Raw genomic sequence first — 56,014 nt, forward strand, 5'->3', positions numbered from 1 at the left:
TGGTCCCGGCCCGGCGAGCCTCAGCAGGGCCTCCGGCGAGGGCGATTCGGGCCGCAACCTGGGGATTCCGTCAGCTTGATCGGCTACACCACTCGTCGGGACGCCATCTAGCCACCACCCGCCACGCGGGCCGGATCATCCTCGAAGCGCAGGAGGAAGCCGCCAAGCACGACCTGCTGCTGCTCATGCAGAACACCGGCGGAGACCTGGAGCTGGAGCGCAAGGAGATCGAATTCCTGCTCCAGCGCCAGGTCGACGGGGTGCTGTACGCGTCCATGTACCACCGGGTCGTGGAGGTGCCGGAGCAGTTGCGCTCGGTCCCCACGGTGCTGCTCGACGCACGCGCGGACGACCCGTCCGTACCGTCGGTGGTACCCGACGAGGTGCAGGGTGGGGCGACGGTGGTGCGTGAACGGCTCCGCCACGGTCACCGCCGGATCGGCTTCGTCAACAACGTCGACGACATCCCGGCCACCCACGGACGCCTGGAGGGATACCGGCAGGCCCTCGCGGAAGCCGGCGTCGCCTTCGATCCCCGGCTGGTGGTGGCCGAGACCGCCTCGGCTGCCGGCGCGGCGGGCGGCGCTCACGCTGCTCCGGGCGGCGGAACGACCCACCGCGTTGTTCTGCTTCGCCGACCGGATGGCGATGGGCGTCTACCACGCCGCCGCGGCGTCGAGGGAGGCCGAGGTGTAGCCGTTGGCGGCCTTGCGGGCCTCGATGACCTCTTCCTCGGACAGGGACATCAGCTGGGCGAGTTCCTTGACCGTGGGAGTGCGGCCGAGCCGGCTGCGGAGTTCCTCGGTGGCCTTGGCCAGTTGGACACGGGCTTCCTGCAGGCGGCGCGGGACGTGGACGGCCCACGTGGTGTCGCGGAAGAAGCGCTTGATCTCGCCGACGATGTAGGGGACGGCGAAGGAGGTGAACTCGACTTCTCGGGTGAGTTCGAAGCGGTCGATGGCCTTGATGAGGCCGATGGTGCCGACCTGGACGAGGTCTTCCATCTCGTCCCGGTCTCGGCTGCGGAAGCGGGAGGCGGCGAACTGGACGAGGGTGATGTTCATTTCGATGAGGGTGTTGCGCGCGTACTGGTACTCGGGCGTGCCCTCTTCGAGGACGGCGAGCTGGTCGAAGAGCAGCTGCGACAGCTCGCGGGCGTCCTTCGGAGCGATCTGTGACGGGTCGCTGATCTCCGGCAGCACGACGGTCCGCGCCCCGGTCGTCTCGGTCACTGTCATGCTCGTCCCCTCCTGCGTGATCCAGCCTCAGATGCCGCCTGCTCCTGAGCGGCCAGAGACGGCGTACCCCCACTTGAGGTATGCATGCCAGGTCAGGACGGTGCGCTGGTGGAGCTTCGAAGCCAGGGTTGCCGCAGGTCGGCGACGGGGCTGACGACCGGACCGGGTGGCCCGCAGTGATCAGGGGCCGCCGTGAGCAGGACCGCAGTCGAAGTTGCAGTACCCGCAAGTGCAGTTCGCGGTATTCGGCAGTGAAGGTTGTGAGTGGTACCTCGGTGAAGGCGTCAGCTGCGGGCGCGCGCACCGGGAGGTTCGGCAGCGGGGTTCCAAGCCAGGGCAGTGGTTGCAGGACGGGCGACGGGGCTGGCTGCCGAAGAGTGACGCCTCCTCAGGTCACCGAGCAGTTCGCATCACCAGCAGTACGCAGGACCAGCAATACGCAGTAGAGCAGCTCCAGCGTAAGCAGCCCTCCCGGGGGCGCTGGATCAAGAGGGATGGAACGGAGGAGCGAGGCGCCATCAGGATCGCCCGGGCGGAATGGCTGAGCCCGGGTACCGCAGGACATCGATAGTGAGGTGGTCTCCGGTCGAGCAACCGCGATCCCCGCGCCCCGACAGCAGTCCGGTCGGGCCCGCGGAAACAGAAGGCCGGCGCAGTACCAGGGTCGGCAGATGGTGTAGCAGTTCCTTCGGGGCCCTGGCACACATGGTGCCAGGGCCCCTCCACGCGTTCCATGAGAGGTGCGATGACAGCAGACGACTTGTTCGGCCGGCTCGATGACGACGACTACCGCGCCTACACCATGGGCCGGGCCGCAGCGTTGCTCGGCACCACCCAGGGCTGCCTCCGCGCCCTCGGTGAAGCCCGCCTCATCACCCCGCTGCACTCCGCCGGGGGGCACCGCCGCTACTCCCGCTACCAGTTGCGGATCGCGGCCCGCGCCCGGAAGCTCGTCGACCAGGGCACCCCCAGCGAGGCCGCCTGCCGCATCGTCATCCTCGAGGACCAGCTGGAAGAAGCGCAGCGCATCAACGCCGAACACCGCCGCGCCGCCGGATCGTCGAACCCGACGGGTCGGTAGCGGCTGTGAGGGGCTAGGTTGGGGGCGCAGTCTCCCTACGCCGTTCGGGTGTGGTGGTTGAGGCTGCTTCCCGCAGCAGAGCGAGCCTGCGGCGTTCCATGAGCGCCGGGCCCGCCTCGACTCCCGTAGAGGCTGACAGGCCCGGTGCGTCCCTGGCGGGCACATTGATACCCGGGTTTCATGCTTCCGGGTCCTGCCTGCGGGGGAGTGCTCGATGCGGACGGTACGGGGGCCACGTCGCGCGAGGCACACGGCCGCCGGCCGACCGGCGGCCGTCGCCATGAGCTACTCGAGCAGGCGAGACGGGACCGGCTGTGCGGTGGCCGGGATGAGGGCGATGTCCGCGGTGATGCGTTTGCCGAGGGGGGCCGCTCGACGATGACGGTTTGGGCGGGTGCCCTGACGATCTCCAGGCCGTGCTGGCCGACGCGTTCCGGATCCAGCGCCTGTGCAGCCGGCAGTGCGGGATTGCTGTCCCAGAGTTCAACCCGTACCACGGCACTGGTGACCCGCAGGTGCAAGAGGGCCGGTCCCGGCGCGTACTTTCGGGCGTTGGTCACCAGTTCGCTGACGATCAGCTGGACGATCTCGACCGTGGCGGTCACCATCGGGATGCCGTGGTCGTCTCTCGCCTTCGTCAGGAAAGCCGCGGCCAGATGACGGGCCTGAGCTATGCAGGAGCCGTCGCTGTCCAGCGCGAGCGATGTCTCCAACAGCGAGGCCGTTTCGCCTTCGGCCCCTTTTGTCTCGTCCATCCGTGCTCGCTTCCCTCTCCCCGCCCGCTACCCCTTTCAGGGCCGGGTACGCCCGCCTGGAACGTTACCTGCAGCACAGGCGCACGGGGGTAGCGCCCTTATAAGATGTAGCGCTTCCGGCGTCCTGCAGTGCGCTCGCCTTCATGGACTCCAGCGCCGTCAGCGTCCTGGCCGCACAACGCGATGAGGCGTCCGCCAGCGGCTGGATTCGGCTGGCGGCCTTGCGGGGCAGCGGTTCAGCGGGTCGTTGAAATCGTTGGTCTCGACACGGTCATCCCCTGCTGTCCCACGCTCCGTCAAGCCCTCCCCTCTGACGACAGGCAAAGCCGCTCCGCTCCCGGTCGGCGGCCGGACTCTCGCCACAGGTCGTCCTGGATGCGGCGCCCGTCGGGCAGACGGCGAATGAACACCAAAGTTTCAGCCAGCTGTCAGCTGCCATGTCCGGGTGAAGCCGAGCCTATGAGCGCACGGCACTTCCGGAGGGCGCAGTCTGCCCGGCACGATCCACGGTGACGTCCCCTCACCGGATCGAACGCTCGGCTACTGCTCCGGACGCGGCGATCAGCGCAGGTCCGCCTCATGTTGGTGGCTTCAATGCGATCCTGCGGACAGCCGCACACGCCAAAGCGCCCCGACAACCCTGGTTGCGGCTGACGACTCCGCTTTTTTTGGAACGCTGCACTGCGAGTGAGTCAATATCTGTGCTCGTGAGGTAAGAGTTTGCCGGACCGTGTAGTGAGAGTTTTTGCCGCAATGAGCGGAGTAGAATTACTTAACCGACGCGGGCCGTTGCGGCGTGCTACTGTCCATCTCAGTTGCAGTTGTGGTTCCCGAACTTCAAGTGCTCCCACTCGGCTTCTGTCGGGGAGAGCACTTTTGTATTTCCGGTCATTTTCCGGCGGGGTAATCATCGCGGCGACACGGTGTGCGCACGGTGCGGATGCCGGTGTACTGCCCCAAAGGAGATATGACATGGCTGCTGGTACCGTGAAGTGGTTCAACGCGGACAAGGGTTTCGGCTTCATCGAGCAGGACGGTGGCGGCGCTGACGTGTTCGCCCACTTCTCGAACATTGCCGCCCAGGGCTTCCGTGAGCTGCTCGAAGGCCAGAAGGTGACCTTCGACATCGCGCAGGGCCAGAAGGGCCCGACGGCCGAGAACATCGTTCCGGCCTGACGCTGACGCGCACTTTGTAGCTGGGGCCCGCATCCCTCGGGGTGCGGGCCCCAGCTACACGCATTTTCCCGCAGTGGTTTCACCTGCGGGACGGCTCGGAGAAATCCGCAGTCTCACCACACGGGCGGCTCCTCCTTCAGGATGCAGGCGCATCCTGAAGGGCCACACCGCACCTCGGCGCCCGGGACTTTACGTCCTCGCTGCGTCACCTATTTCAGCATTTACGCCCGCCGCGGATTCCCGTCGGTCGGATTTGCTTTGGCATCGGTCCATACTTGTAATTCCGTGCTGCTCACCGCTTGCGGGAATTCCTTGATATGTGCCGCATCGAGGAAGGTTCCGCATGAACCGCACACGTACGAACGACCACTCACCCCGCACCCGTAATGGCAGTGCCGACGCAGGAAGGGGCGGCAGCCGCTTCGGCTCGCCGGCACCGCGCCGTTCCGGCGGTCCTGCTCGGTCAGGCAGTTACGGCCGCCGGCCCGCCCCCGTGCAGGGTGAATTCGCGCTCCCCACGACGATCACCCCCGCGCTGCCTGCCGTGGAGAGCTTCGCCGATCTCTCCATGCCCGAGCAGCTGCTGGCCGAACTCGGCAGGCAGGGTGTGAGCGCGCCGTTCCCGATCCAGGGCGCGACGCTGCCGAATTCCCTGGCGGGCCGTGACGTCCTGGGCCGCGGGCGCACCGGCTCGGGCAAGACCCTCGCCTTCGGTCTCGCCCTGCTGGCCCGTACCGCCGGACAGCGTGCTGAGCCCCGCCAGCCGCTGGGGCTGATCCTCGTACCGACGCGTGAGCTGGCGCAGCAGGTGACCGACGCGCTCACTCCGTACGCCCGGTCCGTCAGGCTGCGGCTGGCCACGGTGGTGGGCGGGATGCCGATCGGCAGGCAGGCCGGCGCGCTGCGAGGCGGGGCCGAGGTCGTCGTCGCGACCCCGGGCCGGCTCAAGGACCTCATCGACCGGGGCGACTGCCGGCTGAACCAGGTGGGCATCACGGTGCTGGACGAGGCCGATCAGATGGCCGACATGGGTTTCATGCCGCAGGTCACCGCGCTACTCGACCAGGTGCGTCCGCAGGGGCAGCGGATGCTGTTCTCCGCCACCTTGGACCGTAACGTCGACCTGTTGGTGCGCCGTTATCTGACGGACCCCGTCGTGCATTCGGTCGACCCGTCGGCCGGTGCGGTCACGACGATGGAGCACCACGTCCTGCACGTCCATGGCGCCGACAAGCACGCCGCCACGACGGAGATCGCCGCCCGCGAGGGCCGCGTGATCATGTTCCTGGACACCAAGCACGCCGTCGACCGGCTGACCCAGGACCTGCTCAACAGCGGGGTTCGGGCCGCCGCGCTGCACGGCGGCAAGTCGCAGCCGCAGCGCACCCGCACACTGGCGCAGTTCAAGACGGGGCACGTGAGCGTGTTGGTGGCGACCAATGTCGCGGCGCGCGGCATCCACGTCGACAACCTCGACCTCGTCGTGAACGTCGATCCGCCGACCGACCACAAGGACTACCTCCACCGCGGCGGACGCACTGCGCGAGCCGGTGAGTCCGGCAGTGTGGTCACCCTGGTCACACCGAGCCAGCGTCGCGGCATGGTGCGCCTCATGGTGGACGCCGGGATCCGGCCGCAGACCACCCAGATCCGCTCGGGCGACGAGGCCCTGCACCGGATCACCGGCGCCCAGACCCCGTCCGGCATCCCGGTCGTCATCACCGCACCGGTGGCCGAACGCCCCAAGCGCAGCGCCACCTCCCGAGGCCGGCGCCGCCCCTCCTCGACGACCCGCCGCGCGCTCGTACGCCAGACCGTCTTCGATGCGGCGGCCTAGAACTTCCGTGATCAGGAAGCTGACCCATCTCTGCAGGAGGCACCTTGTGACGCTGGTTCAGAGGCAGCCCCGCCCGGCGAGCGCCGGCCCCGCGCACACGACGGTGGCCGAGGTCATGGACGCGGCCGGACCGCAGGTCTGTGACGACATGAGCGTCGAGGTGGCGCTGTCCGTCATGGCCGCCGCCGGCACGGGCCGGCTGATCGTCTGCGACCAGGACGGCCAGTGCACCGGCCTGGTCACCCACGCCGAACTCACCACGATCCGCGACAGCTCCGCCTACACGGACCGTTTCCGGCTGCGCGACCTCCTCGGCGACCACGGGTCGTTCGCCTCACCCGTGACCACGATGGCCGACGCCGAAGCTGCGATGCGCGCCCGTCGACTGGGTGCCCTGCCGGTGGTCGACGAGCAAGGCAGCGCTCTGGGCGTCCTCGCCCTCTCCCGCTGAACCGCCCACCCCGGCCGTACCGTTCTCCCCTACTTCTCCCTGTGAGGTCACATGCGTTGCGTCATCGCCCGCTTCCCCTTCGAACTCACCAAGGCCAGCGTGCTGGACTCGATGAAGGGCATCAAGCCCGAGCCGGGCTCCGGCGAATCCGTGATCATCGGCCGCCGCCACTACCCCGTCAAGCAAGTCGGCCAGGTCATCACCCGCCAGGACCGCCGCGATTTCAGCGCCGCCGAAGTCCTCCGCGCCATGGCGCAGCTCGGTTTCACCTGCCGCGCCCTCCCCAAGGCCGCACCCGTACGCGCCCTGAGCTCGCTGCGGCACGCTTCCGCGATGCTCGGCACTCCCGTGTCCGTCTGACCGACCGCGGGAAACAGGGCAGGCCGGCACCTGGACGGCACTGTGGGTCCGGCCGGCGCGCGCCGGCCGGACCCACACCGCTTGCCACGGGTTTTTTCCGCGGGGGTTGCTCAGTGGTCGGAGTAGCTGAAGTCGCCCATGGTCCAGGCGCTGACGTCGGCGATCGCTACGCGGTACATCCCGCCGGTCTCGGGGATTCCGACTGTGCCCTGCAGGATGCGGGCGACGTGGAAGTGCAGATGCGTGGGAGGTCCGTCTTTCTCCGCGGGGGTGTTGAAGACGGCGGAGAACTCGCCCAGGCGGGCGGAGTCCGTCAGCACGTCCGACACCCTCTGCCTCCACACCGCTTCAGGGGCCAGTCGGCCGGTGATGACGGCACCACCGGTGACCACGGTCAGGGACATCTGGTTGCTCTGCCCGGACTCCACCAGGGTGGCGACGTCTACGAGCAGCTCGTCAGGCTTGGACATGGGGAAGATTATATTGACTGGCCACCCGGCCCCTGACGTGTGGTGACAGCAGGCACGGAGGGTGCCGACCGTCTGACGAGGGAGCTTCGGAGGGTGACCGGGGTGGCGCTTGCGAGGCGCTCAACCATGGTCAAGGGAAGCCGGTCCCCCGTGGGTCACGCAAGAAGTCAACGACCGCGAGGGTCACCCCGTCGTCTGCACTCGCGGCCTGCCGCTGATGCTCGCCCCGGTCGGCCCAGATGACGGTGCTGCGGGATAACTTGCGCTGTCAGCACTGCACACGGCTATGGAGCGGTTCCGTCATGTGGTCCAGAGAACAACCCTTCAGACGCTCATCCAGGCGTCGAGGAAGGCTTTACGCCCCACGGGATCGTCCGACCTGCGGTCTGCGTGCAGGACGCGCCAGGCGGTGAGTTCGAGATCCCGGAGCCACAGTTCGCCGATGACCTCTGTCTTGAGGTCGGGGAAGTCGTCGGACTCGACGAGGGCCTGTCCGATCACCTCGCTTGCTGCGACGCGCTGGGGTGGGGTCATCTGGTCGACGGCAGAGAGGATCTGCCGGGCCAGGGCGGTTCCCTCTCCGGTCAACGAGCGCAACACCAGAGTCTTGATGTTGGCGGGCAGCAGATAGGCGGTGCCCGATGACCTCCACAGCTCGGACCAGAAGCGCTCTCCCGCCTTGGTGGGGGCAGGCAGCGCGGCCAGCAGCCCGAGGAGATGGCCGGTGGCGGCATATCCGTCGGAGTGAGCCGCTGCGACGACTGCGATGCCGGCGACGCGCTCCACATCAAGACGGCCCGCCTCGAGATGCGGAGCCAGACCCAACTGGTGTTCCAACTGGCTCGTGAGGGGGGTGGATACGTGGGGACGGACCTCAGGAAGCATCGACGATCCTTGCGCGTAGGCGGGCCCAATGCCCGGTCGGAAGTCCTGATCGTTCCCATGACGGGCCGGTTTATTCGGCTCCGGCACACCCAATCGACGCCAGGATCAATGAGGTCGCAATACCAACCGCAACCGTTGCGGAAAAGCAGGCCGCGACGGTGAGCACGGAGTTCGCGAGCGACCTCTCGGAATGCTGTCCGAGTGTCGTCTTCTAGCATGCCTCCATGATCACCGGTGATGCCCACGAGGGAGGACGAGAAGCCGTGTCCCAGGACGCTGCTGAACCCGAATGCATCTACGTCGCCTCACGGCGGCGGGAGGCTCGTGAAGACGAGCCGCCCGCCGGATCACGCGACGACCAAGCGACAGGGAACGCTCATCCGGTGGCCGCGCTGGTGGAGCGGGCAACCGACCTGGTCGAACCGATCAAGCCGCAGTTGCGCGGTTGGCTTCATGCGGGAATGGTCCCCGCCTCGCTGATCGCCGGCATCGTGCTCATCTGCCTGGCCCGCACTCCGCAGGCAGCCGTGGCCTGCGCCGTGTATTCGGTCACCGCCTGGATGCTGTTCGCAACGAGTGCCATCTACCACCGTGGCACCTGGGGGCCGCTCGGCGAGGCTCTCCTGCGGCGTCTCGACCACGCCAACATCTTCCTCATCATCGCCGGCACCTGCACCCCCCTGGCCGTGCTCCTGCTCCCGCCGGGCCAGCGGTCCGTACTGCTGTGGATCGTGTGGGTGGGCGCACTGGCCGGCATCGCGTTCCGGGTCCTGTGGGTCGGAGCTCCGCGCTGGCTGTACACCCCGTGCTACCTGGCCCTGGGCTGGGCACCGGTCCGCTATCTGCCCGACTTCCTGCATACCGGGGGAGCGGCCGTACTCAGCCTGATCGTGGTCGGTGGCCTGCTCTACAGCGCGGGCGCGGTTGTCTACGCCCTCAAGCGCCCTGACCCCTCACCCCGGTGGTTCGGCTTTCACGAGGTGTTCCACGCCCTGACCGTGGCAGCCTTCACGGCGCACTACATCGCCATCTCCCTGGTCACCTACTGACCGCGACAACGTTCGGGCCCGCGTCGCAACGCCTGGTGGTGCACGACAGTGCGGAGGGGCCCTGACACCAACGGTGCCAGGACCCCTCGTCGCGCCGTGAGGGGGCGGTAGGGCCGCGGCCGACTCGTACGGCCGTCTCGACGATGACTACCCCCTGCTTCGCCACGGGCCGGACTGATACGCGGCATCGCCCAGGCTCCTCGACGAAGCGCAGCGCATCAACGCTGAACACCGGCGGGTCACCGGATCGCCGAACCCAACGGACCCGGCCTGAGACGGTTGAACCCTGCAGCCACCCCACGCACTTGGCGGCTGACTCCCATGCAGACTGCCCGGAACGCGGGCGTTCCGGGCAGTCTCGTGTCTTAGAAAGGGGCTGAGAGCGATCCAAATACGGAGAGGCACTCGTGCTGGAAGTCGCCGCTGTACAGCTGGAGTACCGAGTGGCGGCGCCTTGGGCGGCTTTCGTGGTGCCGTCACACTGGTCGGGCGGGCATGACGGCCACTGGGACGTGTGTGCCCGTTCGTGTCCGACGGTGATGGATTCCGGGCCTGTTGTCAGGCTGCCCGGGCGAGCTGGGCTCGTCCGAACAGCAGGGCGCAGCCGTCGGGGAGTTGTCCGATGATCCGGGCGGTCAGGTCGTCTCCGGCGAGGCGGGCGACGATGCTAAGGACCGAATCCGGTGTCCCTGCAGGGTGTCGCCAGAGTGCCACGGGACCGTTGGGCGAGGTCCTTCACGAAGCCCCAGCCGGTCGTGGCCTGCCGGTGGGCATCGGCGAGGTGAGGTAGCTGGCTGCTTCCTGGGGGAGGCGTGCGGCGAGCTCTACGCGTTCGTCGCACAGCGGCGAACCTTACTCTGACCAGCGTTTTCCCTGATCCGGCGGTGCATCGCCCGCGCGCGAACCGTCGACGAAGGGACCGCCCATCGAGGCGACGCCGCGAACCTGATGGCCGCGGTCCGAGATGAGCGTGCTCGCCAGCGTCGGCGGCCGTCGTACACCCGGTCCCGGCGTGTGGGCGTGATCGTTTCCACTGGTGACAGAGTGTGTGGGCGTGTAGCGTCTGCGTCAGCTGTCGTGGTTCGGAGTTCCCCTTTGCCCACGCCTTTGGTGTGGGCTTTTTGCTGTGCTGTGCCGCAGGGACCAGGGCGATCACCTCCGCCTTCCGCATGAAGTGGGAGGCGTCCATCGACTGGAAGGCATGAGACATGGCTACGGGAACTGTGAAGTGGTTCAACGCGGAAAAGGGCTTCGGCTTCATTGCCCAGGACGGAGGCGGTCCGGACGTCTTCGCGCACTACTCCGCGATCAACTCCGCGGGCTTTCGTGAGCTGCAGGAGGGCCAGATCGTGACGTTCGATGTCACCCAGGGCCAGAAGGGCCCGCAGGCCGAGAACATCAACCCGGCCTGACCTCTCCCCCCTCCCTCCTGCCCGCGGGCGCCGCGGTCGGCAAGCACGGCTGCCTCATGCAGCCGCACCGCCCGACCCGAAACAATGGACGCCTTGGCTTGACGGGGGCGCGGGCGGAATCTGAAATGCACGGATCAGGGCCGCGCAGTTGCTGCGCGGCCCTGATCCGAGTCGAGACCGACGTACCGCGCGGATGAGGTTGGCAGGTTGGCACAGGGGCGTGCCCCGCCTCGACAGCAGCGGCTGCGTGCGAAGGGCTTATGCCGATGAACAATCCGGCAGGAGTTCATCGACCCGCACGCCGGGGTGCCTCCGGTTGAGCTGACTGGGCTGTGCGGTCAGCGGAGTGTTTACCTCCTGCGAGGTGGAGCCGGCGCAGGGTATTTTCCGTGTCGTGCCTGAGGTATTCGGGGGAGGCCAGGCGCTGCCACAGCGGGTCGGGGTGGCAGGGGATGGTGGCGTCGCGGGCGGCCCATTCCCTGGCGAGCTGTGTGTAGTGAGAGGTGTGTTCGGGTCCGGGGTTTCCGCTGAGGTCTGGCCACGGGCGTGCGCGAGGTTGGAAGGCGTTCGGCGCGTTTGTACTGGAACGCGGGCCTCGGCTCTGCGCTTGCCGCTGCCGGCCTGTGCGCCGTGGCTGGAGTTCATCCAATGATCATCCGTCACGTTCGTCAAAACGATTCGTCCGTCCTCGGGGACACCGTGCCTGGTGTACCTTCGCGCTCCGTCTCCGTCAAAACGCTTGTCGGCGGTGGTGGGCTTCCTGGAAGGCGCTCTTGTGGGTGTCCGCGGTTTTGGGGGGCTGGCCTGCGCGGGCTCCGAGGTCGGCTGCCAGCAGCCTGTTGAGGGCGCTGGGGTTGCTGCTTTCGGCGTACTCGAGCAGGTGCAGAAGGGCTGTGAGTTCGCCCTGGCGGGGAGGTGGGTCAGTGGATGCGAGGCGCGGGAGACCAGTGCCCGACGCACACGGTCTTCGTAGGCGCGTCTGTGCAGGTCGGCGAAACGGATCTAAGGTTCTTCGAACAGGCAGGGCTGGGCGGGAAGGTAGGGGGCGAGGCTGTCCAGCAGCACGGCGAAGTCTTGGCCCTCCTGCCGGTAGAGGGGCTGTTCGCTGCTTCCGGCTCCGGCCGGGTCGCGACGGAAGGCGTCGACGAAGGCCGCGACGATGCGGGGTTCGGGAAGCAGGCCGGCTCCTGGCCAGCGGACACCTGAGAGGTACCGGTCCTCCTGGTCGGCGGTGTAGAGACACCAGCCGGACGTGCCCGCCCAGTGGATCCCGCAGTCGCCCCCGCCATGCTGATCCTGGAATGCCTGCGTGAACGAGATGCCTGCCTCGACATCGAGGTACTCGCCACCGTCCGCGTCGTGCCAGGGACCGCAGCTCTGTACCCCGGTTACCGGCCGACCTGCATCCAGGAGGCGCTCGGCGACAGCGGCGGCGTAGTGGCCCGCCCGCCTAGAGAGCTCAGCTGACATCTGGGGACTGGTCTCGCAGGCCACGGAACTCTCTCTCCGCTGTCGGAATCGGACGGTGACGTCGCTGCAGACCCCGCCGAGCCGGACTGGGGTCCGCGCAGGAGCCGCGCGGCAGCCCGTCCTGGCTTGCGTCCGCTAGGGTACGGCGGCTGGTGATCGTACAGAGCCCAACCCGCGCGACTTGCACTGCACCCTGTGCTGCGTCTCGGCTGCGCCCGGGGAGTGGCCGCGCTCCTCGAGCCTGATTACCTCCTCACCGGCCACGCGAAAATCTATGGTGGCTGGAGTAGACATTGGCTGATCGTCTAGCTATGGTTTCTCTCGTAGCCAGGAAGACAGCAGGGCCCGGCAGACACGAACTGCCGGGAGTGGTAGCGGCAGTTGCAGGACGGTGCGGTGGTGGAGTTTCGAAGCCAGGGTTGTTGCAGGTCGGCGACGAGACTGACGGCCGGACCGGATGGCCCGCAGTGATCAGGGGCCACCGTGAGCAGGACCGCAGTTGAAGTTGTAGTTGCACTACCGGTAAGTGCAGTTCGCAGGACCCAGCAGTGAAGTTGGTGAGTGGTACCTCGGTGAAGGCGTCGGCTGCGGGCGCGCGCATCGGGAGGTTCGGCAGTGGGGTTCTAAGCCACAGCAGATGTAGGACGGGCGACGGGGCTGGCTGCCGAAGAGCGACGCTTCCTCAGGTCGCAGTAGGACACGCAGTAGAGCAGTGCCAGAAGTACGCAGTCCCCTTCGGTAAATGTTGGTCAAGAGGAAATAACGGAGGAGCGAGGCGCCATCAGGATCGCCCGGGCGGAATGACTGAGCCCGGGTACCGCAGGACATCGATAGTGAGGTGGTCTCCGGTCGAGCAACCGCGATCCCCGCACACGCTCACACTCACGGTGAGCTGGTGCGGATACAGAAGGCCGGCGCAGTATCAGGGTCGGCAGATGGTGTAGCAGTTCCTTCGGGGCCCTGGCGCGCACAGCGCCAGGGCCCCTCCACGCGTTCCATGAGAGAGGTGCAATGACGGCAGACGACTCGTTCGGCCGGATCGACGACGATGACTACCCTGCCTACACGATGGGCCGGGCCGCCGAACTCCTCGGCACCACGCAGGGCTTCCTCCGCGCGATCGGCGAAGCCCGCCTGATCACCCCGCTGCGCTCGGCGGGCGGCCACCGCCGCTACTCCCGCTACCAGCTGCGCATCGCCGCCCGCGCCCGCGAACTCGTCGACCGGGGCACACCGATCGAGGCTGCCTGCCGGATTGTCATCCTTGAGGACCAGCTCGAGGAAGCGCAGCGGATCAATGCCGAGTACCGGCGCGCCGCGGGATCGGCTGGCCCGACGGCCGCAGTCTGAGACGGCTTGGACCGGCCGCTCGGTCTCCCGGCTTGCGGTGGTACGCGGGGGGAGGCGCACACATCAGGAGCTGACGGCAGCGCTGGCGCGACCACGCCCTGGTCAAGGAGTTCCACGACCGGCTGCGCGCAAGGATCCGCGAGAGGGCGGGGCGTGACACGGAGCCGACGGCTGGCGTGATCGACTCGCAGTCCGTCAGAGCGGATGCCGTCGTCGGCTCTGACAGCCGTGGCTTCGACGGCGGCAAGTGGTCAACGGGCGCAAGCGGCACGTCGTGGTCGACACCCTCGGTCTGCTGCTGGGGGTGATGGTCACCGCCGCGGACAGCGGCGACCGCGCCGCCGCCCAGGTCGTGGCCGACGCGCACCACCGCCTCGCCTTGGTCTGGGCCGACGGCGGCTACACCGGCCCCCTCGTCGATTACTGCCTGGCCACGCTCGCCCTGGTCCTCGCGATCGTCAAACGCAGCGACGACATGCGCGGCCTCGTGGTGCTGCCCAAGCGGTGGATTGTCGAGCGGTTCTTCGCCCATCTGATGCGCACCCGCCGGCTGGCACTACGAACGCCGCACCACCAGCGCCGAGGCGATGATCTATTGGTCGATGATCCTGCTCATGAGGCGCCGCCTTGCCCGGCCACACTCTGGGCGAGGGTGAACCGCCCCGGCTGCCGCTCGGCCAGCCAGCCCCGCGCTACCAGACGTTTCGCCTTCGACCGCAGTGCCTCCACCTTGGCCGGTACCACGTCCAGGCCGAACACGGCGGCCAACTCCTGGCAGGTCAGCGGCCCTTGATGGAGCCGGTCCCGGTCCGAGAGCACCTGCAGAATGCGCTGGTAGTCCACCGACAGCACCGACCAGGCCAGCCCCTCACGCCACACCGGCACCTGCGACTTCGGCTTCGCCGAATCCCGGGGCGCTGACGGCCCGCCCGCAGCCCGCGGATCAGGGACATCCTCCGTGTCGGCGGTGCTGCCGCAGTCCGGAGCCAGCACCGCATCGGCCCGCCTGCGGGCGACCATCCACTCCTGCCATTCCAGCTCGGCCACGGCCAGTTCGGCCTGGATATGGTCGGCCTCCTCCCGCAACCCGTCGACCCGACAGCGAGCTGCAAGTTCGTGGCTGTTCCAGCAGTCCGACAACCGACGGCATCCGCAACCTCCCGGGGAGCGACGACACGACAGGCCACGACTCCCACAGAATCACCGCTCCTACCCCTAACCAGCGAAAACACCGCCCTCAAGTCCGGAAACAACAACGTCTCAGAGCGCAGTCGGCATCAGGGCTCGGCTGGTGTCCGGTCGTGCGGCAGGGCGCGGGCTGAGCTGCGTGCTGTGGTGTGCCCGTCTTCGAACGGCTGGGGTGCGAACCCGATTCGGCTATGCGGTGACGGTGTTGAGGATGACGTCGACGGTGATGCGCTTGCCGCCGGGCGTCTGCTCCACGGTGACAGCGCGGGCGAGGGCTGTGACGATCTCCAGGCCGTGCTGGCCGATGCGTTCCGGATCCGGTGCTTTGGGGGTCGGCAGGACGGGGTTGCTGTCCCAGAGCTCGACCCGTAGGAGGGGGCCGGTGATCCGCAGACGCAGAAGGGCCGGTCCGGGGGCGTACTTGCGGGCGTTGGTGACGAGTTCGCTGACGATCAGCTGGACGATCTCCACCGCCGTGCTTGCCACCGGGATGCCGCAGTCGTCCCGCATCTTCGTCAGGAAGACGGCTGCGAGGTGGCGGGCTTGGGCGATGCGTGAGCCGTCGCTGTCCAGCGCGAGGGAGGTCTCCAAGAGCGGACCCGCATCAGGCTGCCCACCAGATGATTCATCCATTCTGCCCGCTTCCGTCTCCCCGCCGGGTACCCCTCCCGGTACCGTGTACGCCCCGCCCGGAACGGTACCTGTGGCACAGCCACGGGGATGCAGTACCCGTAGGGTGTGGCGCTTGCGGCCTTCCCCTCGAATGGCGCTGGCCTGGTACCGGAGAGGATTGTTGAAGGGTTACGCGGGCAGGCATACACGGCACCGCACGCCCGACTGTCGATCACCCAGACCGCTACCGCCGGCACCCGTGTCCTGGCGCTGTGCGGCGAAATCGACGCCGACAACGTCGACCTGCTTCGCCAGGCCCTGCGAATCGACGGCATCAGCCCGTCGCAGTTGGTGCTGGACCTCAGCGGGGTCACCTTCATGGACTCCAGCGCCATCAGCGTCCTGGCCGCAGCTCACCGCACTGCCGAGGCGGCTAACGGTTGGATCCGGATGGCAGCCCTGACCGCACCGGTCCTGCGGGTCGTCGAAATCGTCGGCCTCGACACTGTCATCCCCTGCTACCCCACGCTCCACCGGGCACTCGCTCCCTGACCGGAGCCACGTAGCAGATCCCTTTTGCGATCCCTTGCGCGCAGCCGTCTGACGTCCTGAGCCGGGGTTGTGTATGACCTTGAGCAGGACAGGCAAGGGAGGACGAACTGTCTGTTGATCGCACTGCGCGGCCAATTCCGCGCAGTTGTAGCTGATTACCGTCATTCGCTGTGATCATGGGTCCGATGGCCTGATTCTGGGGTGACGGATGTGGGCCTTTCCAGTCGAGAGTCTTGGGCGTTGTGCCCTGGCCCGTACTCGGGTGGGGAGTGCCGTGTCTGAGGAGACTGAGAAGATCGGAGCCGTCAGTCGCTCCCGATATGAGGAGATCGTTGCAGAGCTGCGGGCTGTCAGGCAGCAGCCGCAGGCGCGGTTCACGATCGGGGACCGGGCGCTGGAGCTGGAGCCGATGCCTCCCCGCGGCGGCCCGCTCGCGGGGACCGCAGGGTCAGTGGCGCGGTGCCTGGCCCGGCTCGCCGAGGACGTCGGCCTGTCGGTGCCGACGGTCGAGCAGGCCCGCTGGACCGCCTCGCGCTGGCCTGTAGATCAGCGGCGGAAGGCAGACTCTTTCACCGTCCACATGGTGCTGGCCGGCATCGACGACGACGCGGAACGGTACGCTGCGATCGACCAGCTCCCCGAGGGCAAGATTCACTGGACGGTGGACGACGCCCGACGTCGGGCCGGATTCCAGGTCGGGACGCCCGTCTCTGCGCAGGAGTAGGGCGCGCCGGTCCACTTGCTGACCCGGGTGCGGAAGTCGCTGCGGCGTGTCGGCGTACGGACTTAGCTCCCCAGGCGCGCGCGTTTCAACGTTCCCCAGCCGTCAGGCCAGTTCATCCGAGACTGCGAGGTCATCGGCCCAGCCGACGGCCTCGTCCCCGATGACATGCAGTTTCAGTTGGTGGTGAGCATGCCTTCGCGCAGTTTGGTGAGGGTTCGGGAAAGCAGGTGGGAGACGTGCATCTGGGAGATGCCGAGGTGTTCGCCGATCGGGGCTTGGGTCAGTTCGTCGACGAAGCGCATGTGGATGATGCGCCGTTCACGGTCGTCGAGCCCAGTGATCAAGAGGGCCAGGGCGTTGAAGTCCTCGACGAGTTCGAGGGCGTGGTCGTCGGTGCCGAGGAAGTCGGCCCCAGCACGGCCTCGCCGTCGTCGCTGGAGCCGATGGTGGCGTCGAGGGAAGAAGAGGCGTAGCCGTTGGATGCGAGCCGGGCTTCGTCTACCTCTTCCTCGCGGAGGCACATCAGCTGCGAGAGCTCCTTGACGGTGGGCATACGCCCGAGCCGGCTGCGGAGCTCCTCGGTGGCCTTGGCGAGGTGGATCCGGGCTTCCTGTAGACGCCGGGGCACCTGGACGGCGCACGTGGTGTCGCGGAAGCAGCACTTGATCGCGCCGATGATGTAGGGGACGGCGAAGGAGGTCCCTCATCGAAAATTGTTGCCTGTCCGCAGCGCCGAACTGCCGACGGTGTCCCCGGACCGATTCGTTGTCCGATTTGCCTGTTGCTGGGCATGGGGCTGCCATCCACAGCGCGGCCAGTCGAGTACCTGGCAAGCAGCGGAGGCGGCGCAGATGCCGGTACGTCTGGGCCGCAGGCCGCGGGTCAAGGTGCCGGTACGCAACGGTCGGCTGACGAGAGTGCTGGGCTGAAACGAGCCGTCTTGAAGGCGGCCCTACCGGAGCACCGCGTACGCTCCCAGGCCACTCCGTTGGCTGGAGGGGGGGAGGGGCGGGTGATGCAGCCGCTGCCCAACGCAGTGTTCGGCGGCTACGCACGCGGCAAGCCATGTCTGCGCGGTTGCTGCCCGCACGTGCCTGGGCTGACGCCCAACGCTCGACGCTGCGCCGGTGCCGACGGCACCCAATGATCATTTTTCCAGCTCGCCCCATGCCACGAGCCGGTGGATGTATGTGCCGGTCCAACCGCGGTCCGTACAGGTGGTGAGCGTGATCCGGGCCTTGTCCGGCCTGGCGCCCGGCTTGTTGGGAACGGGAAGAACGACGCCGACGTCGGTGGGCTTGACGACCTGGGTCCGGGTGACCCGGTAGGTGTATGTCTTGCGGTGCCAGTAGACCTTGATTTCGTCGCCCTTTGTCAGGTCCGGCAACCGATGAAACGGTTGACCCCACCCCGTGCGGTGACCGGCAATCGCAAAGTTGCCGATTTCACCCGGCATGGCCGTCCCCGGATAGTGCCCGGGACCCTTCGCAAGAGCACTCTGAGACACGCCCTCAACGATCACGGGGTCATAGTCCGAGCCAAATCGAGGAATCCTCAGCGTCGCGAGCGCGGCGCCTTCCTGAGGGGCCTCGACCGACGTCTGGATCTTCTTGTGCAGTGCCTGCTGGGTGACTCTGTACTGATTGTCTGAGTGCCGGGTCTGGAAAAGCATGAAGCCTCCCAGGAGCAAACCGACGAGTATCATGCCGATACCCAGAAGTTGACTTGCCTTTTTCATGTCCGGCCCCGGTCAGGAGTCGTCATCGACCTTTCGGGGAAACAGCCGCAGAACAGCGAATCCCGCCGAGATCAGAACGAACACGACGATCCAGAACCAGATGCTGCTGGGGCCACCGGTGAGGGGCAGTACCCCTGCCGAACTGGTTCCGCTCATTGCGGCACCTGTGCCTGCATAGTTGGCCATGATTGACTCCTCTATCTGTTCGACCCCATTCCGGGGACGGCTTGGAATTACCAGTTTCGCTCTCGCTGAAGAGCTGTATCGACGAGCGCGCGGAGGTGCACGCCCTGCAGAAACAGGTCGTACAACCATTCCGGTATGACCAGCATCGAGGCAATCGACACGCGCCAACCCCTGGATTTCGCGGTGATCGCCCGCTCAAGCGCATAAAAAGCGGTGAAGGCTATCCAGAACGGAGCGATTCTCAGGCCCGATCCAGTTGCGAGGAACCACAGAACCGAACCTATGTATACGGTCGACACGGATACCCCGAGGAAGGCCACGACCTGCCTGACCCAACCTTCTGCGGTGTAACGAGTCACGCCGTAGCCGATCAGATTCTCGAGCGCCCCGCGCTTCCAGCGAAGCCGCTGCTTCGCAAGCGCTCGCCATGTCTCCATGACTTCAGTACTCATGGTCGCGCGGGCTGGAGCGACGATGCGGAATCCGAGATGCTTCAGAGCGAGCGTGAGCTCGTTGTCCTCGGTCAGTGCCTTCGTGTCGTATACTCCGTCGGCCGGGGGCAGAACACCGGATTCTCGGGCGGCGAGCACACCTTTAAGAGCGCCGGCCTTGAAAAGGCAGGCGGTGCCTGTCAGGCAAAGTACCTTGCCCTTCTTTCGTGCTGTGTCCCGGGCGTACCGGGCGAACTCATTGCGCTGGAAGACGCCACAGAGTCTGCCGCCCGAGCGACCCCTGAAGTTCCCGCCCACGGCGCCGTAGCCCTGCGTCAACTTCCGGGTGGTCACCTCGATGAAGCGAGCATCCAGATAGGTGTCGGCGTCCTGGATGAGGATTGCGTCGTCGTCCGCCATGGTCGGCAGCAACTTGTCCAGCGCTCCGTTGAGATTGCCGGCCTTCTTGTGCCTGTTGTCGACCGAATGCCAGACTTCGGCGCCCGCCGCTCGGGCAATTCGCTCCAGTCCTTCGGTTCGACCGCTGTCCTGATGCGGATCCAGGGTCACGATGACGCGGTCCGCGAGACGTGTCTGCGTCTGCAGTGCATCGAGGACGTGGGGGAGAGAGTCCGTCTCCCTGTAGGCGGGCACGAGCACGGTCACCCTCGGGACCCCCGTCTCCGGTTGTTGGCCAGGGTGGCGCGGGAAGGGCCAGCTGCAACTCGTCGTCATGTCGATCCCAACGTGATCCGGGCGGCCGGAAGGCTGTCTTTTCCTTGTCTCACCCGCTATGCACTGTAAGTTTACGCTGTATCCATACATAATACACTGAGGGCGTAATGTCAAGATTTGGCTGCATCGCCGCTCGGGCCGCGCATGCCCGCCGGGGTGTCTGTCCAGCTGATCGTCAGGCGGTCGGTTCGGCGGTCGGTTCGGCAATCGGTTCCGCACGTCGTTCGCGCCGCGGTGTGCCCGCCGAGACGGTCACTCAATTCGCCGACGGCTCGTCGGTGACCAGTACTTCTCGCTCCTTCTTCCGTACGAGGAGCATCGAAGTGCCCGCTGGGCAGACGTCCGCGCCGCGTCTCATGGAGGTGACCACGCCTGCGCTGATGCGGGGCCTGCGCACGGCGGTGGACACCTGGAAGGGGGAGCCCGGCTTCCGCGTCGAGGCCCGTGTCTTCGAGCTGGCCGAGCTGGGCGAGCTGGACGCGGGGAGGTTGTATCCGCGGCACGTTCCGTCCGTCCTGGCGTCGCTGGACCTCGCCTGCCTGGAAGGGCTGGACCACCCGGAGAAGTGGGTCAAGGTCTGCGAGCCGAGCGAGCTGTGGGCGAGGCTGTTCTGGATCGGCGCGAACGGCGGCACGTGCGAGGAAGGTGCCTACGGTCGCCTCGCCGCGTGGCGGACGCTCGCCGCGCTGTGCGGTGCGCCCGACGGCGCGTCGGTCACCGAGGTGGGGGAACGCGCCGAGGGGTGCGACTGGTTCACCTTCGACGCGTTCGAGGGCCGGCTCGGCACGGGGCCCTCGGCCATCGCCGTCGCCGCCCTGTGCCCGGACGGCCGCCGACTCGCCGTACTGGCCGCCGCCACCGCCGACTGACGGCTCACGCCCCGGGCGCGTCAGCCGAACCGGCGCGTGCAGGGGGTCTGTCCGGAACCGTTCGCCTCGCGTACCGCCGAGTTTCACCCAAGTGATACAGGGCCCTTTCCTGACGTTTGGTGCGCTTGGAACACTCCCTTCGCGCACGTTCCATCAACCTCAGGCCGAAGGCCCCGTCAGGACAAGAGGTCACCCACTCATGCCTCAAGCGAATCGGCGTCGATTCCTCCAACTCGCCGGTGGTACAGCGGCGTTCACCGCGCTGTCCGGCAGCATCCAGCGCGCGGCGGCTCTGCCGGCGCACCGCCGTTCGGGCTCGATCGAGGATGTCGAGCACATCGTCGTCCTGATGCAGGAGAACCGCTCGTTCGACCACTACTTCGGCTCGATGAGAGGCGTCCGCGGCTTCGGCGACCCGCGTCCGGCCACCACGACGGGCACCAAGTCGGTCTGGTACCAGTCGGACGGCACCAAGGACGTGCTCCCCTTCCATCCGGAGGCGGACGACCTCGGTCTCGCGTTCATCCAGGACCTCCCGCACGGCTGGAGCGACGGGCACACCGCGTTCAACAAGGGCAAGTACGACAAGTGGGTGCCCGCCAAGTCGGCGACGACGATGGCCTATCTGACGCGTGAGGACATCCCGTTCCACTACGCGCTGGCCGACTCGTTCACCATCTGCGACGCGTACCACTGCTCGTTCATCGGCTCAACGGACCCCAACCGCTACTACATGTGGACGGGTTACACCGGCAACGACGGCAAGGGCGGCGGCCCGGTCCTCGGCAACGACGAGGCGGGGTACAGCTGGACGACGTACCCGGAGCGGCTGGAAGCGGCCGGGATCTCCTGGAAGGTCTACCAGGACGTCGGCGACGGGCTCGACGCGAACGGCTCCTGGGGCTGGATCCCCGACGCCTACCGCGGCAACTACGGTGACAACTCGCTGCTGTACTTCAACCAGTACCGCAACGCCAAGCCCGGCGACCCGCTGTACGACAAGGCGCGCACCGGCACCGACGCCCGCAAGGGCGAGGGCTTCTTCGACCGGCTCCGGGCCGACGTGCAGGGCGGGCAGCTGCCGCAGATCTCCTGGATCGCCGCTCCCGAGGCGTTTACCGAGCACCCCAACTGGCCCGCCAACTACGGCGCCTGGTACATCTCTCAGGTGCTGGACGCGCTCACCTCCGACCCGGAGGTGTGGAGCAGGACGGCGCTGTTCATCACGTACGACGAGAACGACGGCTTCTTCGACCACCTCGTGCCGCCGTTCCCGCCGCAGTCCGCCGCGCAGGGCAAGTCCACGGTCGACGTCGGCCCGGACCTCTACGCGGGGGACGCGAGCCGTGCCGCCGGACCCTACGGACTGGGCCAGCGAGTGCCGATGCTCGTCGTCTCGCCCTGGAGCAAGGGCGGTTACGTCTGCTCCGAGACGCTCGACCACACCTCGATCATCCGGTTCATGGAAGCCCGGTTCGGGGTGCGCGAGCCCAACATCTCGCCCTGGCGGCGCGCCATCACCGGCGACCTCACCGCAGCCTTCGACTTCGCCCACAAGGACACCGAGCCGGTCGCGCTGCCCGACACCGACGGCTACCGGCCGCCGGACAGCAACCGCCACCCCGACTATGTGCCCACCCCGCCCGCGAACCCCGCCCTGCCCCGGCAGGAGCGCGGCTCACGCCCGTCCCGGCCCCTCAAGTACGCGCCCCTCGTGGACGGTTCGGCGGACACCGCGGCCGGCAAGTACACGCTGACCTTCGGCTCCGGCGCCAAGGCCGGCGCGGCCTTCCTCGTCACCTCCGGCAACCGCACCGACGGCCCCTGGACGTACACCACCGAAGCGGGCAAGACCGTCTCCGACACCTGGAACTCGGCGTACTCCGGAGGCTCGTACGACCTCACGGTGCACGGCCCGAACGGCTTCCTGCGCACGTTCAAGGGCGCCGGCAAGACAACGGGTCCCGAGGTCACCGCCCGCCATACCGGCTGTGATGTGGAGCTCACCCTCGTCAACAAGGGCGCCGTCACGGCAACGCTCACGCTCACGAACGGCTACGGCGGACAGCCTCACACCTTCCGGGTGCGGGCGGGCGCGACCGTGAAGTACACGGTGGACCTGCGGGCGAGCAAGTGCTGGTACGACCTGACCGTCGTCTCGGACACTGAGGCTGGCTTCCTGCGGCGATTCGCCGGACATGTCGAGAATGGGCGGCCCGGTGTCAGTGACCCGGCCCTCATCACCGCCTGATGGATACCCAACTGCCGGTTGATTTGCGGGCATGTCACGGTAGTGTGCCCCGGTGACCACGCATTCGAACACTCCTGCAGGTTGGTACCCGGACCCGAACGGGACCCCCCAGACGCAGCGTTACTGGGACGGCTCGCAGTGGACCGACCAGCAGGCTCCGGCCGCACAGCAGGTACCGCAGCAGGCCCAGCCGCCGCAGCAGGCGTTTCCTCAGCAGGCTGCGGCCCCCGACCCGCGGGTTCAGCGTCAGGTGCAGCAGCAGGCCGGGGTGGCGCCGAGCGGCGTCGGCGGCGGCACGCTGTTCACCGAGCCGGTCCTGGTGGTGAACCAGAAGGCCAAGCTGATCGAGCTGACCAACGAGTACAAGGTCATGGACCAGCAGGGCAACCTGATCGGCTCGGTCGTCGAGGTCGGGCAGGGCGTGTTCAGGAAGATCCTGCGTTTCGTCTCCAGCCTCGACCAGTACCTGACGCACCGGCTGGAGATCCGTGACGCGCACGGTCAGCCGCAGCTGCTGCTCACGCGCCCCGCGAAGATATTCAAGTCGCGGGTGATCGTGACGCGTCCGGACGGTTCGTCCGTCGGCGAGATCGTGCAGCAGAACATGATCGGCAAGATCAACTTCGCGATGAACGTCAACGGCCAGAAGGTCGGCGCGATCAAGGCGGAGAACTGGCGTGCCTGGAACTTCGCGATCGTCGACCACACGGAGAACGAGGTGGCCCGGATCACGAAGACCTGGGAGGGCCTCGCCAAGACGATGTTCACGACGGCGGACAACTACGTCCTGCAGATTCACTTCCAGCTCCCCGAGCCGCTGCTGAGCCTCGTCGTCGCGACGGCGCTGACCGTCGACACGGCGCTCAAGCAGGATTCCCGCGGACTGGGCTGACCGGTCGCGGTTGTACGGAAGGGCGGTCGCGGATCTCTCCGCGACCGCCCTTCCGTTTGTTTCCCGTCGGAGACGTGAGCCGGCCCTTCCTCGTCACGTGAGCCGGCCGCTCCCGGTCATGTGAGCCGGACATTCCCGGTCTCGTGAGCCGGCCCTTCACAGTCGTACGAGCCGGCCGTTCGCAGTGATGCGAGCTGCCCGTTCCTACAGCGACGTGAGATGGCCCGAGTTGGGTTGCTGGGGCACCAACGAGGGTTCGTACGCCGCCGATCCGGGCGCCAGCGCCAGCACCGCGGCGACCGGGTGGTCGTCGTTGTCCATGAAGGCGTCCAGGGGAGCGTCCACCGGGGTCGCGGCCGGCTCGGGCGCCGAGCGGGACAGCGTCACCACGCCCCACCCGGCGATCGACGCCCCCGTGAGCGCGAGCAGCAGGCCCGCCGAGCCGCCCTGGAGGCGTTCGCCGAGCATCGACAGTCCGATCACCGCCGCGGCCAACGGGTTGGCGAGTGTCACGACGGCCAGCGGGGCACCGAGTCCGCCCTGGTAGGCGGTCTGCGACAGCAGCAGTCCGCCGGCCGCGAAGACCGCCACGAGCAGCGCCACCACGACGACTTGGGCGCTCAGCAGCGAGTCCGAGCGGTCCGTCGCGGCCACCGTCACGGTCTGGGTGAGCGCCGACGCCACGCCCGAGGCGAACCCGGAGGCCGTGGCGTGCCGCAGGCCCGGCCGCGCACCGCGCGACAGCCCGCCGATGAGTACGGCGGTCGTTCCCGCGACGGCCAACGCCTGCGGCAGGCTCAGCACATCGTCCGGCGCGGGTCCGGACGCCGTGACGAGCAGCGCTGCGAGACCGATCAGTGTGAGTGCCGTGCCGCGCCACTCGACCGCGCTGACCCGCCGTCCGGCGATCCGCGCGCCCAGCGGCACCGCCGCCACGAGCGTGAGCGCCCCCAGCGGCTGGACCAGCGTGAGCGTGCCGTACTTGAGGGCCGCGACGTGCAGCAGTGCGGCCGAGGCGTTGAGTGCCACCGACCACCACCAGGCGCCGCGGGCGAGCAGGCGCAGCGTGCCCGAGCCGGCCGACCGGGCGGCCAGCCGCTCCTGGGCGACGGCCGCGGAGGCGTACGCGACGGCGGAGAAGAGGGACAGGACGACGGCGGCGAGCGTCGGGTTCATCGCCCCGCTCCCACGAGTTCGGGCAGATCCTGTACGGGGATCTCGGTGCGCCCGCGCGCCTGGCCGGCCCCCACGGTCGTCACCGTCCGGTGCGGCGGATGGACCACGGCGAGGGCGATGCAGAGCAGCGCGGTCGCGACGATCGCGTCGAGCCAGTAGTGGTTCGCGGTGCCGACGATCACCAGCAGGGTGAGCAGGGGATGCAGCAGCCACAGTGCGCGAAGGCGCGACCGGGTCGCCGTGATCAGGCCGATGGCGACCATCAGCGCCCAGCCGAAGTGCAGCGACGGCATCGCCGCGAACTGGTTCGCCAACGCGTCGGTCGCCGGGTGGGCCCCGTACACCGTGGGCCCGTACACCTGGCCGGTGTCGACGAGACCCGCCTCGGCGAGCAGTCGCGGCGGTGCGAGCGGGAACGTGAGGTGCCCGACCAGGGCGGCGGCGGTGACGAGGGCGAGGACCCGGCGAGCCCACACGTAGTGTGCGGGGCGCCGCAAATACAGCCACACCAGGAAGGCTGCCGTGGCCGGGAAGTGGACGGTCGCGTAGTAGGTGTTCGCGATGTGCACGAGCGGGTCGCTGTGCAGCAGCGTGGCCTGTACGGCGCCCTCGCCCGGCAGGTGCAGGGACCGTTCCCAGCCCCAGACGCGGTGCGCGTCGGCGAAGGCCTCGTCGGTGTGGCCGGTGGCCAGCAGACGGCCGGCCTTGTAGACGACGAAGAGCCCGGCGACGAGCAGCAACTCCCGCAGGAGCGGCGGGCGCGCCGCGGTGTCGTCCGGATCCGGACCCGTGTGCGGCTGCGGGTGCGCCCGAGCGGCCGTGTCGCGTGACGCGGCCGTGGGTATGGCCGCGTCGGGCGGCTCCGGTTCTGAAGCGGACTCGGATGCGGAATCTGCAGGCTCGGTTCGGGAATCCATCCCCGGCCCCCTTGCTGACGGTCTGGTGTCGAGTGGTGCGCGGTGAGCCCAGGACAGGATCCACTCGGCCTCCGTGTGCGGGAGGAGTGGATCCTGTCCGAGACTCATCGATACGGCAGTGTACCGATACGCAAGGGTACCGATACGCAAAGGTACCGATACGCGAGGGTACCGATACGGATGCGTACCGGTACCCTCGCGTATCGATTACACTGGGCGCAAGACCGCACCGGCCCGAGCCGGATCGAGCGAGGAGAAGCGCCATGACGTCGCAGGCCGCGGACGGACCGGAGACGGTCGTCGCCTCGCGCCGCTCCAAGATCACGCCCGAGCGTGAGCAGGAGTTCTACGACGCGGTGCTCGAACAGATCCGGGAATGCGGCTACGAGGCGCTCACCATGGAGGGCGTCGCCGCCAGCACCCGGTGCAGCAAGTCCACGCTCTACCGGCAGTGGAAGTCGAAGCCCCAGTTCGTGGCCGCCGCGCTGCGCAACAACCGCTGTCCGCGGTTCACGGGGATCGACACCGGCTCGCTCGCCGGAGACCTGCGCGAGGCGGCCAGGGCCGCGGGCGAATGGTCGGCCCGGGACAGTACGCAGTTGCTGCAGGGCCTGGGCAACGCCGTGATGCAGGACAAGGAGCTCCAGCAGGCGCTCCGTGACGCGCTCGTCGAACCCGAGGTCGCCGAGCTGCGGCAGATGGTCAGCCGTGGTGTCGAGCGCGGCGAGGTCGCCGCCGGCCACCCGGCGCTGGAGTTCATTCCGGCCCAGATGCTCGGCGTCCTGCGGGTGCGCCCGCTGCTGGACGGCCAGTACGCGGACGCGGCGTATCTCACACGGTTCGTGGAGGCGGTCGTGCTGCCGACGCTCGGCCTCACTTAAGACTCAGGCCGCCGTCCGTGGGATGACCGGACGTCGGCCTGTAACGCGCCGCACCGTGGGGACGGGGGCGGCGCGCACCCCCGGCCGGGTGGGGTTCCCCTTGAGCGGAGGGGCGCTCCACCCGGCCGATCCATGTCCGAGGTGTCCGAGGTGTCCGAGGTGTCCGAGGTGTCCGTGCAGGGCCGGGACAGGGGTGCCCAGCGGCGGTGGTCCTAGACGTTCTGACCGTTGCCGGTTCCGGCCGCCACCTTGATGCCCTTCGTGATGGTGTCGATGATCGACTGCTGGGGGGCCTTGGAGCTGACGTCGACGCCGAAGCGGACGACGACGAGCGAGGCGGGGTCGGCGGGGGAGGGGAAGACCAACGATTCCACGTAACCGTCGTCGCCCTTGCTCGTCACGACCTTCCAGCGGACCAGATAGCCTTTCTCACCGGCCACCGTGACCGCCTTCGAGGCGAGCTGCGTGTGCGAGGTGATCGAGCCGTACCCCTTGCCGTACGACTCGGTGGCGTTCTTGGAGATGTCCTCCTTGGCCGCCGCCTCCGCCGTCGTTGACTTCAGCTTCTGCGCCTTCGCCGGAGCCGAGTACGCGCCGCCGCGCTGGCACTTCTGCGAGGTGTCGCCCGGGCATTCGTAGGTGTCCTTGGTGGAGACCGCGGCCGTGCCCGCGCCGTCCTGGCCGGTCCAGCCGTCGGGCACCGGGATGCTGATGCCGTTGTAGACGTCCGTGGCGTAGCCGTCCTCGGTATGCGGCTGACCCGACGCGCCGGGCGACGGCGTCCCGCCGCCGAAACCACCGGAGCCTCCCGAGTCGCCGGGAGCACCGCTCGGACCGCCGGAGCCGCCCTGGCCGCCGCCGGGTCCGCCCGGTCCGCCCTGGCCGTTCGACCCGCCGGGTCCCTGGGAAGCCGCGCTGCCGCCGCCTCCGCTGTCGTTGGTCAGCGCGTACACGCCGCCGCAGATGCCCGCGAGGACGGCGATCGCCGCCGTGACGGCTATGCCCGTGCGCAGCCCGCGCCGCTGGCCACCCGGGGCGTGCGCCGGATACGGCCCGGCCTCCGGCGGGTGTGCCGGGGTACCCCATACGGCCGCCGACCCGACGGGGCGGACCTGGTCCGTCCATGCCTCACCGTCCCACCAGCGCTCGGTGGCGGGAGCGTCATTCGTCTGCCCGGGGTCGGGATACCAGCCGGGGGGAGTTACCTGCGTCATGGGCCCACCGTATGAGCCCAGGGTGAAAGGCGGATGAGAGGGTTCCCCCGGAGGCCACTCCGGGAGATGTCGCGAGTGCCCTGTGGTCGGGTGTCGGAAGCCGTGGTTGGGGGAGGCGCCGGAAAGCGATGTACCTGGTGGGGGTTTCGTGGTCGGTCTCGTGGTCGGGGCGGCCGTGTCTACGGTGGAAAGCAGATCGGGGCGCTCTCGTCCGCCACATCGGGAGGGTGTCCGAGCATCCCGTGGCCGCGCGGGATCTGGCGCCCCTGCCGGCGGGTACCCGCCGGCCTCGAACCTGGCGTCGTGCGGTCGGGGGAGCGTCTGCGTGGGGGAGTCGCTCTTTGCGGTGCGCTGGTGACGTAGTGCCGTGAACGGGACCGGACGCCGCAATGCGCAGATCATTGCGCAGCCCCCTTTCTGTTGTGCAGTGCGTTTGCGCAGTTTCCCTGCGCAGCGCGCAGCAGGGAGGGAAAGCTGCGTCGTCGTTTGGTGATGTTGTTGACGTGGTTGTGGTGGCATCCGTTCTGGTCGGGGGTTGGCTGTGCGGGCGGAGTTGCGCAGTCGGGCCCGCGCTGGCGTGGATGCGCAGCGGTGAAACGGCGCGGCCTGCGCAGCTGACCGTGCGGGAGGAACAGATCCTGCGCATCATCGGCTTGTCCATCGAGGGGCTGACCGTGTCGGAGATCGGTGCTGTAGTGGGACTGCGCAGCAAGGGGTTGGTGGCCTACCGCCTGCGCAATCCGGAGGGGGCGGTGCGCTGTTCCGCGACGGATGGAACTGGCGCACCTGCCGGCTCCTCTCGCCGGCGGCGTACTCGCTGGTGATTGGGTCCTGCACCTGATCGCGCGCACAGCGGCCACGGGAATCCGGAGCGCGGCCGCTCCAGTACGTGCGGGCGACGATCAGCGCCGCGCGTTCGCGCCCCCTCACTCGGAGCCGGGGCGCTATCCGCCACGTCCTGGGGACCCAGCCCGGCGGAGGAGGGACGGGGCGACGTTCGCCAGGCGTTCTCGTGCGCCTCCCACGCATCCAGCGGTTCGGTCGACCACGACACCCGCTGGAAGAGCGTCCGCAGATCTGCGCGGACCTGACCGAGTTCGTCCTGAACGTCGATCAGAGCCGTACGAAGATGCCACGGCCCGACGGAACTACCGTTCGAACCACATCTCTTGCACCGACTCTTGCCGCCTCTCCTGCGAGATCTCTTGCGACTTCTCTTGCGCGAGGATCACCCACATCACGGAATCCGTGCAGGTCCCCTCCCTCGTGCGGGCGTGGTCGGTGCTCTGACATCCCCGTTGCGACCGCTTTTGCCTTTGGCTGAATGAAGGAGAAGGAGGGGCGGGAGGGCGGCGCGGACGCGGCCGGGGACCGGGCGTGCTCACGGGTGTTGCGCGCCGGGCGGAGCCGTGGGCCCCGGCTGCTGGTCAAGCGGCGCACGATGGCCAGGGGCTGGCGGTGGTCGAAGCCAGGCCGGCCGCGAGTGGCGGCCCAGGGGTGAGCCGGTCGAGGTCGAGGACCATCACTTCTTCTTCAGCGGCCCGGACGTTCAGCAGGCGATCCCGTACGGGATCTACGATATCGCCCGCAACACCGGCTGGGTCAACGTCGGTGTCGACCACGACACGTCGGTCTTCGCGGTGGAGTCCATCCGCCGCTGGTGGCGCTGTCGCGGCAGCCTCGACTACCCGAAGGCGTCACGGCTGCTGATCACCTCTGACGCCAGCGGCTCCAATGGCTACCGCTACCGGGTCTGGAAGAGCGAACTGGCTGCCCTGGCCTCCGAGACGGGCCTGACGATCACGGTGTGTCACTTTCCTCCGGGCACAAGCATGTGGAACAAAATCGAACACCGTGGCAGGTCGCTGACCAGCCACGAAGTCGTTATCGAGACGATCTCCGCCACCCGCACCCGGGCTGGTCTGCGCGTCGAGGCCCACCTGGATCCCGGTGCTTACCCCACCGGCATCGCGGTCAGCAAGGACCGCTTCGCCGCGCTGCCGCTGGTCCGACATGAGGTTCACGGCCAGTGGAACTACACCCTGCTGCCCGAACCCTCCGCGCCACAGGTGTCGCCCGCCGGCGAGGCACACGGTGTCGCCGACCGCCGCCGCGAGCTTCTCACCCGTCTCGCGAACCCACGCCTGACCGGGCTGGGTGGCATGGAACTCGCGGACCTGTGCAGTGAGTTGGCCCCGCTGCAGGCCGCCCGGGCCCAAGAACGCTTCAGCGAGCAGCGCGGCGGACGCGCCCGGCGTGCAACCGGAAATCAGCGGGCCAAGCCGCTGTTCAACGACGCCACCCGGGTGATGCTCACCCTCCTCTACCAGCGCCAGGTCTGCTCGATGAAGCTGCTGGGCGACATGCTGGAGGTGACCCCCACCTGCATCGGCCACCTTGTCGCCGAGACCCGTCGGGTCCTGGAGGACCACGGCCACCGGCCCGGTTATGCCCCCAACCGGTTCACCACGGCGGCCGCGCTGATGGCCTTCCTCGACACCGACAGGACCCCGCCGCGCACCCGGATCATGGAGAGCCTGTCCCAACCGCGGCTTACCGGCATGTCTCGCACCCAGTTGGACGCGCTTGCTCGCCGCCTCGCCCCACGCCAGATCGCCCAGGTCGAACGCGCCTCCTACCAGCGCCGGGGCGCCGATCGCCAGCCGGGCAGCCGCGGCGGCGTCTTCCCGCAGAAGCTCGGCGACAGAGAACGCGTCGTTGTCGCGATCCTCTACCTGCGGAAACTGTGTACCCTGGATGTCCTCGCCGATGTGCTGGGGAACGTGAGCAGGTCCTCGATCGGGAACGTCGTCCGCGAGATCCGGCCCCTGCTTGCCGAAGGCGGACTCCTCCCACCTCCGGCCACTACCCGCTACCGCACCGCCAACGAACTCCTCGCTGCCGCGGATGAAGGCCCAGACACACCGACAAGTTGATTCTTTACGGCTTCACAAAACGGCCAATGTGCTCAACGCGATCCCGAAGTCGGCCCAGTCCAGCGCGCGGAAGGCGCTGCAGGACATCTACAACGCCGAGGACCGCGAGCATGCAGTCAAGGCTGTCGCCGCATTTGAGAACACCTACGGCGCGAAGTGGCCCAAGGCCGTCAAGAAGATCACCGATGACGTCGACGAGCTGCTGGCGTTCTACGACTTCCCGGCCGAGCACTGGGTTCACCTGCGCACAACGAATCCCATCGAATCGACCTTCGCGACGGTGCGGCTGCGGACCAAGGTCACCAAAGGCGCCGGTAGCGCGGCCGCCGCGCTTGCCATGGTCTTCAAGCTCGCCGAGTCCGCCCAGGCACGCTGGCGAGCGGTCAACGCACCCCACCTTGTCGCCCTCGTCCGCGCCGGACCCGCTTCGAACGCCGATGGAGGCATCCGACGTGTCCGATCTCGACAGCCAGACCGCTTACTGGGACGCCGCCGCCACGACGAAGCGATTCACGCACCCGCTGTACACACCATGGCTGGACAACGTCGAACGAAGCGCCGCGATCCTCGACTACGGCTGCGGCTACGGCCGAACCCTGGACGCGCTGGAACAGCAGGGCTTTGACAACCTCTCCGGCGTCGACACATCACCGGGGATGATCGCCCGGGCCCGCAGCCTGCACCCCGCGATGCGCTTCGCGGTGCTGGACACGCCGCCGACACTGGCCTGCCCGGACGCGAGCATCGACGTGGTCGTGCTCTTCGCGGTGCTGACCTGCATCCCAAGCGACGACGCACAGCGGCTGCTGATCGGCGAGCTGCACCGCGTGCTCAAGCCCGGCGCACTGCTCTACCTCAGCGACCTGCTGCTACAAGACGACCAGCGCAACCGCGACCGCTACGTGAGGTTCGCCGAGCCCTACGGCACCTACGGGGTGTTCGAGACCGGCGACGGCGCAGTGTGCCGCCACCACCCGAGCGGCTGGTTCACCTCCCTGCTCGCCGGTTTCGAGACCATCGACACCCGACGAACCACCGTGACCACGATGAACGGCAACACATCGGCGGGCCTTCAGATCCTGGCCCGCAAGCCGGCCCCACGTCACCAGCCCCCTACCCACTGACCCTGCGGCCGGACAACGCATCCACAGATATTGACAATTACTCTCCCCCTCAGCGACCCCGTGGGACGGATTTCCCGAGAGGGATGGCCTATCGCCCGCGAGAACGCCGCACCCGAAGCGGCCACACTCACCGTCATCCAGGCCGAGACCCTCACCCTCGAAGCCCTCCAGCAGTCCGTGGCCGAACACCGCCCCGACATCCTCGTCATCAGCGCGCACGGAACGATGGACGGCAACATCGCCGCGCTCGCCATCGGCGACGCACCACACTGGGACCTCGGCCTCGACCGCATGCCACCTGTGGTCATGCTCAGCGCCTGCCACGTCGCACCCCGCGGATCCGGAGCCGTGGCCATCACCGATCTCTTGCTGCGGGAAGGCGCCCTGGCAGTACTCGGCACGCAAGTCCCGGTCGAGGTCACACGCAACGCCGTCTTGATGCTCCGGTTCCTGGTGTACCTCGCCGAAGAGATCGCGAAGCCCGGGCAGTTCGCCACCATCCTGGACGTATGGCATCAGGTACAGATGTCGAACGCGGTCAACGACATCCTCGACGGAAGCCCCAGACTCAAGGCGCGGGCCACCAGCACCACCATCAACGGCCGCTCTGTGATTGCAGAGTTCATGAGTAGCCGGGCCGCCGGCCGGCTCCGTCTGCCGCACGTCTACGAGGACACCGACGTGTCCTGGGCGAGATCGCCGACGAGCAGGGCCAGGGAGACCGCGTACGCAACTGGTTCCGCAGGCCCGGCTACGTCCCCGAGTCGCTGTTTTACGTCTTCGCGGGCCGTCCCGACCGCATCTATCTCTCCTCCCTGAGGCAACAGGCCGAACAAGCGCGCCCCCAACGGTAGCTGTCCGGCCTTCCGCTACTGCCTAGGGTGACGGTGATCTCGCTGGCGGGCGCATCCCGGTGTCATGCGGTATCCCGATGGGGGTGGCCTGACCGCGAAACTACGGGCTCAGCGGGAGCAAGTACGGTTCGAGGCTGCCGAGTTAGTCACGCAAGGGGTGACGCCGCCGCAGGTCGCGCGGCAGTTGCGGGTCTCGCGGAAGTCCGCCTTGACCCGGTGCCCTTGATGAGCGGCCAGCTGTCGTAGCCAGCCCGCAGGGAGAGCTTGTCCACGCCGATGATATCCGCCCGCCAGTCCCGGTCTTGGGCTGCGGCAGTGTCACGGAGAGGACGTCACGGAGGTCATCGGGGGTGCGCACCTCGTGCACGGTGACCGACGGGCCCGTACGGGGGCGCGTCATGCAGGCGCCTGTCCCGCCGGGCCTGCTTCGCGCGTTTGACGTCTCGTCCCATGAGGGGCATCGGCGTTCCTATCGCCAGCCGTCGAGGGAGACTTCCGGACCACCTGCGAGGTAGCGGCGGAGGGCACTGGCGGTGGTGTCCACGAAATCCGTGGGGATGGCGTCGGCATCGACCCAGCGGACCTGGGCGTGCTTGCGCGGTTCGCGGTTTTCGGGTTCGCCGGTCCACTCGTGGGCGGTGAAGACGACGGTGAGGAAGCCGTTGGGGGCCTCCACGCCCCAGGCGCCGTGGATGATGTGGGCGACCTTGAGTGACTCTGGCTTCACGGTCAGGCCGGTCTCCTCGTACAGCTCGCGTACGGCGGTGTCGGTGATGGGCTCGCCGGGCTCGCTTTTGCCGACCGGCAGGTCCCACATGCCCTGGGCGAACTTGGCGTTCTGGCTGCGCTGGAGGAGGACGATCCGGTTGGCGGCCTTGTCGTGGACGATGACGGCAGCGACCAGCAGAGTCATGGATGCGAGGGCGGGCGGCAAGGCTTTGGGCTGGTCGTCGGTCTGCGGCTGAGCCACGGCTGAGGTCCCTTCGTCGGCCGGTTGGTGGGCAGCTTAAGCCAGTGCTCCGCGTGCGCGGCGGGCGAGTTCGGCGGCTCCGGGCACTTTGCGGCGCTGGTAGACGGACAGGGTGGAGCGGAGTGAGGTGATGGCCTTGCGGGTGCGGTCGGAGGTCATGCCCTGCATGAGGATCAGGGCCTGGGACCAGGCGGCGACGGCCTCGTCGGCGCGGGCCTGGGCGGCCAGGCTGTCACCGAGGTCGGCATACGTGAGGGCGTGGACGCGCTTGTACTTCTCGGGGTCCCAGCGCACCAGGGCGTCGCGGTGTTGCTGCTCGGTGCCGATGTGGTCGGCGAGGTCGGTCAGCGTGCGGGCGGTGTGACTGGCGACGGTGCCGGCAGCAGGGCCGCTGACACAGGAGTAGGTGGGCTGAGGGCCGTCGTCCCGCAGGAGGGCGTCTTCGGCGGCGAGAAGGGCGCGGGCTGCGGCGGGCTTCTCGCCGGTGGCGGCGTAGGCGCGGGCGTGGGTGATGTGGAGCAGGGCCTCGGTCTGGCCATCGATATGGCCGAGGCCGCAGGTGAGGGCTCCTTCGACGAGGTTGACGCAATGGCGAGGCTGCTTGAGGCTGAGTGCCTGGTGGGCGAGGGCGCGCATCATCCAGGCGGCATGGCCGTGCGGGTCGGCTTCGCAGGCGAGCTGGTAGCCGATCTGGTAGTAGCGCTGGGCGGCACCTTCCTGGCCGAGGTCGTGGTGCTTCCAGCCCGCCAAGTAGGCGAGCTCGGCCACGGCGGCGAAAGCTGCCCGGCGTAAGGCTTCGTTCGGGTACCGGCCCCGGAGCATGGGGGCGGCGGTGTCGGCGAGGTAGGCGGTGACCGTGGTCAGGCCGTGTCCACCGCCGAGGCGCTCGTCAGCCGCGCTGAAGGCCGCGGTGATCTGGCGTACGACGTCCACGTCCTCTGCTCCGACCGCAGACGTGCCGGTGCGGGCGCGGAGCATGCGGGTGGTGGCCTCGTGGTCGTGGGCGAGCGGCATGGCGACACCGGCCGTGGTGAAGGCGGCCACCGCGAGGAAGCGGCGCCGCTCGACGTCGGCGCGGCCCAGATCGGTGGCGGCCAGGACCGGATCGCGCTCGTTCGAGTCCAACTCCTCGGCATCCGGTGTCCGGAGGCCGATCTCGGTCCGCGTGACGGTGCGGCCTGCTCGGCGGGACAGCGCCTCGGCGAGGTACTGGCTAGTCCGGCCGGTGGGCTGACGTGTGCCGTTCACCCAATGGGAGACGGCCGACTTGTTGGTCTGGAGGGTCTCGCCATTCTCGGCGGCGATGCGCCGGATGTCCTTCGCCAGGACCTCGTACGTGCAGCCGATGGCGTCGATGGCGTCGCGCAGGCGGGAGTTGGGCTCTCTCTGCGCTGCCACACGATCGCCTCCACTCCGGTCCTGTAAACCGCGTATACCGTTTCGACCGCCTCCCACCGTACCCACTGTGCGTGACGGCGTGTTCACTAATCATCAGCCGCCCGGCCCCGGCCCGACACCATGGCCAGGCTTCCCCTTCGGCCGGGCGGCTCCCGAAGTTCCGTACACCCACACCGGGTTCGGGCACTCCTATGCCCTTGGGCCCGGCCGATCAGAGACGGAGACACGGTGACCACCATCGACACCGCGGCCATCACGGTCGTACTGCCCGAGGCGTTCGACGAGCGCTGGAGCCGCCTGCCCGGTATCCAGGTCGACGGCCGGCGCATCGCCATCGACCCGGCCGAGTACTTCTTCCGCTTCGAGTCCCACACCTGGCTCGTCGCCGACTGGGAGCTGGTGAAGTCCCGGCTCCTGGGCGTGGAGGAAACCACTGAGAGCGCGGTCGAGCAGCTCGCGCTGGAGTTCGTCAAGAACCATGCCGAGTCCAGCGCGGACGCCGCCCGCGTCCTCACCACCGCCTACGAGGTGTACGCGTTCCTCTTCCGCGACGAGCACCTCGTCGGCGTCGGCCTGCCGCAGATCACCGCCGACCACCTGCGGATGCTGCGCGAGGCGGCCACGCTGATGGCGCTGAACAAGGTGGAGCTGGACGGGCGCATCTCCAATGTCGGCCCGTGCTGGTTCTTCCCCGCCGCCACCTCAGTCGTCTTCGACCTGGACGACGAGACGGGCGGCATGCTCGACGAGGTTTACCACGGCGGCTGGTTCAACGAGCACCGCCGTATCGAGTCCATCAAGGCCCACGCCGCCCTCGGTGGACGGCTCGTGCACGGCTGCCAGTCCGTGCCGGACCAGTCCGGCGGCGTCGTGGCGCCCTACGGTGCCTCGATGGGCGCCTTCCGCGACGACCTCGCGGCCTTCAAGGCCGGATGGCTCGAGCAGGTCTACGCCCACCGCGTGACCCCGGCCGCGTAGCACCACCACTCAGCACCGGCTCCGGGGCGGGCCGACTTCCCTCACCCGCCCCGGACGTCACCCACCGCACGGGAGCCCTTTATGGATACGACTCTCAACACCGACCTCTTGGACAACCTCCTGACCATCACCGGCCGGTGCGTCGCGAAGAGCGAGGAGGTGCGCGTGTGGTCCATGTCCGGAGTCGAGCGCCTGGCCTTCACCGACGGCACCACCGCCGTCTTCAAGTACGCCAAGAGGCCGTTCGAGAGCGAGGACCAGACGCTTAGGCTGGCGGACAACCGGGGTGTCCCGGTGCCCGCCGTGCACGCCTCCGCGGTCGTGGACGGCTGGCTCGGGATGCTGCTGGAGGACCTCGGCGTTGCCGTACGCGAGGCCGACGACCTCGACGGTGCTGCTGCCGCCGTGGTTTTGCATCGCGCCCGCACGGCCGCCGCCCTGCCCATCATCGACCGGGAGCGGCTGCGCAACCTGCCGAGCCGGGCCCTGGAACACCTCAGCCGGCTCCGCAAGGCCGAGCGGTGGCAGGATGCGGACGACGTCGAGGACGCGCTCGACTGGATCGCCCAGGCCGCCGAGGCACGCTCGGCCGGTGCAACGGTGGCTCCATTCGGCTGGGTGCATTCCGAGTTCCACCCCACCAGCCTCCACATCGGCCGGCACGGCTGGCGGCTGCTGGACTTCGCCCGCGCCTTCACTGGCCCCGGACTGCTCGACCTCGCCAGCTGGCACGGCACCCTCGACACCCCCGACCCCGTGCGCATGCGGGTCTTCCTGGACACCTACGTCACTGAGGGCGGCACCCCCGACGCCCTCTCCGAACGCGGGGGCCTGCCCGCCGAGAAGTGGGCACTGGGCTGGCACCGCATGTGGGCCGTCGAGTGGTTCATGGAGCAGTCCGTCCGCTGGATCAACGACCCAGCCACCGACCCCGCCTACATCAACGCCGTCCGACGGCACCTCACCGACGTGCTTCACCTCCTGGAGGTCTAGGTGCTTGCCCAGGCTTCCCCCTGGTACGTCCACGCGCTCCAGCGCACCACTGCCGCCCCCGCCGAGCCGCTGGCCGTACCCGCGAGGATGGAGTGGACCACACGGCCCGGCAGCGGACCCAACGCCGAGATCCTCGGCCCGGACCTGCGCCGCAAACGCGTGCTGGAACTCGGCTGCGGTCCCGGCCACAACGCCGCCCACCTCGCCACCCGCTACGGAGCCCAGGTCACCGCCGTCGACCTCGTCGGCCTCCAGATCCGCCGGGCCCGCTCCCACTACGGCCGGCTGAACAACCTCACCTTCGTCGCCGGCCACGCCCTGCACTACCTGCAAGCCTCCGACGAACGCTTCGACGCCGTCTACTCCGTCTTCGGAGCCGTCGGTCTCGTCGCCCCCGAGCTCCTGCTCCCGGCCATCGCCCGACACCTCCCACGCGGACGCACCCTCGCCTTCTCCGTCCCGCACCCCCAGCGCGGCGGCCTGCACCCCACCACCGACGACCGGCCCCGCCGCGACTATGTCACCCTCCCCGACCGCACCCGACTGCCCATCGCGCGCTGGGACTTCGACGCCGACCGCTGGGAGAAGCACCTCGGCCACGCGGGCCTCTGGCTCAGCTCTGCCAAGGAGTTCCATGACGCCCGCCACGGCCTCTGGCCCACCACCCTGCTGATCACCGCGCGCAAACTCTGACCCTCATCCCGACTGCCTTGGGAGACACCGATGCGCCCGCCGCCCTACCTGCTCCTCGACATCGACGGCGTCCTCGTACCCTTCCCGGACGCCGAAGGCGACAGCCCTGCGACCCACACCCGCCACGACGTCGTGCCCATCGGCCGGAGCGCCGACGACCCGGTTACGGTCTGGCTCAACCCCGCCCACGGCCCCCTGCTGATGCAGGTGATCCGGACCGGCCTGCTCACGCCTGTCTGGTGCACCAGCTGGCGTCAGGACGCCACCACCCTCATCGGCCCGCTCCTTGGCCTGCCGCCTCTGCCGTACGTCGACCTCCCGCGTCCGCAGATCACCACCAGCCACCCTGACGGTTACCTCTGGAAACGCGACCACGCCGACGCATGGCTCGGCGATGCGCCCGCGATCTGGATCGACGACGACTTCACCGGCCTCGACCACGAATGGGCGGCGGAACGCACCGACCGCGGCCGGGTGACCGCCCTGGTGCAGCCTGATCCCCATGTTGGGCTGCTGGCCGAACACTTGGTCGAGGTCCTGGCCTGGGCGGCGCTGCTGCCCGCCATCCAGGGCGACACCCCAGGCGTTCCCCGAGCAGCCGAAGCCGCGTAGCGGAGACGAGCCGCGGGAAGCGCTGATGCCCTCGCCTCCTCGGCTGATGGCGCTCGTTAAAGCCGACCACCCCCTGCAGATCGTGGGCCTGCCCGAGGGGGCGAACGTCGATAGGCAGGTTCTCCAGGTCGTGGGCATGATCCGGGACAACCTGGAGCCGGTGCCGTCCTACGAGCCACGCGTGATCGAACACAACCGAAAGACGATTCTCGCCATCGAAGTCTCCGGTGGGGGCCAGATGTACGCCTACCGCGACAGAGCGCGCCCGGAGTTCCCGGAGTTCTACGTCCGCGTCGGCCCCAACGCGGTGCCCGCACGCCACTATGAGATCGCCGCCGGATTCCGGCAGGCTCCGACCGGCACAACGTTCTGAGAACCGCCGCACCGGCGACGGTGCGCGCTGCTGTACCGGCGCACCGTGCAGAGACACACTGGTGCGGCCGATACCGGAACGGGGTGACGGCCGGGCCGCCTCGTCCCATTGGTCTTGTGCGTCGGCGAGTGCCCGGGCCAGTCGGGTCGTCAACAGGTGGGTGCGGGTGACCAGCACGTGCGGTACCCCGGTTGCGGCGCTCCACGCGGCCGCAGCCAGCCAAGCCGGGATCATGCCGTTCCTCGTCTCGCGCCGACCGGTCGCGCGGGGGCCGCCAGGTTGTCCTGCGGCTCGCGCGCTGCTGCTCACGGCGGCCCGCTGATCGTCGGGCCGCCGCTTCGTCGCATGTGTGCGCTACATGCCGCCGAGCTTGCTGTAGGCCCAGTTGATGAGTTCGTCGTTGACCTCGGTCAGCCCCATCTGCTCCATGCCGTTGAGCATGTGTTTGGTGATGGTGCCCCAGTTTGCGGAAGTTGCCGTGCGCCGCGGCGCGGTCGATGCCGCGGATCTTCTGCGGGTCGACGCCCGCCCACAGGGAGTGGAACGCCGGCAGGGTGGCGAGGACCTCGTCCTCGGACATGCGCTGGAACTTCTGCCAGATGAAGATGCGCAGTTCCAGGCGGTAGGTGATGTCGGGGGCGAGCTTGCGCAGTGCCGAGTTCACCGACATGGTCTTGCCGTCGCCGGCCGAACCGTAGGCGCACATCATGGCCTTGGCCTCGATCGTCGCCTGGATGTTGTCCAGCGTCGTCATGAGCGTGTCGGTGGCCACCAAGTGGGCGTCCAGGTGGTGGAAGTGGTCGGCGCTCTCCGGGGGGAGCTTGCCGTAGTCCATGTCGCCGTTCACGCATTCTCCTTGGGATTGTCGGGGTCCGGCTCGCCGGTGCCAGGCGGGACCGGGCGTGCCCAGCCGTCCGGGACGGGCTGGTGCGGGATGTAGCCGGGATTGGCCTACCTTCGGCCGGAGGCGGCCCACCCGGAGAGCTCTGCCTCGGCTTCCGCCTCGGTCAGCGCGCCCAGGCGCTCGGGCGGGGCGGCGGTGGTGGCCGTCGAGCAGCCGGACGAACACAACGGCCCCACCGGACGGATGAAGAACGCCAGTACCAAGGGCGCGTATGTCTCGCGAACGCCTCGGGCTGGCCGTCGCCTTCGGAGTGCGGAGGCGGGCCACGACGACCGTCGCGGACCGGCCGTGGACGCCGAAAACTCGTACCACCCGATGAACTCGCCCACGGAGCCCGCGAGCAGGGAACTGCGGGAGTGCCGGACCGGAGGGCGCGCAGGTCACAGTCGCGCGCGGGGGCTCTCGTGCCGGTCCCTCCCGGGGCGTGCGGGGGCAGTCGATCCCGGCCCGGGGGGTCTGGACGAAGGCGGAACATTGTCTTTGTTTTCCCCGCAGTTGACAGTCGACAACTTTCGCCCGAGGCCGTCGGGCGCCCGGTGGCGTCGCCTCCGCGGCATCGGCGTCACCCGTTCCGGCAACTGCTGCCGGGTCCCGCCTCCACCGTGCCTTCCAGGAGGCTAGGCTCATTGCAGTTACGTCGTTTGGGCGACCTGGGGAGGTAGCGGGATGACGGAGGTACGGCCCGGAGCGGTCGCCTCGGCTTCCCTGTGGGAGCGCGATGAGGAGGTCGCCACCCTCGAAGAGGCGATCACCGCGCTGCGCGCGGACTCCGCGACCTCGGGCACCCTGCTGGTGCTCAGCGGCGAGGCGGGGCTCGGCAAGACCGCCCTCCTCGCCGAGGCGCGCCGGATCGCGGAGAGCAATGGCTGTGCGGTGTGGTCGGCACGCGGCGGCGAGACCGTCACGTCCGTTCCCTTCAACGTCGTACGGCAGTTACTCCAGCCAGCCCTCGTGTCGCTGCTTCCGGAGGAGGCACGCGAATACCTGGGAGACTGGTACGACATCGCCGGCCCCGCCCTCGGCATTGCGGAACCGGGCGACCGGCAGCCCGACCCGCAGGGCGTCTGCGACGGCCTGGTCGCCGCGGTGCGGCGGCTCGCGAAGCGGGACTGGCCGCTCGTCCTGCTCATCGACGACGCGCACTGGGCCGACCAGGAGACCCTGCGCTGGCTCGCCGCCTTCGCCGAGCGGCTCGACGACCTGTCCGTCCTCGTCGTCGTGGCCCGCAGGCCCGGCGGAGTCAGCGGCGAGAGCGCCCGACTGCTCGACGTGGTGGCCGCCGCGGCCCGTCCGATCTCCACCCTGAGCGCACTGACCCCGGCCGCCACCGAGGGACTCACCCGCGCCACGCTCGGCGAGCACGCCGACGCGCCGTTCTGCCGCGAGGTGTGGGCGGTCACCGGCGGCAACCCGTACGAGACGGTCGAACTGCTCGCCAAGGTCCAGGACAGCGAACTGGAGCCGAGCGAGGGCTCGGCCGCCGAGCTGCGCGACCTGAACCGTTCGGCCCGCGGCCGCGGACTCGTCGCCCGCCTCGAAGGACTCGGCATCGACGCCACCCGGTTCGCCTGGGCGGCAGCCATTCTCGGCACCGGGATCTCCCTCGACCTCGCCGCCCAACTCGCCGGAATGCCGGACGACGAGGCCTCGCGCTGCGCCGAACTGCTGGGCGCGGCCCGTATCTTGACCGCGGCAGGCTCCGCGAACAGCCAGCGGCCGGACGGCGACCTGGAGTTCGTGCACCCGCTGATCGCGACAGCGGTCTACCGCTCGATCCCGGACGCCCTGCGCACGGCGATGCACGGTCAGGCGGCCTGGGCGGTCACCGAGTCCGGACGCGGTGCGGCCGCGGCCTCCCGCCACCTTCTCGAAGTGCATCCGGACGACGATCCCGAACTCGTCGAGCAGATGCGCGAGGCCGCCCGCGAGCACCTCGCCGTCGGCGCCCCGGACGCGGCCCGGCGCTGCCTGGAGCGCGCCCTGAAGGAGCCACCGCTTCCCGAGGTGCACGCGCGGGTGCTCTACGAGCTGGGCTGTGCCACGCTCCTGACCGCGCCGTCCACGACCATCGGTCATCTGCGTGCCGCGCTCGAACGGCCCGGCCTCGAAGACACCGTACGGGTGGACGCGGTCTTCAGGCTCTCCCAGGCGCTGCTCCACAACAACCAGCTGGACGAGGCCGTCCGCACGGTCGACGTCGAGGTCGAGCGGCTGGAGCCGGGACCCGCCCGGATGCGGCTCCAGGCCGTGCACTACATGTGGGAGGGCATCCACGCGGGCGAGGAGCGAGCGGGCCACTCCAGCGGTCTCGCGGAACTCGTCACGACCTGTACCGGGCGCGACAACTCCGAGCGCGCGCTTCTCATACTGCGTGGCTTCGACGCGATGACGCGCGGCGAGAACGCCGAGGAGGTCGTGGAACTCTGCGACCGGGCCCTCGTCAACGGCCGCCTCGCACCCGGACTCGCCTGGACCGACACCGAGTGGGGCGTCGAACTCCTCCTCATGCTGGGCAGCGCGTACGCCTAAGCGGACCGGCTCGACCGGGCCGAGAGCCTGTTCAGCGAGGCCCTGCGGGCCTATGTGAAGGCGGGCTGGAGCGGCGGTCATCTGTCCCTGGCCAACGCCTACCTCGGACTCGCGCACCGCAGGCGAGGCCGCCTCGCCGACGCCGAGCACTACCAGCGCGAATCCCTGCGGCTCGCGGAACGGGTCGGACGCGGGCTGCCCCTGTACTGGTCGGCGACCTGCGGGCTCATCGACACCCTGCTGGCCCGCGGGCACGTCCAGCAGGCCGCGGAGATCGCCGAGCGCTACGGCTTCGGACCTCCGTACCCCTCCACCATCGTCCTTCCCGACACCCGCTCCGTGCGCGGCCGTCTGCTGCTCGCCGTCGGCCGCACCAAGGAGGGCATCAACGAACTGGAGGCGGCGGAGAAGGCCGCCGCCGCCCGCGGTCACCACAACACGGTGCTCGCCCCCTGGGCCGTCGACCTCGCGCGGGCGCTCTCCACTGAGGATCCGTCACGCGCCGCCGCCCTGGCAGGCGACGCCCGCCGGCAGGCCGAGCGGTTCGGTACCGACACGGCGATCGGCGAAGCGCTCCGCTGCGCCGCCGCCCTCGAAACCGGCCAGCGCGCGGTCCGGCTGGCGGCCCAGGCGGTCACGTACCTGGAAGCCTCTCCCTGCCAGTACGAACACGCGGCGGCCCGTATCGAGTACGGCATCGCGTCCCGCTCGGTGATGGAACTCAACAAGGGCCTGACACTGGCGCGCGCCTGTGGGGCGGACGGCCTGGTGGCGAAGGCGGAGGCGGCACTGGCGGGTCTGTAGCCCGCTGCCCGACACACCGGCAGCGGCAGGATCAGCCCCCTCCGGCGGTTGAGGAGCGGGGCCCGGGGCGGAGCCCCTGGTCGGGCCGGTCAGGTGTGCAGGGGGAGTCCAAACCGTCTCTGCCCCGCCTGCCGGATCAGCCCGAGGTGGAACCGTCCTCCGGCTCCTCCGCCAGCACCCGCTGGGCCACCGCGAACGCCGAATTGGCGGCCGGGACCCCGCAGTAGACCGCTGTCTGCAGCAGCACCGCGCCGATCTCCTCGGGCGTGAGGCCGTTGCGGCGCGCCGCGCGGACATGCATCGCCAGCTCGTCGTAGTGGCCGTGCGCCACCAGCGCGGTCAAAGTGATCATGCTGCGTTCGCGCCGTGTCAGCGTCGTATCGGTCCAGATCTCGCCCCAGGCGTAGCGCGAGATGAAGTCCTGGAACCGGGCCGTGAACGGGCTCTGACGCGCCTGCGCACGGTCCACGTGCTCGTCGCCGAGAACCTGACGGCGCACCTCCATGCCGCGCCGGGCCCCTCCTGCCGAGAAGTGCGCCCGCAGGGCCGTCAGCACGGCCTCCGGGCACTGAGCGGGCGCCAGGTGCCAGGCGCCGGGGATCTCCACGAGCGCCGCGCCCTGCACCATGTCGGCGATCTCGCGCAGATGCGCGGGCGGCGTCGCGGGGTCCTCGCGCCCGGCGATCAGCAGCGTCGGTACGGTGATCGACTCCAGCCGGTCCCGGACGTCGAACGCGGCCAGGGCGTCACAACAGGCGGCGTACGCCCCCGGGTCGGCGCCACGGTGGTCCTCGACCAGCCGCGGCACGGTGAAACCGGCCGTGAACCACCGGGTGTCCGCGGTCGCGGCGACGGGCCCGAGGCCTTCGCGGCGCACCAGCTCGGCCCGCTCCTCCCACGGCTTCGACCCGTTGAAGTGGGCCGAGGAACAGATGACGGCGAGGGACGAGAGCCGCTCGGGGTGGTGGACCGCCAGATGCAGGCCCACCGCGCCGCCCAACGACACACCGGCGTACGAGAAACGCTCGATGTCCAGGGAGTCGGCCAGTTTCAGCACGAGCGCGGCCAGGTCGGCGACCGTCGCCCCGGGGCCGATCAGGTCGGCGGGTGCGCCGCCGTGCCCGGGGAGGTTCCAGCGCACCACCCGGTGGGTGACGGACAGTTCGGGCGCGATCTTGTCCCACAGGGCGTACGACGTCCCGAGCGAGGGTCCGAGGAGCAGCGGGGGAGCGGTGGCGGATCCCTCGGTGCGGTGGTCGAGCAGCTTCACGGTCAACGTCGCTCCAGAGCACGGTCGGTGAGGACTCCGGCGGAGCCCGTGTAGCGGGTCGGGTCGGTGAGGTCCGCGAGGTCGACACCCGGGACGTCCTTCAGGTCGGGCTCCTCGCCGAGCACGTCCGCGAGGGGCCGCCGCTCGCCGACGGCCCGCTCGGCGGCTCGCGTCAGCAGGTCCTTGGCAGCCGCCCGGCCGAGCACCGGGGCGAGTTCGGCGGCCAGCCGTTCGGACACGATCAACCCGTGGGTGAGGCCCAGGTGTTCACGCATGGCCTCGGCGTTCACCCGCAGTCCCTCGGTCAGTTCGGCCGTGTCGCGGGCTGCCCCGCCGACCAGCCGGAGCAGATCGCGCAGCGGTTCCCACTCGGCGTGCCAGGCCCCGGCCGGCCGCTCGTCCTCGGCCGCCATCGCGCCGTACAGGGTGGCCGCGAGCAGGGGAGCACGCCGGGCGGCGGCGGCCACGAGGGTGGCCCGCACCGGGTTCGCCTTGTGCGGCATCGCGGACGAGCCGCCGCCGGACCCCTCGGCCAGCTCGGCGATCTCGGTGCGCGAGAGGGTGAGTACGTCGACGGCGGTCTTGCCGAGCGCGCCGGCCGTGAACGCCAGTGCTCCGGCCAGGTCCGCGATCGGCGTGCGCAGGGTGTGCCAGGGCAACAGGGGCTCGGCGAGGCCCAGTTCACGGGCGTAGGCGGCGGTCAGGCCCCGGACGTCGTCCGCGCCGAAGGCGGTGAAGGCGGCCAGGGTGCCTGCCGCGCCGCCGAGTTGGGCGGGCAGGGCGGACCGCACGGCGCGCACGCGGTCCCGTGCGTCGAGCACCAGCGATCGCCACCCCGCCGCCTTCAGCCCGAAGGTCGTCGGCACCGCGTGCTGGGTGAGTGTGCGGCCCGGCAGCACGGTGTCCCGGTGCTCCTCCGCCAGCCTGGCCAGCGCCCGCCCGGTCCGGTCCAGGTCGCTCAGGACCAGGTCCAGGGTGCGGGCCGCGACGAGCATGGTGGCCGAGTCCAGGATGTCCTGGCTGGTCGCGCCCCGGTGGACGTACGGGCCGAACTCCGCGGCGACGGCGGCCGTCAGATCCGCGACCAGGGGGATCACCGGATTGCCGCCGCCTCGGGCGCGCAGAGCGATCGAGGCGATGTCGAAGTCCGTGCCGTCGGCCGCGAGGGACACCGCCGTCGCGGCCTCGGCCGGGGCCAGGCCCAGTGACGCCTGGGCCCGGGTCAGCGCGGCCTCCGCGTCGAGCAGGGCGCGCAGATACGCGGTGTCGCTCGTCGCGGCCGACGCCGGGGAGCCCGCCCGGCCGGGAGCGAGCAGACCGGTGTCGGACGCGACGGGGTCGGCAGCTGTCACTGGAACTCCAGGAAGACCGTTTCGCCTTCGCCCTGAAGGCGGATGTCGAAACGGTACGTCCGCAGCGGGCCCCCGGCCGCGATCAATGTGGCGCGCCGCTCGGCCGGCAGCGCGTCGAGCAGGGGGTCCGCGCCGTCGGCCAGATAGACGCGGGTGAACAGGTGGTGCGTCAGCCCCCGCGCGAACACGCACACTCCGATGTACGGCAGTCCGGCATTTCCCGGCGGCAGCGTGCGCAGCGCGTAGTGGCCGTCGGCGTCGGTGGCGACGCGGCCGAAGCCGGTGAAGTCGACGCCGTTGCGGCCGAGGAAGCCGCCCGTCGACGGGTCGCGGCGCAGGGAGCCGGGGGCGCCCGTGAGAGAGCCGTCGGGCGCGGCCTGCCAGAAGTCCAGCAGGGCGTCGGGGACCGGCGCGCCCGCGCCGTCGAAGACGTGGCCGTGCAGGGTGATCGTGTCGGGGTGGCTCTGGGGTGCGATGTCGCCGCAGCCCGGGAAGGGCAGCGCGTGGCCGTAGAAGGGGCCGATGGTGTGGGACGGGGTGGGGAGCAACCGCTCGGCCATGCTCAACGGCCTTCCTCGATCCAGGTGGCGGAGGGACCGTCGAGGACGATGTCCCACTCGTAGCCCAGGGAGAACTCGGGCCGCGAGAGATCATGGTTGTAGTCGGCGATCAGACGGCCGCGGGCCGCCGTGTCCGTCACGGACCGCAGGATCGGGTCGTACGGGAAGAGGGGGTCGCCCGGGAAGTACATCTGGGTCACCAGCCGCTGGGTGAACGCCGTGCCGAAGACGGAGAAGTGGATGTGCGCGGGCCGCCACGCGTTGGTGTGGTTGCCCCACGGGTACGGCCCCGGCTTGATCGTGGTGAAGGTGTACCGGCCCTGATCGTCCGTCAGGGTGCGTCCCACGCCGGTGAAGTTGGGGTCGAGCGGTGCCGGGTGCTGCTCGCGCAGATGGGCGTACCGTCCCGCGGAGTTGGCCTGCCAGATCTCGACGAGCTGGCCGCGTACCGGACGGCCCTCGCGGTCGAGCAGCCGGCCCGAGACGGTCGTCCGCTCGCCGATCGGCTCGCCCCGGTGCTGCAGGGTGAGGTCGTTGTCGATCTCGGTGATGTCGGTGACCCCGAAGACCGGGCCCGACAGCTCGACCGTCTCCGGGTCGCCGCCGCTCACGGCGACCAGCGGCTGTTTCGGGTGGCGGAGCCGGGAGCTGCGGTACGGGGCGTAGTCGCGATCGGGATGGTGCCGCACGGGCGCGCCGCCGGCGACCGCCTTGTCGTACGCGTCCTGGAGATCCTTGATCTCGACGTCGATGTCCGACTGAGTGAGAGCCATGGTCGACTTCCTAGCGTTCGAGGACGAGGGCGAGGCCCTGGCCCACGCCGATACAGAGGGTGGCGACACCAACTCCGCTGCCCTTGCGGGCGAGTTGGTGGGCGACGGTGCCGGCGAGCCGGGCACCGGAGGCGCCGAGGGGGTGGCCGAGGGCGATGGCGCCGCCCTGCGGGTTGAGGATCCCGAGGTCGAACTCGGGCCATTCGGCGACGCAGCCGAGGACCTGGGCGGCGAAGGCCTCGTTCAGCTCCAGAGTCGACAGATCGTCAAATCCCTTACCCGACTTGGCGAGTGCGCGGTTCACGGCCTCGACGGGGGCGAGCCCGAAGTACTGCGGGTCGACGGCGGACACGCCGGTCGTGGAGACCCGGGCGAGGGGTTCGCGGCCGGTGGCCCTGAGTCCCTCGGAGTCGACCAGCAGCAGGGCCGCGGCGCCGTCGTTCAGGGGTGAGGCGTTGCCCGCGGTCACCGTGCCCCGCTCGGTGCGGAAGGAGGGCTTCAGCCGGGCCATGGCGTCGAGGGACGCGTCGGCGCGTACGCACTCGTCGGAGTCGAACACGACCGGTTCACCCGTGCGGCGGGGCAGGGACAGCGGAGCGATCTCGGCGTCGAACAGACCCTCCGCCCGGGCTCGGGCCGCCTTGCGGTGGCTGCCGAGGGCGAACTCGTCCTGCTGCTCGCGGGTGATCTTGTGCTTGTCGGCGATGAGTTCGGCCGACTCGCCGAGCGGAATGGTCCAGTGCGGGTCCATCCGCGGATTGACCATGCGCCAGCCGAGGGTCGTGGAGTACAGCTCGGCGTGTCCGGCGGGGAACGGCCGGTCGCTCTTGGGCAGGACGTAGGGCGCGCGGGTCATCGACTCGACGCCACCGGCCAGGGCGATCGAGGCGTCACCGAGCGCGATGGCGCGGGCCGCCTGGATGACGGCTTCGAGCCCGGAGGCGCACAGCCGGTTGACGGTCACGCCCGGCACGGAGGTGGGCAGCCCGGCGAGGAGGGCGGCCATCCGGCCCACGTTCCGGTTCTCCTCGCCCGCGCCGTTGGCGTTGCCGAAGTACACGTCCTCGATCCGCGCCGGGTCCAGGTCCGGGGTCCGGGCGAGGAGTTCACGGATGGCGTGGGCCGCCAGGTCGTCCGGGCGGACGGCGGCCAGCGAGCCGTTGTACTTGCCGACCGGTGTCCGGACGGCATCGACGATGTAGACGTCCTTCACGACGGGATCTCCTCCACGACGCGGATCTCGGCGGCGGTCCTCGCCCTGATCTCCTCGGCTGTGACACCCGGCGCGGTCTCCACCAGGAGCAGGCCCTCGGCGGTGACGTTGAGGACGCCCAGATCGGTGATGATCCGGTTCACGCACGCCTTCCCGGTGAGCGGCAGTTCGCACTCCCCAAGGATCTTGGGCGAGCCGTCCTTCGCGGTGTGGGTCATCACGACGATGACCGTACGGGCCCCGTGGACGAGGTCCATCGCGCCGCCGATGCCGGTGATCATCTTGCCGGGGACGGCCCAGTTGGCGAGGTCGCCGCCGGCCGAGACCTGCATCGCGCCGAGCACCGCGACGTCGATGTGCCCGCCGCGGATCATCCCGAAGGACAGCGCGGAATCGAAGAACGAGGCGCCGGGCAGGACCGTGACGGTCTCCTTGCCCGCGTTGATGAGGTCGGGGTCGACCTCGTCCTCGGCCGGGTAGGGGCCGGTGCCCAGGATGCCGTTCTCCGATTCCAGGATCACCTCGACGCCTGGGGGGAGGTGGTTGGGGATCAGCGTGGGCAGGCCGATGCCGAGGTTCACGTACTGGCCGTCCGCGAGTTCACGCGCGGCGCGGGCGGCGATCTCTTCCCTGCTCCAGGCCATTACTCGCTCACCGTTCCGTCCGCCGCGGACGCCGAGACCGTCCGCTTCTCGATCATCTTGGCGTTCGCCTGCTCGCGGGTCAGAGCCACGACGCGCTGTACGAAGATGCCCGGCAGATGCACCGCGTCCGGATCGATCCCGCCCGGCTCCACGAGTTCCTCGACCTCGGCGATCGTCACCCGGCCGGCCATCGCGGCGAGCGGGTTGAAGTTCTGGGAGGACTTGTTGAAGACGAGGTTGCCGTGCCGGTCGCCCTTCGCGGCCCGTACCAGGGCGAAGTCGGTGCGGATGCCGTGCTCCAGCACGTACGGGGTGCCGTCGAACTCGCGCACCTCCTTCGGCGGGGAGGCCAGTGTGACGCCGCCGTGGCCGTCGTACCGCCACGGCAGTCCGCCGTCGGCGACCAGCGTGCCGACTCCGGCGGGCGTGTAGAAGGCGGGGATCCCGGCACCGCCCGCGCGCAGCCGCTCGGCCAGCGTGCCCTGCGGGATCATCTCGACCTCCAGTTCGCCGGCCAGGTACTGCCGGGCGAACTCCTTGTTCGCGCCGATGTACGAGCCGGTGACACGGGCGATGCGTCCGGCGGCGAGCAGGGTCGCGAGCCCGGAGTCCATGGCCCCGCAGTTGTTGGAGACCACTCCGAGCCCCTGGACGCCACGCTCGTGGAGCGCCTCGATCAGCACGTTCGGTACACCGCTGAGGCCGAATCCGCCGACCGTCAGCGTCGCGCCGTCCGGTACGTCGGCCACCGCCTCCAGCGCTGTGGCGACCACCTTGTCCATCCGTGAAGCCTCATCTCTCCCGAGTGTCCAGCACCTGAATTAATCAGGGCACTGACTAATTCTCCGAGGTTCTCCACACGCTGCCACCCGGGCTTCGGTCCGTCAAGACTCCAGATGAGTGCCTGATTCGAGAGATGCTGAGGGTCGTCTGAGGTCGGGACAGGGAATGGGAGGGCAGGTATTGTTCAGTGCACCGACGAATTCAGTGCATCAACGCATACGACCCTGGTGCGGCGCGGTCACCAGCACGTACCGGACCCGAGGAGCGCACATGGCCGCGGTGGACCTCTCCACCCACCCCGGGCACCTGGCCCGGCGACTGCAGCAGGCGCACTACCTGCTGTGGAACACGATGGTCTCCGAGGAGATCACCTCGCCCCAGTTCGCGGTCCTGAACGCGCTCGTCGCCGAGCCCGGCCTCGACCAGCGCACGGTGGGGGAGCGGGTCGGGCTCGACCGGTCCACGATCGCCGAGGTCATCAGCCGACTCGGGCGGCGCGCCCTGCTGGACAAGGTGCGCGATCCGCAGGACGGACGGCGCTTCCTGCTCCGCCTCACGGACGACGGGGTTCGCATCCACCGCAAACTGACCGTCCGCACGGCGCGCATGAACCAGGTCTTCCTGGCCCCCCTCTCCGCCGAGGAGCAGGCCCTCTTCCTCGACCTCATCCAGCGGGTCTCCGACGCCGCCGAGGGGCTCCGCAATCCCGCGGAACCCCTCGGCGCACAGCGCTGAGGGCTGCCCGGCGAGGCGAGGGGGCCTCGGCCCCGGATGTGGAGCCACGCCCCGAGTCGTGGCGCGGACGCGGGGCCGGACGGTGGGAGCCCGCCCGAGTCGTGGCGCGGACGCGGGGCCGGTGGGAGCCGGACCCCGCTTGCCGCCTCACGCCTTGGCGAAGACCACCCACACCTGGCCCCGCGCGAAGTTCATCGGCGTGCCGTCCGGGGTCGTGAACCGCGTGCCGTCGGTGGGTTCGGGCCGCGTCCAGTTCGCGTCGAAGGCGCGGCCGTCGCGCAGCACCTGCGCCGTGCCCGAGCCCACGGACTCCGTGTACGGCGAGTTGTTGCCGAGGACGTCGTGGTACTTGGACGTGCGCACCTTCACGTACTGGATGACCACCGTCGCCGGAGCCACCGAGGTGCCGTCGGTCGTGACCGTCGGCGTGCCGTCCATGGCCACCAGCCAGCGCTCGCGCTCGGCGGACCAGGTGAAGGTGAAGCGGGCCGACGGGAAGCGGACCGTACGGGAGCTCTCGGGGGTGCCGCCCGCGGGCGGCGCACCGAAACGGAAGCCGGTGGTCAGCGCGGCGCCGCCCGGCGCGGAGCCCAACAGGTCCTGCGGGTGCAGATACAGATTGTGCGGCGCGGCCTTGCCCGCGCCCCGGTACCAGGCGCCGGACAGCTTCCCCGGCGGCTCCGGATGCAGCGGAGCGTCGTCGATCAGGGGCAGCAACCTGCGCTGGGCCCCGGAGAAGGCGAGCGTGGGCTCGTGGAACTGTCTCAGCAGCTCCAGATCCGACTCGCGGGCACTGCGCACGGGTCCGACGGCTTTGGGCAGCGTGCTCGCGAAGATCGCCATCAGCCGGCTCAGACCGCCCTCGACCTGCTCCGCGTACACCACGTCGGCCGCGTCGAGCCCCGTCTGGGGGCGGGCCGCGGGCACATTGTCGATCTTGACCGCGAGCACCGAGCCGGTGTTCGGCCTGCCGCTCTCGCTCGGGGTCCGGCCCCGGCCGTCGTCCGTCGGTCCGCCCCCCGAGGTGCAGCCCGTCAGCAGGGAGCCCGTCACCGCGACGGCGAGCAGCGCCGCCGTCCATGCGCCGCGCCTCATCCGCACCATCTCTCGCATGCCCACCGTGCCACCTGTCCCGTGCCATCGATTGTGCGCTCATCAGTTCATCGGTGGCCATACCCGATCGTTTCTGAATGCGCGCGTCGACTGAGCTGATCGGCTCAGCGGGATGATCCGGGGCAGGACGGGCCGGGCGCGGAGGAGGCCGCTCCGCGCCCGGCGCGTCAGTCCTGCGGGCCCAGGATCTCCGCGAGGTCGTAGCCGACCGGCTCGTCCAGTTGTCCGTACGTGCAGCTCTCAGGGGTGCGGTCGGGGCGCCAACGGCGGAAGCGGGCCGTGTGCCGGAACCGTACGCCGTTCTCCATGTGGTCGTACGCCACCTCGGCCACCCGCTCGGGCCTGATCGGGATCCAGGACAGGTCCTTCTTCGCCGACCATCTGCTGGGCGCGCCCGGCAACCGCGCCGTCTCGTGGGCCGCCTCCTGCGCCCAGGCCGCCCATGGATGCTCGGCCGAGTCCTCCAGCCGCAACGGCTCCAGCTCCTCCACCAGCTCCGCACGCCGCTTCATCGTGAACGCGGCGCTCACGCCCACGTGCTGGAGTGTGGCCCCTTCGTCGTAGAGACCGAGCAGCAGCGACCCGACGACCGGTCCGCTCTTGTGGAAGCGGTAGCCGGCGACGACGACATCCGCCGTCCGCTCGTGCTTGATCTTGTACATGGCCCGCTCGTCCCGCAGATACGGCAGCGTGAGCGGCTTCGCCATGACCCCGTCGAGCCCCGCCCCCTCGTACTGCTCGAACCACCGCTGTGCCACCTCGCGGTCCGTGGTCGCCGGCGCCACATGCACCGGCGCCGTCACCCCGGACAGCGCCGTCACCAGCAGCGCGCGCCGGCCGCCCAGCGGAACGTCGAGCAGCGATTCGTCGGCCAGCGCCAACAGGTCGAACGCCACGAAAGACGCGGGGGTCTTCTCGGCCAGCATCCGCACCCGTGAGTCCGCAGGGTGGATCCTCTCCGTGAGCGCGTCGAAGTCGAGCCGCCCGTCCCTGGCGATCACGATCTCCCCGTCCATGACACAGCGCTCCGGCAACCGCGCCCGCAACGCCTCCACGAGCTCGGGGAAATACCTGGTCAGCGGCTTGCCGGTGCGGCTGCCGAGCTCCATTTCGTCGCCGTCGCGGAACACGATGGCCCGGAAGCCGTCCCACTTCGCCTCGTAGTGCATGTCCGGCGGGATCTTCGCCACGGACTTGGCGAGCATCGGCTTCACGGGCGGCATCACCGGCAGGTCCATGCTTCGATTCTGCGCGGCGGCGCGGGCATCCGCCCGGTGTGCGCGGTCTGCGAGCTGCGCCTACCGTGGCTCGCATGGGCGATGCGGTGGAACTCGAAGCGGCCGGCAGGAGCGTACGTCTGTCCAGCCCGGACAAGATCTTCTTCCCCGAGCGCGGCTTCACGAAGCTGGACCTCGCCCGGTACTACCTCGCCGTCGGCGACGGCATCCTGCGCGCCCTCCGCAACCGCCCCACCACCCTGGAGCGCTATCCGGACGGGGTGACCGGCGAGTCCTTCTTCCAGAAGCGGGCGCCCAAGAACATGCCCGACTGGATCCCGACCGCCCACATCACCTTCCCCAGCGGCCGCAGCGCCGACGAGATGTGCCCCACCGAGCCCGGCGCAGTGCTGTGGGCCGCGCAGTTCGGCACCCTCACGTTCCACCCGTGGCCGGTCCGCCGCGACGACGTCGACCGCCCCGACGAACTGCGCATCGACCTCGACCCGCAGCCCGGTACGGACTACGCCGACGCGGTGCGCGCGGCCCACGAACTGCGTGAGGTCCTCCACGAGTACGGCGATCTGCGGGGCTGGCCCAAGACCTCCGGGGGCCGCGGGCTGCACGTCTTCGTGCCGATCCAGCCGCGCTGGACCTTCACCCAGGTGCGCCGGGCCGCCATCGCCGTCGGGCGCGAGCTCGAACGCCGTATGCCCGATCAGGTGACCACCGCGTGGTGGAAGGAGGAGAGAGGCGAGAAGATCTTCGTGGACTACAACCAGACCGCGCGCGACCGCACCATCGCCTCCGCCTACTCCGTACGCCCCCGCCCGCACGCCCCGGTCTCCGCGCCGCTGCGCTGGGACGAGGTGGAGGACGCCAGACCCCGGGACTTCGACCTGGCGACCATGCCGGGGCGCTTCGCCGAACTCGGCGATGTGCACGCCGACATGGACGACCATGCCTTCTCCCTGGAGGCCCTGCTGGAACTCGCCAGCCGCGACGAGCACGACCACGGCCTCGGCGACCTCCCGTACCCGCCCGAGTACCCGAAGATGCCGGGCGAGCCCAAGCGCGTACAGCCGAGCCGCGCCAAGCACGAGGACGCGTAGCCGCCGGGTAGTTGCGCTCGCTCGGCTGGATCAGCGGCGCCCTGATCACGACCCGTCTCACCCCCCTCGGGGCGCACACCCTCCGTCAAGACCCCCTCCACGTGATCGGTTCGAGCCGTTCTCAGTGATCGGGGAGCGCTCTCACCGAGGGAGCGGCCGCGCGGTTATCCTGATCCGCATCCGCCGAGGAGGTGCCCTGAGGTGACCGAGACAGTGTCGCGCCCCACGTTGGAGGCCGTGGCCGCGCGGGCCGGGGTCTCCCGGGCCACCGTGTCGCGCGTAGTGAACGGTGGGGACGGGGTCCGTGAGCCGCTCGTCGAACGGGTGCGCCGGGCCGTCGAAGAACTCGGGTACGTGCCGAACCAGGCCGCCCGCAGTCTCGTCACCCGGCGCCACGACGCGGTGGCCGTGGTGATCGCCGAGCCGGAGACCAGGGTCTTCGCCGACCCCTTCTTCGCACTCCAACTCCGCGGCATCAGCAAGGAACTGACAGCGCACGACTCGCAGCTCGTTCTGCTGCTCACGGAGGGCCGCGACGACCACGCCCGCGTCGCCCGCTATCTCACCGGCGGCCATGTCGACGGCGCGCTCGTCTTCTCGTTGCACCTCGACGACCCGCTGCCCGGCCTGATCCACGGCGCGGGCGTGCCGACCGTGTTCGGCGGACGGCCCGGCTGGGGCGAGGGTGTCCGCGAGGCGGTCTACGTCGACTGCGACAACCGCGGTGGTGCCCGGCAGGCCGTTCGGTACCTCCTGGGTCTCGGGCGGACGCGCATCGCCCACATCACCGGCGCCCTCGACCAGACATCCGCGGTCGACCGGCTGGACGGCTTCCGGGACGTCATGGCCGACGCCGATCCGGCGCTCGTCGCGCAGGGCGACTTCACACCCGCCGGCGGCGAACGGGCGATGCGGGAGCTGCTGGAGCGGTGCCCCGACGTGGACGCGGTGTTCGTCGCGAACGACCTGTCGGCCCTCGGTGTGCTGCGCGTTCTGCGTGAGCGCGGGCGACGGGTGCCCGAGGACGTCGCCGTGATCGGTTTCGACGACATGCTGCCCATCGCCGAGCAGACGGATCCGCCACTGACGACGGTTCGTCAGGACATAGAGGAAATGGGCCGGTTGATGGCCCGGCTGCTGATCCGCGGCCTGGAGGGCGGGGCGGGGGCGGAAGGCCCGGTGTCCGCGCCCTCCGGAGTGGTCCTGCCGACGACGGTCGTGCGACGGGTCTCCGCGTAGGTCCGGCAGGCCTTCGCGCGGGTCTCCTCGCTCCCGGCGCGGGCTCAAACGGCGGCGGAGTGGGCGCGGTCGACGCCGACGCCTGAGGTGACGCGTCACGGCGACGCCTGAGGGGGACGCCTGAGAATGGCGAGCGACGAGTGATGGCGACCGCGACGGCGATCGCGGGACCCCGTGTGCCGGGGTCCCGCCGATCGGAGACGTCAGCCCTGCTGCGGTGCGCTCTTGATCACCGCGAAGCGTGCCCCGTACGGATCGGCGAGCTTGGCCATGCGGCCGACGCCCTCCATGTCCGTCGCGGGCATACGGACCGTGCCACCGAGCTCCTGGGCCTTGGCGACCACGGCGTCCGTGTCGGCGACCTCGACGTACGGCAGCCAGTACGCACCGGTCTTCGCCTCGACCGGGTCGTCGGCGAGCGCCATGACGCCGCCGAACATGCTCTCCTCCTCGGTCCCAGCGGGGTTGATACAGGTATAGGTGCCGCCGGGGAACGGAACCGCCGAAGTGTTCCACCCGAAGACCGAGTTGTAGAACGCGGCGGCCGCCGCGATGTCCGGGGTGTAGAGCTCGACCCAGCACAGCGAGCCCGGGTCACCGGCCATGCCCAGGCCCTTGGTCCGGCCCGGCTGCCAGATGCCGAACGTCACGCCCGCCGCGTCGGCGAGCATGGCCATGTGGCCCTCGCCCATCACGTCCATGGGCGGCATGAGCACCGTGCCCTTGGCCTGCTCGACCGCCTTGGCCGTGGCTTCGGCGTCCTCGGTCTGGAAGTAGATGTTCCAGGACGGAGGGCCCTGCTCGGCGGTGATCTGCATGCCGCCGGCCACGGTCTTTCCGTCGACCTGGAAGAAGCCGTAGCCACCGGCGTCGGGCCCTGCCGACTGGAACTGCCAGCCGAAAAGGCCTCCGTAGAAGGTGGTGGCGCCCTCGAT

At 69.4% G+C, this 56,014-nt stretch carries 48 protein-coding genes and 8 pseudogenes (1 of these 56 cut by a window edge); 31 read left to right on the top strand and 25 right to left on the bottom strand.

Annotated features, from left to right (window positions below; translation table 11 throughout):
* Window positions 1–185: 185 nt before the first annotated feature.
* Window positions 186–491 (top strand): annotated as a pseudogene (locus ACZ4N5_RS32280) (type 1 periplasmic-binding domain-containing protein); the annotation flags it as partial.
* Window positions 492–668: 177 nt separating this feature from the next.
* On the opposite strand, the pseudogene ACZ4N5_RS32285 reads toward ACZ4N5_RS32280, so the two are convergent.
* Window positions 669–1,238: pseudogene (locus tag ACZ4N5_RS32285) on the bottom strand (sigma-70 family RNA polymerase sigma factor); the annotation flags it as partial.
* Between the two features lie 745 nt (window positions 1,239–1,983).
* Here ACZ4N5_RS32285 and ACZ4N5_RS32290 point away from each other — a divergent pair.
* The 5 genes from ACZ4N5_RS32290 to ACZ4N5_RS32310 all read left to right on the top strand — a co-directional run bounded on the left by ACZ4N5_RS32290 (window position 1,984) and on the right by ACZ4N5_RS32310 (window position 6,898).
* Entirely contained in the window at window positions 1,984–2,319 is a 336-nt protein-coding gene (locus tag ACZ4N5_RS32290; protein WP_467760577.1) for a MerR family transcriptional regulator, read from the top strand.
* Window positions 2,320–4,046: 1,727 nt separating this feature from the next.
* On the top strand, window positions 4,047–4,250 hold the full coding sequence (locus ACZ4N5_RS32295; protein ID WP_151471173.1) for a cold-shock protein: 204 nt from the start codon (window positions 4,047–4,049) through the stop codon (window positions 4,248–4,250).
* A gap of 343 nt (window positions 4,251–4,593) precedes the next feature.
* Window positions 4,594–6,087 carry a DEAD/DEAH box helicase gene (locus tag ACZ4N5_RS32300; protein WP_467760578.1) on the top strand — a complete coding sequence of 498 codons (1,494 nt, stop codon included), beginning with the start codon at window positions 4,594–4,596 and terminating at the stop codon, window positions 6,085–6,087.
* A gap of 46 nt (window positions 6,088–6,133) precedes the next feature.
* The gene (locus ACZ4N5_RS32305; protein WP_467760579.1) at window positions 6,134–6,538 is read left to right on the top strand and encodes a CBS domain-containing protein; all 405 of its coding nucleotides are present in this window, start codon (window positions 6,134–6,136) and stop codon (window positions 6,536–6,538) included.
* A 51-nt stretch (window positions 6,539–6,589) separates the two neighbouring features.
* Complete coding sequence (locus tag ACZ4N5_RS32310; RefSeq protein WP_467760580.1) at window positions 6,590–6,898, top strand: SCO5918 family protein; 309 nt, start codon at window positions 6,590–6,592, stop codon at window positions 6,896–6,898.
* Between the two features lie 110 nt (window positions 6,899–7,008).
* Here the strand turns inward: ACZ4N5_RS32310 and ACZ4N5_RS32315 are convergent, their stop codons facing one another.
* Both ACZ4N5_RS32315 and ACZ4N5_RS32320 read right to left on the bottom strand, forming a co-directional pair.
* Window positions 7,009–7,368, bottom strand: coding sequence for a hypothetical protein (locus tag ACZ4N5_RS32315; RefSeq protein ID WP_467760581.1), 360 nt, complete (start codon window positions 7,366–7,368; stop codon window positions 7,009–7,011).
* A gap of 324 nt (window positions 7,369–7,692) precedes the next feature.
* Entirely contained in the window at window positions 7,693–8,253 is a 561-nt protein-coding gene (locus ACZ4N5_RS32320) for a hypothetical protein (protein WP_467760582.1), read from the bottom strand.
* A 395-nt stretch (window positions 8,254–8,648) separates the two neighbouring features.
* Here ACZ4N5_RS32320 and trhA point away from each other — a divergent pair, with 395 nt between their 5' ends.
* The gene (gene trhA / locus ACZ4N5_RS32325) at window positions 8,649–9,302 is read left to right on the top strand and encodes a PAQR family membrane homeostasis protein TrhA (RefSeq protein ID WP_467760710.1); all 654 of its coding nucleotides are present in this window, start codon (window positions 8,649–8,651) and stop codon (window positions 9,300–9,302) included.
* A gap of 1,208 nt (window positions 9,303–10,510) precedes the next feature.
* The gene (locus tag ACZ4N5_RS32330; RefSeq protein ID WP_261703049.1) at window positions 10,511–10,714 is read left to right on the top strand and encodes a cold-shock protein; all 204 of its coding nucleotides are present in this window, start codon (window positions 10,511–10,513) and stop codon (window positions 10,712–10,714) included.
* A 1,002-nt stretch (window positions 10,715–11,716) separates the two neighbouring features.
* On the opposite strand, the gene ACZ4N5_RS32335 is transcribed toward ACZ4N5_RS32330, so the two are convergent.
* Window positions 11,717–12,184 (bottom strand): DUF6292 family protein, encoded by a 468-nt coding sequence (locus ACZ4N5_RS32335; RefSeq protein WP_467760583.1) that lies wholly within the window; start codon window positions 12,182–12,184, stop codon window positions 11,717–11,719.
* 1,011 nt (window positions 12,185–13,195) lie between these two features.
* Here ACZ4N5_RS32335 and ACZ4N5_RS32340 point away from each other — a divergent pair.
* Together ACZ4N5_RS32340 and ACZ4N5_RS32345 are read left to right on the top strand one after the other, a co-directional pair.
* Window positions 13,196–13,534, top strand: a complete 339-nt coding sequence (locus tag ACZ4N5_RS32340) for a MerR family transcriptional regulator (RefSeq protein ID WP_467760584.1) — start codon at window positions 13,196–13,198, stop codon at window positions 13,532–13,534.
* 307 nt (window positions 13,535–13,841) lie between these two features.
* Window positions 13,842–14,039, top strand: a pseudogene (locus ACZ4N5_RS32345) (IS5 family transposase); the annotation flags it as partial.
* A gap of 107 nt (window positions 14,040–14,146) precedes the next feature.
* On the opposite strand, the gene ACZ4N5_RS32350 reads toward ACZ4N5_RS32345, so the two are convergent.
* Together ACZ4N5_RS32350 and ACZ4N5_RS32355 are read right to left on the bottom strand one after the other, a co-directional pair.
* Window positions 14,147–14,674: a hypothetical protein gene (locus tag ACZ4N5_RS32350; protein ID WP_467760585.1), complete on the bottom strand. Its 528-nt coding sequence runs from the start codon at window positions 14,672–14,674 to the stop codon at window positions 14,147–14,149.
* A gap of 237 nt (window positions 14,675–14,911) precedes the next feature.
* Window positions 14,912–15,313, bottom strand: a complete 402-nt coding sequence (locus ACZ4N5_RS32355; protein ID WP_467760586.1) for an ATP-binding protein — start codon at window positions 15,311–15,313, stop codon at window positions 14,912–14,914.
* A 147-nt stretch (window positions 15,314–15,460) separates the two neighbouring features.
* Here ACZ4N5_RS32355 and ACZ4N5_RS32360 point away from each other — a divergent pair, with 147 nt between their 5' ends.
* The gene (locus ACZ4N5_RS32360; protein ID WP_467760587.1) at window positions 15,461–15,886 is read left to right on the top strand and encodes an STAS domain-containing protein; all 426 of its coding nucleotides are present in this window, start codon (window positions 15,461–15,463) and stop codon (window positions 15,884–15,886) included.
* 274 nt (window positions 15,887–16,160) lie between these two features.
* Window positions 16,161–16,610 (top strand): DUF6192 family protein, encoded by a 450-nt coding sequence (locus ACZ4N5_RS32365; protein ID WP_467760588.1) that lies wholly within the window; start codon window positions 16,161–16,163, stop codon window positions 16,608–16,610.
* Between the two features lie 173 nt (window positions 16,611–16,783).
* Here ACZ4N5_RS32365 and ACZ4N5_RS32370 read toward each other — a convergent pair.
* The 4 genes and pseudogenes from ACZ4N5_RS32370 to ACZ4N5_RS32385 form a co-directional block, all read right to left on the bottom strand.
* Window positions 16,784–17,310 (bottom strand): annotated as a pseudogene (locus ACZ4N5_RS32370) (sigma-70 family RNA polymerase sigma factor); the annotation flags it as partial.
* Window positions 17,311–17,757: 447 nt separating this feature from the next.
* Complete coding sequence (locus tag ACZ4N5_RS32375; protein WP_467760589.1) at window positions 17,758–18,282, bottom strand: class E sortase; 525 nt, start codon at window positions 18,280–18,282, stop codon at window positions 17,758–17,760.
* Between the two features lie 78 nt (window positions 18,283–18,360).
* On the bottom strand, window positions 18,361–18,534 hold the full coding sequence (locus ACZ4N5_RS32380) for an LPXTG cell wall anchor domain-containing protein (protein WP_467760590.1): 174 nt from the start codon (window positions 18,532–18,534) through the stop codon (window positions 18,361–18,363).
* A 47-nt stretch (window positions 18,535–18,581) separates the two neighbouring features.
* The gene (locus ACZ4N5_RS32385) at window positions 18,582–19,631 is read right to left on the bottom strand and encodes a glycosyltransferase family 2 protein (RefSeq protein ID WP_467760591.1); all 1,050 of its coding nucleotides are present in this window, start codon (window positions 19,629–19,631) and stop codon (window positions 18,582–18,584) included.
* A gap of 176 nt (window positions 19,632–19,807) precedes the next feature.
* On the opposite strand from ACZ4N5_RS32385, the gene ACZ4N5_RS32390 reads away from it, so the two are divergent.
* The 3 genes from ACZ4N5_RS32390 to ACZ4N5_RS32400 all read left to right on the top strand — a co-directional run bounded on the left by ACZ4N5_RS32390 (window position 19,808) and on the right by ACZ4N5_RS32400 (window position 23,712).
* A complete protein-coding gene (locus ACZ4N5_RS32390) occupies window positions 19,808–20,569 on the top strand; it encodes a DUF6183 family protein (protein WP_467760592.1) in 762 nt (253 codons plus the stop codon).
* A gap of 199 nt (window positions 20,570–20,768) precedes the next feature.
* Complete coding sequence (locus ACZ4N5_RS32395) at window positions 20,769–22,820, top strand: phosphocholine-specific phospholipase C (protein WP_467760593.1); 2,052 nt, start codon at window positions 20,769–20,771, stop codon at window positions 22,818–22,820.
* A gap of 52 nt (window positions 22,821–22,872) precedes the next feature.
* Complete coding sequence (locus ACZ4N5_RS32400) at window positions 22,873–23,712, top strand: LURP-one-related family protein (RefSeq protein ID WP_467760594.1); 840 nt, start codon at window positions 22,873–22,875, stop codon at window positions 23,710–23,712.
* Between the two features lie 204 nt (window positions 23,713–23,916).
* Here ACZ4N5_RS32400 and ACZ4N5_RS32405 read toward each other — a convergent pair whose 3' ends face one another.
* Window positions 23,917–24,888, bottom strand: a complete 972-nt coding sequence (locus ACZ4N5_RS32405) for a DMT family protein (RefSeq protein WP_467760595.1) — start codon at window positions 24,886–24,888, stop codon at window positions 23,917–23,919.
* Window positions 24,885–25,805 (bottom strand): phosphatase PAP2 family protein, encoded by a 921-nt coding sequence (locus ACZ4N5_RS32410; protein ID WP_467760596.1) that lies wholly within the window; start codon window positions 25,803–25,805, stop codon window positions 24,885–24,887. The genes ACZ4N5_RS32405 and ACZ4N5_RS32410 overlap by 4 nt, the downstream gene beginning before the upstream one ends.
* A 263-nt stretch (window positions 25,806–26,068) precedes the next feature.
* Here ACZ4N5_RS32410 and ACZ4N5_RS32415 point away from each other — a divergent pair, with 263 nt between their 5' ends.
* Window positions 26,069–26,686 carry a TetR/AcrR family transcriptional regulator gene (locus tag ACZ4N5_RS32415; protein WP_467760597.1) on the top strand — a complete coding sequence of 206 codons (618 nt, stop codon included), beginning with the start codon at window positions 26,069–26,071 and terminating at the stop codon, window positions 26,684–26,686.
* A 212-nt stretch (window positions 26,687–26,898) separates the two neighbouring features.
* Here ACZ4N5_RS32415 and ACZ4N5_RS32420 read toward each other — a convergent pair whose 3' ends face one another.
* Window positions 26,899–27,900, bottom strand: a complete 1,002-nt coding sequence (locus ACZ4N5_RS32420) for a DUF2510 domain-containing protein (protein ID WP_467760598.1) — start codon at window positions 27,898–27,900, stop codon at window positions 26,899–26,901.
* A gap of 581 nt (window positions 27,901–28,481) precedes the next feature.
* Here ACZ4N5_RS32420 and ACZ4N5_RS32425 point away from each other — a divergent pair.
* From ACZ4N5_RS32425 to ACZ4N5_RS32450, 6 genes and pseudogenes are all read left to right on the top strand, one after another.
* Window positions 28,482–28,724 (top strand): hypothetical protein, encoded by a 243-nt coding sequence (locus ACZ4N5_RS32425; RefSeq protein ID WP_467760599.1) that lies wholly within the window; start codon window positions 28,482–28,484, stop codon window positions 28,722–28,724.
* Between the two features lie 633 nt (window positions 28,725–29,357).
* Window positions 29,358–30,836 (top strand): annotated as a pseudogene (locus tag ACZ4N5_RS32430) (ISAzo13 family transposase); the annotation flags it as partial.
* Window positions 30,837–30,849: 13 nt separating this feature from the next.
* A pseudogene (locus ACZ4N5_RS32435) lies at window positions 30,850–31,257 on the top strand (transposase); the annotation flags it as partial.
* A gap of 31 nt (window positions 31,258–31,288) precedes the next feature.
* Window positions 31,289–31,960, top strand: a complete 672-nt coding sequence (locus tag ACZ4N5_RS32440) for a class I SAM-dependent methyltransferase (RefSeq protein ID WP_467760600.1) — start codon at window positions 31,289–31,291, stop codon at window positions 31,958–31,960.
* A gap of 60 nt (window positions 31,961–32,020) precedes the next feature.
* Window positions 32,021–32,779 carry a CHAT domain-containing protein gene (locus tag ACZ4N5_RS32445; RefSeq protein WP_467760601.1) on the top strand — a complete coding sequence of 253 codons (759 nt, stop codon included), beginning with the start codon at window positions 32,021–32,023 and terminating at the stop codon, window positions 32,777–32,779.
* A 99-nt stretch (window positions 32,780–32,878) separates the two neighbouring features.
* A pseudogene (locus tag ACZ4N5_RS32450) lies at window positions 32,879–33,022 on the top strand (helix-turn-helix domain-containing protein); the annotation flags it as partial.
* Window positions 33,023–33,283: 261 nt separating this feature from the next.
* Here the strand turns inward: ACZ4N5_RS32450 and ACZ4N5_RS32455 are convergent.
* Complete coding sequence (locus tag ACZ4N5_RS32455) at window positions 33,284–33,784, bottom strand: NUDIX domain-containing protein (protein WP_467760602.1); 501 nt, start codon at window positions 33,782–33,784, stop codon at window positions 33,284–33,286.
* 36 nt (window positions 33,785–33,820) lie between these two features.
* Window positions 33,821–35,182, bottom strand: a complete 1,362-nt coding sequence (locus tag ACZ4N5_RS32460) for a tetratricopeptide repeat protein (protein ID WP_467760603.1) — start codon at window positions 35,180–35,182, stop codon at window positions 33,821–33,823.
* Between the two features lie 228 nt (window positions 35,183–35,410).
* On the opposite strand from ACZ4N5_RS32460, the gene ACZ4N5_RS32465 reads away from it, so the two are divergent.
* The 6 genes and pseudogenes from ACZ4N5_RS32465 to ACZ4N5_RS32490 all read left to right on the top strand — a co-directional run bounded on the left by ACZ4N5_RS32465 (window position 35,411) and on the right by ACZ4N5_RS32490 (window position 43,068).
* The gene (locus ACZ4N5_RS32465; protein WP_467760604.1) at window positions 35,411–36,160 is read left to right on the top strand and encodes a hypothetical protein; all 750 of its coding nucleotides are present in this window, start codon (window positions 35,411–35,413) and stop codon (window positions 36,158–36,160) included.
* A gap of 81 nt (window positions 36,161–36,241) precedes the next feature.
* The gene (locus tag ACZ4N5_RS32470) at window positions 36,242–37,153 is read left to right on the top strand and encodes a phosphotransferase family protein (protein WP_467760605.1); all 912 of its coding nucleotides are present in this window, start codon (window positions 36,242–36,244) and stop codon (window positions 37,151–37,153) included.
* Window positions 37,154–37,846, top strand: a complete 693-nt coding sequence (locus tag ACZ4N5_RS32475) for a class I SAM-dependent methyltransferase (protein ID WP_467760606.1) — start codon at window positions 37,154–37,156, stop codon at window positions 37,844–37,846.
* Between the two features lie 30 nt (window positions 37,847–37,876).
* Window positions 37,877–38,458: an HAD domain-containing protein gene (locus ACZ4N5_RS32480; protein ID WP_467760607.1), complete on the top strand. Its 582-nt coding sequence runs from the start codon at window positions 37,877–37,879 to the stop codon at window positions 38,456–38,458.
* Window positions 38,459–38,504: 46 nt separating this feature from the next.
* Window positions 38,505–38,831, top strand: coding sequence for an AlbA family DNA-binding domain-containing protein (locus tag ACZ4N5_RS32485; protein ID WP_467760608.1), 327 nt, complete (start codon window positions 38,505–38,507; stop codon window positions 38,829–38,831).
* A gap of 1,570 nt (window positions 38,832–40,401) precedes the next feature.
* Window positions 40,402–43,068 (top strand): annotated as a pseudogene (locus ACZ4N5_RS32490) (ATP-binding protein).
* A 136-nt stretch (window positions 43,069–43,204) separates the two neighbouring features.
* On the opposite strand, the gene pcaDC reads toward ACZ4N5_RS32490, so the two are convergent.
* The 7 genes from pcaDC to ACZ4N5_RS32525 are packed head-to-tail and all read right to left on the bottom strand — an operon-like array spanning window position 43,205 to window position 49,662.
* A complete protein-coding gene (gene pcaDC, locus ACZ4N5_RS32495; protein ID WP_467760609.1) occupies window positions 43,205–44,344 on the bottom strand; it encodes a bifunctional 3-oxoadipate enol-lactonase/4-carboxymuconolactone decarboxylase PcaDC in 1,140 nt (379 codons plus the stop codon).
* Window positions 44,341–45,690 carry a 3-carboxy-cis,cis-muconate cycloisomerase gene (pcaB, locus tag ACZ4N5_RS32500; protein WP_467760610.1) on the bottom strand — a complete coding sequence of 450 codons (1,350 nt, stop codon included), beginning with the start codon at window positions 45,688–45,690 and terminating at the stop codon, window positions 44,341–44,343. The genes pcaDC and pcaB overlap by 4 nt, the downstream gene beginning before the upstream one ends.
* Window positions 45,687–46,250: a protocatechuate 3,4-dioxygenase subunit alpha gene (pcaG, locus tag ACZ4N5_RS32505; protein WP_467760611.1), complete on the bottom strand. Its 564-nt coding sequence runs from the start codon at window positions 46,248–46,250 to the stop codon at window positions 45,687–45,689. The genes pcaB and pcaG overlap by 4 nt, the downstream gene beginning before the upstream one ends.
* Before the next feature lie 2 nt (window positions 46,251–46,252).
* Entirely contained in the window at window positions 46,253–47,023 is a 771-nt protein-coding gene (gene pcaH / locus ACZ4N5_RS32510) for a protocatechuate 3,4-dioxygenase subunit beta (RefSeq protein ID WP_467760612.1), read from the bottom strand.
* A gap of 10 nt (window positions 47,024–47,033) precedes the next feature.
* A complete protein-coding gene (locus ACZ4N5_RS32515; RefSeq protein ID WP_467760613.1) occupies window positions 47,034–48,236 on the bottom strand; it encodes a thiolase family protein in 1,203 nt (400 codons plus the stop codon).
* Window positions 48,233–48,880, bottom strand: coding sequence for a CoA transferase subunit B (locus ACZ4N5_RS32520; protein ID WP_467760614.1), 648 nt, complete (start codon window positions 48,878–48,880; stop codon window positions 48,233–48,235). The genes ACZ4N5_RS32515 and ACZ4N5_RS32520 overlap by 4 nt, the downstream gene beginning before the upstream one ends.
* Entirely contained in the window at window positions 48,880–49,662 is a 783-nt protein-coding gene (locus tag ACZ4N5_RS32525; protein ID WP_467760615.1) for a CoA transferase subunit A, read from the bottom strand. The genes ACZ4N5_RS32520 and ACZ4N5_RS32525 overlap by 1 nt, the downstream gene beginning before the upstream one ends.
* Before the next feature lie 271 nt (window positions 49,663–49,933).
* On the opposite strand from ACZ4N5_RS32525, the gene ACZ4N5_RS32530 reads away from it, so the two are divergent.
* On the top strand, window positions 49,934–50,398 hold the full coding sequence (locus tag ACZ4N5_RS32530) for a MarR family winged helix-turn-helix transcriptional regulator (RefSeq protein ID WP_467760616.1): 465 nt from the start codon (window positions 49,934–49,936) through the stop codon (window positions 50,396–50,398).
* 147 nt (window positions 50,399–50,545) lie between these two features.
* On the opposite strand, the gene ACZ4N5_RS32535 is transcribed toward ACZ4N5_RS32530, so the two are convergent.
* Together ACZ4N5_RS32535 and ACZ4N5_RS32540 are read right to left on the bottom strand one after the other, a co-directional pair.
* Window positions 50,546–51,502 (bottom strand): DUF3048 domain-containing protein, encoded by a 957-nt coding sequence (locus ACZ4N5_RS32535; RefSeq protein ID WP_467760711.1) that lies wholly within the window; start codon window positions 51,500–51,502, stop codon window positions 50,546–50,548.
* 176 nt (window positions 51,503–51,678) lie between these two features.
* Window positions 51,679–52,749, bottom strand: coding sequence for an ATP-dependent DNA ligase (locus ACZ4N5_RS32540; protein WP_467760617.1), 1,071 nt, complete (start codon window positions 52,747–52,749; stop codon window positions 51,679–51,681).
* Between the two features lie 74 nt (window positions 52,750–52,823).
* Here ACZ4N5_RS32540 and ligD point away from each other — a divergent pair, with 74 nt between their 5' ends.
* Together ligD and ACZ4N5_RS32550 are read left to right on the top strand one after the other, a co-directional pair.
* Window positions 52,824–53,840, top strand: coding sequence for a non-homologous end-joining DNA ligase (gene ligD / locus ACZ4N5_RS32545; RefSeq protein ID WP_467760618.1), 1,017 nt, complete (start codon window positions 52,824–52,826; stop codon window positions 53,838–53,840).
* Between the two features lie 201 nt (window positions 53,841–54,041).
* On the top strand, window positions 54,042–55,079 hold the full coding sequence (locus ACZ4N5_RS32550) for a LacI family DNA-binding transcriptional regulator (RefSeq protein ID WP_467760619.1): 1,038 nt from the start codon (window positions 54,042–54,044) through the stop codon (window positions 55,077–55,079).
* Window positions 55,080–55,282: 203 nt separating this feature from the next.
* Here ACZ4N5_RS32550 and ACZ4N5_RS32555 read toward each other — a convergent pair whose 3' ends face one another.
* On the bottom strand, window positions 55,283–56,014 hold the 3' portion of the coding sequence (locus ACZ4N5_RS32555) for a VOC family protein (RefSeq protein ID WP_467760620.1). The gene runs 60 nt beyond the window's last position; only the last 732 of its 792 coding nucleotides appear in the window; its start codon lies beyond the right edge, outside the window; the stop codon is at window positions 55,283–55,285.

It is taken from the genome of Streptomyces sp. NPDC026500, assembly GCF_055567635.1.

Bases quoted from the DNA above. Each gene is read 5' to 3' on its own strand.
- ACZ4N5_RS32290 (WP_467760577.1), top strand. From the start codon at position 1,984: ATGACAGCAGACGACTTGTTCGGCCGGCTCGATGACGACGACTACCGC.
- ACZ4N5_RS32295 (WP_151471173.1), top strand. From the start codon at position 4,047: ATGGCTGCTGGTACCGTGAAGTGGTTCAACGCGGACAAGGGTTTCGGC.
- ACZ4N5_RS32300 (WP_467760578.1), top strand. From the start codon at position 4,594: ATGAACCGCACACGTACGAACGACCACTCACCCCGCACCCGTAATGGC.
- ACZ4N5_RS32310 (WP_467760580.1), top strand. From the start codon at position 6,590: ATGCGTTGCGTCATCGCCCGCTTCCCCTTCGAACTCACCAAGGCCAGC.
- ACZ4N5_RS32315 (WP_467760581.1), bottom strand. From the start codon at position 7,368: ATGTCCAAGCCTGACGAGCTGCTCGTAGACGTCGCCACCCTGGTGGAG.
- ACZ4N5_RS32320 (WP_467760582.1), bottom strand. From the start codon at position 8,253: ATGCTTCCTGAGGTCCGTCCCCACGTATCCACCCCCCTCACGAGCCAG.
- ACZ4N5_RS32330 (WP_261703049.1), top strand. From the start codon at position 10,511: ATGGCTACGGGAACTGTGAAGTGGTTCAACGCGGAAAAGGGCTTCGGC.
- ACZ4N5_RS32335 (WP_467760583.1), bottom strand. From the start codon at position 12,184: ATGTCAGCTGAGCTCTCTAGGCGGGCGGGCCACTACGCCGCCGCTGTC.
- ACZ4N5_RS32340 (WP_467760584.1), top strand. From the start codon at position 13,196: ATGACGGCAGACGACTCGTTCGGCCGGATCGACGACGATGACTACCCT.
- ACZ4N5_RS32375 (WP_467760589.1), bottom strand. From the start codon at position 18,282: ATGCTTTTCCAGACCCGGCACTCAGACAATCAGTACAGAGTCACCCAG.
- ACZ4N5_RS32380 (WP_467760590.1), bottom strand. From the start codon at position 18,534: ATGGCCAACTATGCAGGCACAGGTGCCGCAATGAGCGGAACCAGTTCG.
- ACZ4N5_RS32390 (WP_467760592.1), top strand. From the start codon at position 19,808: ATGTCAAGATTTGGCTGCATCGCCGCTCGGGCCGCGCATGCCCGCCGG.
- ACZ4N5_RS32395 (WP_467760593.1), top strand. From the start codon at position 20,769: ATGCCTCAAGCGAATCGGCGTCGATTCCTCCAACTCGCCGGTGGTACA.
- ACZ4N5_RS32405 (WP_467760595.1), bottom strand. From the start codon at position 24,888: ATGAACCCGACGCTCGCCGCCGTCGTCCTGTCCCTCTTCTCCGCCGTC.
- ACZ4N5_RS32410 (WP_467760596.1), bottom strand. From the start codon at position 25,805: ATGGATTCCCGAACCGAGCCTGCAGATTCCGCATCCGAGTCCGCTTCA.
- ACZ4N5_RS32415 (WP_467760597.1), top strand. From the start codon at position 26,069: ATGACGTCGCAGGCCGCGGACGGACCGGAGACGGTCGTCGCCTCGCGC.
- ACZ4N5_RS32420 (WP_467760598.1), bottom strand. From the start codon at position 27,900: ATGACGCAGGTAACTCCCCCCGGCTGGTATCCCGACCCCGGGCAGACG.
- ACZ4N5_RS32425 (WP_467760599.1), top strand. From the start codon at position 28,482: ATGCGCAGCGGTGAAACGGCGCGGCCTGCGCAGCTGACCGTGCGGGAG.
- ACZ4N5_RS32470 (WP_467760605.1), top strand. From the start codon at position 36,242: ATGGATACGACTCTCAACACCGACCTCTTGGACAACCTCCTGACCATC.
- ACZ4N5_RS32480 (WP_467760607.1), top strand. From the start codon at position 37,877: ATGCGCCCGCCGCCCTACCTGCTCCTCGACATCGACGGCGTCCTCGTA.
- ACZ4N5_RS32485 (WP_467760608.1), top strand. From the start codon at position 38,505: ATGGCGCTCGTTAAAGCCGACCACCCCCTGCAGATCGTGGGCCTGCCC.
- pcaG (WP_467760611.1), bottom strand. From the start codon at position 46,250: ATGGCCGAGCGGTTGCTCCCCACCCCGTCCCACACCATCGGCCCCTTC.
- pcaH (WP_467760612.1), bottom strand. From the start codon at position 47,023: ATGGCTCTCACTCAGTCGGACATCGACGTCGAGATCAAGGATCTCCAG.
- ACZ4N5_RS32520 (WP_467760614.1), bottom strand. From the start codon at position 48,880: ATGGCCTGGAGCAGGGAAGAGATCGCCGCCCGCGCCGCGCGTGAACTC.
- ACZ4N5_RS32525 (WP_467760615.1), bottom strand. From the start codon at position 49,662: ATGGACAAGGTGGTCGCCACAGCGCTGGAGGCGGTGGCCGACGTACCG.
- ACZ4N5_RS32530 (WP_467760616.1), top strand. From the start codon at position 49,934: ATGGCCGCGGTGGACCTCTCCACCCACCCCGGGCACCTGGCCCGGCGA.
- ACZ4N5_RS32535 (WP_467760711.1), bottom strand. From the start codon at position 51,502: ATGGTGCGGATGAGGCGCGGCGCATGGACGGCGGCGCTGCTCGCCGTC.
- ACZ4N5_RS32540 (WP_467760617.1), bottom strand. From the start codon at position 52,749: ATGGACCTGCCGGTGATGCCGCCCGTGAAGCCGATGCTCGCCAAGTCC.
- ligD (WP_467760618.1), top strand. From the start codon at position 52,824: ATGGGCGATGCGGTGGAACTCGAAGCGGCCGGCAGGAGCGTACGTCTG.